The sequence below is a fragment of the Caballeronia sp. INDeC2 genome, assembly GCF_023631325.1.
In the GTDB taxonomy this organism is placed as follows: Bacteria; Pseudomonadota; Gammaproteobacteria; order Burkholderiales; family Burkholderiaceae; genus Caballeronia.
In genome coordinates this window covers 57,482-112,942 of record NZ_JALQDG010000027.1, presented here as the reverse complement: position 1 = coordinate 112,942, position 55,461 = coordinate 57,482, and the positions used below count along the sequence as shown (strand labels likewise).

General features: G+C 64.6%; 54 protein-coding genes and 2 pseudogenes (2 of these 56 only partly in view). 28 read left to right on the top strand and 28 right to left on the bottom strand.

Features of this window, described 5'->3' with window-relative positions:
* Window positions 1–1,568 carry the 3' portion of a xanthine dehydrogenase family protein molybdopterin-binding subunit gene (locus NCS28_RS16090; RefSeq protein ID WP_250514745.1) on the top strand. Its footprint begins 655 nt before the window's first position, so 1,568 of the gene's 2,223 nt are visible here — the last part of the coding sequence; its start codon lies beyond the left edge, outside the window; the stop codon is at window positions 1,566–1,568.
* A 112-nt stretch (window positions 1,569–1,680) separates the two neighbouring features.
* Window positions 1,681–2,268, top strand: coding sequence for a nucleotidyltransferase family protein (locus NCS28_RS16085; protein WP_250514744.1), 588 nt, complete (start codon window positions 1,681–1,683; stop codon window positions 2,266–2,268).
* 13 nt (window positions 2,269–2,281) lie between these two features.
* On the opposite strand, the gene NCS28_RS16080 is transcribed toward NCS28_RS16085, so the two are convergent.
* Window positions 2,282–2,992: a glycosyltransferase family 2 protein gene (locus NCS28_RS16080; protein ID WP_250514743.1), complete on the bottom strand. Its 711-nt coding sequence runs from the start codon at window positions 2,990–2,992 to the stop codon at window positions 2,282–2,284.
* A gap of 202 nt (window positions 2,993–3,194) precedes the next feature.
* Here NCS28_RS16080 and NCS28_RS16075 point away from each other — a divergent pair, with 202 nt between their 5' ends.
* From NCS28_RS16075 to NCS28_RS16055, 5 genes are all read left to right on the top strand, one after another.
* Complete coding sequence (locus NCS28_RS16075; protein WP_250514742.1) at window positions 3,195–4,694, top strand: UdgX family uracil-DNA binding protein; 1,500 nt, start codon at window positions 3,195–3,197, stop codon at window positions 4,692–4,694.
* Window positions 4,695–4,814: 120 nt separating this feature from the next.
* Window positions 4,815–5,309 carry a hypothetical protein gene (locus NCS28_RS16070; RefSeq protein WP_250514741.1) on the top strand — a complete coding sequence of 165 codons (495 nt, stop codon included), beginning with the start codon at window positions 4,815–4,817 and terminating at the stop codon, window positions 5,307–5,309.
* A 309-nt stretch (window positions 5,310–5,618) separates the two neighbouring features.
* Window positions 5,619–6,230 carry a glycosyltransferase family 9 protein gene (locus NCS28_RS16065; RefSeq protein ID WP_250514740.1) on the top strand — a complete coding sequence of 204 codons (612 nt, stop codon included), beginning with the start codon at window positions 5,619–5,621 and terminating at the stop codon, window positions 6,228–6,230.
* A 25-nt stretch (window positions 6,231–6,255) separates the two neighbouring features.
* Complete coding sequence (locus tag NCS28_RS16060; RefSeq protein WP_174258043.1) at window positions 6,256–6,417, top strand: hypothetical protein; 162 nt, start codon at window positions 6,256–6,258, stop codon at window positions 6,415–6,417.
* Between the two features lie 127 nt (window positions 6,418–6,544).
* Complete coding sequence (locus NCS28_RS16055) at window positions 6,545–8,086, top strand: methyl-accepting chemotaxis protein (protein WP_250515032.1); 1,542 nt, start codon at window positions 6,545–6,547, stop codon at window positions 8,084–8,086.
* A gap of 9 nt (window positions 8,087–8,095) precedes the next feature.
* Here NCS28_RS16055 and NCS28_RS16050 read toward each other — a convergent pair whose 3' ends face one another.
* Window positions 8,096–9,289 (bottom strand): M20 aminoacylase family protein, encoded by a 1,194-nt coding sequence (locus NCS28_RS16050; RefSeq protein WP_250514739.1) that lies wholly within the window; start codon window positions 9,287–9,289, stop codon window positions 8,096–8,098.
* Between the two features lie 134 nt (window positions 9,290–9,423).
* Window positions 9,424–10,911, bottom strand: coding sequence for a MocR-like pyridoxine biosynthesis transcription factor PdxR (gene pdxR, locus NCS28_RS16045; protein ID WP_250514738.1), 1,488 nt, complete (start codon window positions 10,909–10,911; stop codon window positions 9,424–9,426).
* Window positions 10,912–11,042: 131 nt separating this feature from the next.
* Here pdxR and gabT point away from each other — a divergent pair, with 131 nt between their 5' ends.
* The 3 genes from gabT to NCS28_RS16030 all read left to right on the top strand — a co-directional run bounded on the left by gabT (window position 11,043) and on the right by NCS28_RS16030 (window position 15,355).
* The gene (gene gabT / locus NCS28_RS16040; RefSeq protein ID WP_350029796.1) at window positions 11,043–12,338 is read left to right on the top strand and encodes a 4-aminobutyrate--2-oxoglutarate transaminase; all 1,296 of its coding nucleotides are present in this window, start codon (window positions 11,043–11,045) and stop codon (window positions 12,336–12,338) included.
* A 207-nt stretch (window positions 12,339–12,545) separates the two neighbouring features.
* Window positions 12,546–14,006: an NAD-dependent succinate-semialdehyde dehydrogenase gene (locus tag NCS28_RS16035; RefSeq protein WP_250514737.1), complete on the top strand. Its 1,461-nt coding sequence runs from the start codon at window positions 12,546–12,548 to the stop codon at window positions 14,004–14,006.
* Between the two features lie 185 nt (window positions 14,007–14,191).
* Window positions 14,192–15,355 carry a metallophosphoesterase gene (locus NCS28_RS16030; protein ID WP_250514736.1) on the top strand — a complete coding sequence of 388 codons (1,164 nt, stop codon included), beginning with the start codon at window positions 14,192–14,194 and terminating at the stop codon, window positions 15,353–15,355.
* A 489-nt stretch (window positions 15,356–15,844) separates the two neighbouring features.
* On the opposite strand, the gene NCS28_RS16025 is transcribed toward NCS28_RS16030, so the two are convergent.
* From NCS28_RS16025 to NCS28_RS16000, 6 genes are all read right to left on the bottom strand, one after another.
* On the bottom strand, window positions 15,845–17,131 hold the full coding sequence (locus NCS28_RS16025; RefSeq protein WP_250514735.1) for a hypothetical protein: 1,287 nt from the start codon (window positions 17,129–17,131) through the stop codon (window positions 15,845–15,847).
* Between the two features lie 431 nt (window positions 17,132–17,562).
* Window positions 17,563–18,612 carry a patatin-like phospholipase family protein gene (locus NCS28_RS16020; RefSeq protein WP_250514734.1) on the bottom strand — a complete coding sequence of 350 codons (1,050 nt, stop codon included), beginning with the start codon at window positions 18,610–18,612 and terminating at the stop codon, window positions 17,563–17,565.
* A gap of 63 nt (window positions 18,613–18,675) precedes the next feature.
* On the bottom strand, window positions 18,676–19,257 hold the full coding sequence (locus tag NCS28_RS16015) for a hydrolase (protein WP_250514733.1): 582 nt from the start codon (window positions 19,255–19,257) through the stop codon (window positions 18,676–18,678).
* A gap of 37 nt (window positions 19,258–19,294) precedes the next feature.
* Window positions 19,295–19,777 carry a peptide-methionine (R)-S-oxide reductase MsrB gene (msrB, locus tag NCS28_RS16010; protein WP_250514732.1) on the bottom strand — a complete coding sequence of 161 codons (483 nt, stop codon included), beginning with the start codon at window positions 19,775–19,777 and terminating at the stop codon, window positions 19,295–19,297.
* A gap of 42 nt (window positions 19,778–19,819) precedes the next feature.
* Window positions 19,820–20,581 (bottom strand): ABC transporter permease, encoded by a 762-nt coding sequence (locus NCS28_RS16005; protein WP_250514731.1) that lies wholly within the window; start codon window positions 20,579–20,581, stop codon window positions 19,820–19,822.
* Entirely contained in the window at window positions 20,578–21,504 is a 927-nt protein-coding gene (locus NCS28_RS16000) for an ABC transporter ATP-binding protein (RefSeq protein WP_250514730.1), read from the bottom strand. The genes NCS28_RS16005 and NCS28_RS16000 overlap by 4 nt, the downstream gene beginning before the upstream one ends.
* Before the next feature lie 121 nt (window positions 21,505–21,625).
* Between NCS28_RS16000 and NCS28_RS15995 the strand changes: the two genes are divergently transcribed.
* Together NCS28_RS15995 and NCS28_RS15990 are read left to right on the top strand one after the other, a co-directional pair.
* A complete protein-coding gene (locus NCS28_RS15995; RefSeq protein ID WP_250514729.1) occupies window positions 21,626–22,105 on the top strand; it encodes a 2,4'-dihydroxyacetophenone dioxygenase family protein in 480 nt (159 codons plus the stop codon).
* Window positions 22,106–22,218: 113 nt separating this feature from the next.
* Complete coding sequence (locus NCS28_RS15990; protein ID WP_250514728.1) at window positions 22,219–23,070, top strand: 3-hydroxybutyryl-CoA dehydrogenase; 852 nt, start codon at window positions 22,219–22,221, stop codon at window positions 23,068–23,070.
* On the opposite strand, the gene NCS28_RS15985 is transcribed toward NCS28_RS15990, so the two are convergent.
* Window positions 23,067–24,026, bottom strand: a complete 960-nt coding sequence (locus NCS28_RS15985; protein WP_250514727.1) for a glutathione S-transferase family protein — start codon at window positions 24,024–24,026, stop codon at window positions 23,067–23,069. The genes NCS28_RS15990 and NCS28_RS15985 overlap by 4 nt on opposite strands.
* Before the next feature lie 55 nt (window positions 24,027–24,081).
* Window positions 24,082–25,053, bottom strand: a complete 972-nt coding sequence (locus NCS28_RS15980; protein WP_250514726.1) for an alpha/beta fold hydrolase — start codon at window positions 25,051–25,053, stop codon at window positions 24,082–24,084.
* A gap of 108 nt (window positions 25,054–25,161) precedes the next feature.
* On the opposite strand from NCS28_RS15980, the gene NCS28_RS15975 reads away from it, so the two are divergent.
* The 3 genes from NCS28_RS15975 to NCS28_RS15965 all read left to right on the top strand — a co-directional run bounded on the left by NCS28_RS15975 (window position 25,162) and on the right by NCS28_RS15965 (window position 28,773).
* Window positions 25,162–26,076 (top strand): LysR family transcriptional regulator, encoded by a 915-nt coding sequence (locus NCS28_RS15975; RefSeq protein WP_250514725.1) that lies wholly within the window; start codon window positions 25,162–25,164, stop codon window positions 26,074–26,076.
* A gap of 137 nt (window positions 26,077–26,213) precedes the next feature.
* Window positions 26,214–27,632, top strand: a complete 1,419-nt coding sequence (locus tag NCS28_RS15970; RefSeq protein ID WP_250514724.1) for a DUF1800 domain-containing protein — start codon at window positions 26,214–26,216, stop codon at window positions 27,630–27,632.
* Window positions 27,633–27,636: 4 nt separating this feature from the next.
* Window positions 27,637–28,773, top strand: a complete 1,137-nt coding sequence (locus NCS28_RS15965; RefSeq protein ID WP_250514723.1) for a DUF1501 domain-containing protein — start codon at window positions 27,637–27,639, stop codon at window positions 28,771–28,773.
* Here the strand turns inward: NCS28_RS15965 and NCS28_RS15960 are convergent.
* The 3 genes from NCS28_RS15960 to NCS28_RS15950 are packed head-to-tail and all read right to left on the bottom strand — an operon-like array spanning window position 28,770 to window position 31,793.
* The gene (locus NCS28_RS15960) at window positions 28,770–29,423 is read right to left on the bottom strand and encodes an ankyrin repeat domain-containing protein (RefSeq protein ID WP_250514722.1); all 654 of its coding nucleotides are present in this window, start codon (window positions 29,421–29,423) and stop codon (window positions 28,770–28,772) included. The two genes, NCS28_RS15965 and NCS28_RS15960, sit on opposite strands and share 4 nt — an antisense overlap.
* Before the next feature lie 22 nt (window positions 29,424–29,445).
* Window positions 29,446–30,054: a c-type cytochrome gene (locus tag NCS28_RS15955; RefSeq protein WP_250514721.1), complete on the bottom strand. Its 609-nt coding sequence runs from the start codon at window positions 30,052–30,054 to the stop codon at window positions 29,446–29,448.
* Entirely contained in the window at window positions 30,054–31,793 is a 1,740-nt protein-coding gene (locus NCS28_RS15950) for a pyrroloquinoline quinone-dependent dehydrogenase (RefSeq protein WP_250514720.1), read from the bottom strand. The genes NCS28_RS15955 and NCS28_RS15950 overlap by 1 nt, the downstream gene beginning before the upstream one ends.
* Window positions 31,794–32,133: 340 nt before the next feature.
* On the opposite strand from NCS28_RS15950, the gene ydiK reads away from it, so the two are divergent.
* Complete coding sequence (gene ydiK, locus NCS28_RS15945; RefSeq protein WP_250514719.1) at window positions 32,134–33,309, top strand: AI-2E family transporter YdiK; 1,176 nt, start codon at window positions 32,134–32,136, stop codon at window positions 33,307–33,309.
* 187 nt (window positions 33,310–33,496) lie between these two features.
* A complete protein-coding gene (locus tag NCS28_RS15940; RefSeq protein ID WP_250514718.1) occupies window positions 33,497–34,039 on the top strand; it encodes a DUF6572 domain-containing protein in 543 nt (180 codons plus the stop codon).
* A gap of 86 nt (window positions 34,040–34,125) precedes the next feature.
* Here the strand turns inward: NCS28_RS15940 and NCS28_RS15935 are convergent.
* From NCS28_RS15935 to NCS28_RS15920, 5 genes and pseudogenes are all read right to left on the bottom strand, one after another.
* A pseudogene (locus NCS28_RS15935) lies at window positions 34,126–34,836 on the bottom strand (hypothetical protein); the annotation flags it as partial.
* A 98-nt stretch (window positions 34,837–34,934) separates the two neighbouring features.
* Window positions 34,935–35,747 carry an enoyl-CoA hydratase/isomerase family protein gene (locus NCS28_RS15930; RefSeq protein ID WP_350029795.1) on the bottom strand — a complete coding sequence of 271 codons (813 nt, stop codon included), beginning with the start codon at window positions 35,745–35,747 and terminating at the stop codon, window positions 34,935–34,937.
* Window positions 35,748–35,838: 91 nt separating this feature from the next.
* Window positions 35,839–35,967 (bottom strand): annotated as a pseudogene (locus NCS28_RS33355) (enoyl-CoA hydratase); the annotation flags it as partial.
* A gap of 16 nt (window positions 35,968–35,983) precedes the next feature.
* Window positions 35,984–37,690, bottom strand: a complete 1,707-nt coding sequence (locus NCS28_RS15925) for an AMP-binding protein (RefSeq protein ID WP_250514716.1) — start codon at window positions 37,688–37,690, stop codon at window positions 35,984–35,986.
* A gap of 29 nt (window positions 37,691–37,719) precedes the next feature.
* Window positions 37,720–38,853 carry an acyl-CoA dehydrogenase family protein gene (locus NCS28_RS15920; protein WP_250515030.1) on the bottom strand — a complete coding sequence of 378 codons (1,134 nt, stop codon included), beginning with the start codon at window positions 38,851–38,853 and terminating at the stop codon, window positions 37,720–37,722.
* A gap of 181 nt (window positions 38,854–39,034) precedes the next feature.
* Here NCS28_RS15920 and NCS28_RS15915 point away from each other — a divergent pair, with 181 nt between their 5' ends.
* Together NCS28_RS15915 and NCS28_RS15910 are read left to right on the top strand one after the other, a co-directional pair.
* Window positions 39,035–40,057 carry an AraC family transcriptional regulator gene (locus NCS28_RS15915; RefSeq protein ID WP_250514715.1) on the top strand — a complete coding sequence of 341 codons (1,023 nt, stop codon included), beginning with the start codon at window positions 39,035–39,037 and terminating at the stop codon, window positions 40,055–40,057.
* 63 nt (window positions 40,058–40,120) lie between these two features.
* Complete coding sequence (locus NCS28_RS15910; RefSeq protein WP_250514714.1) at window positions 40,121–40,282, top strand: hypothetical protein; 162 nt, start codon at window positions 40,121–40,123, stop codon at window positions 40,280–40,282.
* On the opposite strand, the gene NCS28_RS15905 is transcribed toward NCS28_RS15910, so the two are convergent.
* A complete protein-coding gene (locus NCS28_RS15905) occupies window positions 40,283–40,954 on the bottom strand; it encodes a hypothetical protein (RefSeq protein ID WP_250514713.1) in 672 nt (223 codons plus the stop codon).
* Window positions 40,955–41,180: 226 nt separating this feature from the next.
* The gene (locus tag NCS28_RS15900; protein ID WP_250514712.1) at window positions 41,181–42,476 is read right to left on the bottom strand and encodes an MFS family transporter; all 1,296 of its coding nucleotides are present in this window, start codon (window positions 42,474–42,476) and stop codon (window positions 41,181–41,183) included.
* A gap of 381 nt (window positions 42,477–42,857) precedes the next feature.
* Here NCS28_RS15900 and NCS28_RS15895 point away from each other — a divergent pair, with 381 nt between their 5' ends.
* Window positions 42,858–43,880, top strand: a complete 1,023-nt coding sequence (locus NCS28_RS15895; protein WP_250514711.1) for a DUF2891 domain-containing protein — start codon at window positions 42,858–42,860, stop codon at window positions 43,878–43,880.
* A 6-nt stretch (window positions 43,881–43,886) separates the two neighbouring features.
* On the opposite strand, the gene NCS28_RS15890 is transcribed toward NCS28_RS15895, so the two are convergent.
* Window positions 43,887–44,207, bottom strand: coding sequence for a YnfA family protein (locus tag NCS28_RS15890; protein ID WP_250514710.1), 321 nt, complete (start codon window positions 44,205–44,207; stop codon window positions 43,887–43,889).
* A gap of 163 nt (window positions 44,208–44,370) precedes the next feature.
* Here NCS28_RS15890 and NCS28_RS15885 point away from each other — a divergent pair, with 163 nt between their 5' ends.
* Window positions 44,371–45,663, top strand: coding sequence for an MATE family efflux transporter (locus NCS28_RS15885; protein WP_250515029.1), 1,293 nt, complete (start codon window positions 44,371–44,373; stop codon window positions 45,661–45,663).
* Between the two features lies 1 nt (window position 45,664).
* Here NCS28_RS15885 and NCS28_RS15880 read toward each other — a convergent pair whose 3' ends face one another.
* The gene (locus NCS28_RS15880; protein ID WP_250515028.1) at window positions 45,665–46,657 is read right to left on the bottom strand and encodes an alpha/beta fold hydrolase; all 993 of its coding nucleotides are present in this window, start codon (window positions 46,655–46,657) and stop codon (window positions 45,665–45,667) included.
* A 180-nt stretch (window positions 46,658–46,837) separates the two neighbouring features.
* Here NCS28_RS15880 and NCS28_RS15875 point away from each other — a divergent pair, with 180 nt between their 5' ends.
* From NCS28_RS15875 to NCS28_RS15865, 3 genes are read left to right on the top strand one after another with little or no spacing between them, the layout of a single operon-like run.
* On the top strand, window positions 46,838–47,596 hold the full coding sequence (locus NCS28_RS15875) for a DNA/RNA non-specific endonuclease (protein ID WP_250514709.1): 759 nt from the start codon (window positions 46,838–46,840) through the stop codon (window positions 47,594–47,596).
* Window positions 47,589–47,849 carry a hypothetical protein gene (locus NCS28_RS15870; protein ID WP_250514708.1) on the top strand — a complete coding sequence of 87 codons (261 nt, stop codon included), beginning with the start codon at window positions 47,589–47,591 and terminating at the stop codon, window positions 47,847–47,849. The genes NCS28_RS15875 and NCS28_RS15870 overlap by 8 nt, the downstream gene beginning before the upstream one ends.
* A 13-nt stretch (window positions 47,850–47,862) precedes the next feature.
* Entirely contained in the window at window positions 47,863–48,378 is a 516-nt protein-coding gene (locus tag NCS28_RS15865) for a methylated-DNA--[protein]-cysteine S-methyltransferase (RefSeq protein ID WP_250514707.1), read from the top strand.
* Between the two features lie 85 nt (window positions 48,379–48,463).
* Here NCS28_RS15865 and NCS28_RS15860 read toward each other — a convergent pair whose 3' ends face one another.
* Together NCS28_RS15860 and NCS28_RS15855 are read right to left on the bottom strand one after the other, a co-directional pair.
* Window positions 48,464–49,291, bottom strand: coding sequence for an OmpA family protein (locus NCS28_RS15860; protein WP_250514706.1), 828 nt, complete (start codon window positions 49,289–49,291; stop codon window positions 48,464–48,466).
* A gap of 127 nt (window positions 49,292–49,418) precedes the next feature.
* On the bottom strand, window positions 49,419–50,060 hold the full coding sequence (locus NCS28_RS15855; RefSeq protein ID WP_250514705.1) for a DUF2968 domain-containing protein: 642 nt from the start codon (window positions 50,058–50,060) through the stop codon (window positions 49,419–49,421).
* Between the two features lie 14 nt (window positions 50,061–50,074).
* Here NCS28_RS15855 and NCS28_RS15850 point away from each other — a divergent pair, with 14 nt between their 5' ends.
* The 4 genes from NCS28_RS15850 (at window position 50,075) to NCS28_RS15835 (ending at window position 53,071) form a co-directional block, all read left to right on the top strand.
* Window positions 50,075–50,371, top strand: coding sequence for a hypothetical protein (locus tag NCS28_RS15850; protein ID WP_250514704.1), 297 nt, complete (start codon window positions 50,075–50,077; stop codon window positions 50,369–50,371).
* Between the two features lie 494 nt (window positions 50,372–50,865).
* Window positions 50,866–52,377 (top strand): ATPase domain-containing protein, encoded by a 1,512-nt coding sequence (locus tag NCS28_RS15845; protein WP_250514703.1) that lies wholly within the window; start codon window positions 50,866–50,868, stop codon window positions 52,375–52,377.
* Window positions 52,374–52,730, top strand: a complete 357-nt coding sequence (locus tag NCS28_RS15840) for a response regulator (RefSeq protein ID WP_250514702.1) — start codon at window positions 52,374–52,376, stop codon at window positions 52,728–52,730. Before NCS28_RS15845 ends, NCS28_RS15840 begins: the two co-directional genes overlap by 4 nt.
* Window positions 52,731–52,816: 86 nt before the next feature.
* Entirely contained in the window at window positions 52,817–53,071 is a 255-nt protein-coding gene (locus tag NCS28_RS15835; RefSeq protein WP_250514701.1) for a CsbD family protein, read from the top strand.
* 77 nt (window positions 53,072–53,148) lie between these two features.
* On the opposite strand, the gene NCS28_RS15830 is transcribed toward NCS28_RS15835, so the two are convergent.
* The 3 genes from NCS28_RS15830 to frc form a co-directional block, all read right to left on the bottom strand.
* Window positions 53,149–53,835: a hypothetical protein gene (locus NCS28_RS15830; protein ID WP_250514700.1), complete on the bottom strand. Its 687-nt coding sequence runs from the start codon at window positions 53,833–53,835 to the stop codon at window positions 53,149–53,151.
* Between the two features lie 11 nt (window positions 53,836–53,846).
* A complete protein-coding gene (locus NCS28_RS15825; protein WP_250514699.1) occupies window positions 53,847–54,635 on the bottom strand; it encodes a fumarylacetoacetate hydrolase family protein in 789 nt (262 codons plus the stop codon).
* Between the two features lie 143 nt (window positions 54,636–54,778).
* Window positions 54,779–55,461, bottom strand: partial view of a formyl-CoA transferase gene (gene frc, locus NCS28_RS15820; protein ID WP_250514698.1) — the 3' portion only. It continues 580 nt past the right edge of the window; only the last 683 of its 1,263 coding nucleotides appear in the window; its start codon lies beyond the right edge, outside the window; it ends in the stop codon at window positions 54,779–54,781.

Below are 55,461 nucleotides of genomic sequence, written 5' to 3'. Positions count from 1 at the left end.
TCGGCATCTCCGAGGACGACGTGCGCGTGATCTGCCCGTTCGTCGGCGGCGGCTTCGGCTGCAAGGGCTCGGTGTGGTCGCACGTCGTGCTGGCGGCGATGGCGTCGAAGCAGACCGGCCGGCCCGTCAAGCTCGTTCTCGAGCGACCGCAGATGTTCGGCATGATCGGCAATCGCCCGTACACCGAGCAGCGCATCCAGGTCAGCGCGCGCGACGACGGCGTCATGACCGGCATGCGTCACGACGTCGTGTCGACCACCTCGACTTTCGAGGACTGGACCGAAAGCTCGGCCATCGTCACGCGCATGCTCTACGCGGTGCCGAACCAGTCGACGTCGCACAAGCTCGTGAAGCTCGACATCGGCACGCCGACCTTCATGCGCGCGCCCGGCGAGACGAGCGGCTCGTTCGCGCTCGAAACGGCAATGGACGAGATGGCGTATCAGCTGAAGATGGACCCGCTCGCGTTTCGCCTGAAGAACTACGCGAACATGGAGCCGCAGGAGAAGAAGCCCTGGTCGAGCAAGGCGCTGATGGAGTGCTACACGCGCGGCGCGGAAAAGTTCGGCTGGGCGCGACGCAGCGCAGCGCCGCGCTCGATGCGCGAGGGCAACACGCTCGTCGGCTGGGGCGTGGCGACGGCGACGTATCCGGCGAACCGCAGCGAGGCGTCGGCGGTCGCGCGCATCCTGCCCGACGGCACCGCGATGGTCGCTTCCGGCACGCAGGATCTCGGCACCGGCACCTACACGATCATGACGCAGGTTGCCGCCGATGCGCTCGGCTTTCCGCTCGATTACGTGCGCTTCGCGCTCGGCGACTCGTCGCTGCCGAAAGCGCCGGTGTCGGGCGGCTCGCAATCGGCGGCGAGCGTGTCGCCGGCGGTGCGCGCGGCATCCATGCAGGCGCGCGATCAGCTCATCGCGATGGCACTCGCGGATCGCGGATCGCCCGTCGCCGGACTCGCGCGCGAGGACGTAACGGTGTCCAACGGCTGGGTGGTGAGCGTGTCGAATCCGGACAAGCGCGATCCGGCGGCGGCGATCATCGCGCGCAACGGCGGCCGCGCGATCGAAGCCGTCGCGACGACGCGCCCCGGCGACGAGAAAAAGCAGTACTCGTTCCACTCGTTCGGCGCCGTGTTCGCGGAAGTGCATGTCGATGCGGACCTCGGCATCGTTCGCGTGCCGCGCATCGTCGGCGTGTACGACGTCGGCACGCTCTTCAACGAGAAGACGGCGCACAGTCAGTTGATGGGCGGCATCGTATGGGGCGTCGGCTCGGCGCTCTTCGAGAAAAGCGAGATGGATGCGCGCTACGGGCGCTACACCAACGCGAATCTCGCGGAGTATCACGTACCGGTGAACGCGGATATCGACATGCTGGATATTTCGTTCATCGGGCAGCCCGATCCGCACATCAATCCGCACGGCGCGCGGGGCATCGGCGAAATCGGGATAACGGGCGTGGCGGGCGCGCTCGGCAACGCGGTGTATCACGCGACGGGCGTGCGCGTGCGCGATCTGCCGATCACGCTCGACAAGGTATTGCCGCCGACGACGGCATGACGCGAAACGAAGCACGCGGCGGTTTTCGCGACCGTTGCGTGCTTTTTTTATGCTTGCGACGATCTTCGATGCGCCGCACAATCGCCATTCGATCCCCACACGAGCAGCCGCGATGACCTACTCGTCGAACGCGACCGGCATCCTGCTGGCGGCGGGTCTCGGCACCCGCTTCGATCCTTCCGGACGCCATAACAAACTGCTCGCCGCCCTTCCCGGCGGCACGCCCGTCGTGTTTCAATCGGCGCGCAGGCTGCTCGCGGTCGCCTCCGAAGTAATTGCGATAGTGCGGCCCGGCGCCGAAAAACTCGCCGATGTCCTGAACGAAGCGGGTTGCAATGTCATCTTCAGCATCGATGCCGAGCGCGGCATGGGCGCGACGCTCGGCGCGGCCGTGCGCGCAACGTCCGAAGCTGACGGCTGGCTCGTCGCGCTCGGCGACATGCCGTGGATCGAAGCCGCAACGTACGAGGCGGTCGCGCGGCAGCTCGACGCGGGCGCGGAACTCGTCGCGCCGTTTTATCAGGGCAAGCGCGGGCATCCGGCGGGATTCGGCATCGCGCATCGCGAGGCGCTCGCCGCGCTCGACGGCGATGCCGGCGCACGCGGCATCTTTTCGACGCACGCGCCGTTCGTCATCGAAGTCGACGATGCGAACGTGCTGCGTGATGTCGATTTGCCGGGCGATCTCGGGCAGATCTGACGCCCGGCCGCCTTCACGCCGCGATAGCCACCGAATCGGCTGAATCCGTGCCGTCGGCGCCGATGGGCAGATAACGCCTGCTGACTTCCAGCAGCGTCGCGCCGAATCCCTTCTTCGCCCGAAAATCCGTCCTCGCGCTCGTCACCACGCGCGGCGACGCGCTCCATTCGATCTTCGCGCCGCTCGCGACCAACGCCTCGACGAGCGCCACATCCTCGCTCGTTTCCAGCGGCGCGAACCCGCCCGCCTGCACGTACGCCTTCGCCGACACGCCCAGGTTCGCACCATGAATATGCCGATGCCCGTCCGCGTCGGTGTACGTGCGGCCGAAGTGCTCGCGCACCGCGCCGATATGCGGCGACCAGTCATGCACGCCGATCACGCCACACACGGCGTCCGCGCAGCAATCGAGCTGACGCACGAGCCAGTCTTCGGCGACGGTCGTATCGGCGTCGGTGAATGCGAGCCAGCGCGCCCCCAGCGCCAGCGCCCGCTCCGCGCCATGCGCGCGCGCCATGCCGACGTTGCGCGCATCGATGCACGACACCTCCGCCCCCAGCACCCGCGCGATGTCCGCGGTTTCATCGACGCAACTGTCGGCGACGACGATCACGCGCGTCGTCTCGCCGAGCAACTGGTGATGATCCGCCGCGCGACGCGCAGCCGCCACGCACGCGCCGATATGCGCGGCTTCGTTGTGAGCGGGAATGACGATGGCAAGCATTGGCGGCTCCGTGAGTAAGTGTGTCCGCAGGCAATCGAGCGCCGCGACGGATCGATTTCAGCAATGAGCGTTCCCATATCGTTCGGCAGGCGGCGCGCCCTGTGTGAAAGGGCACGATCCCCGCCAAATAGTTGCCGGAAAGCGCTCGGCGTCGCTAGAATCACTGTATGGATATACAGTACTTTTCCGATTCCGCCCGCCGATGAAATGCGTCACCATCGATCCGTCGTTTGCCGACTGGCGTTCCAAGGCGCGCGCGCTTCTCATGGAGGGCGCGGAGCCCGCGCACGTGCAGTGGCTCGAAACCGATGCCTCGGCCACGGTGTTCGGCTCTATCGTTCCATCCGCGTCCGGCTCGGTGGATCCGAACGCGAAGAAGCCCGTCAGGGTCGCGGGCAAATTCCTCGCCATGCTCGAAACGGCGGCGTGCTATCGCGTGCCGGATCGCTGGCCGTTTCTCTACAAGGCGCTGTGGCGCTGGACGCAGGGCGACCGCGCGATCGCATCGCCGGACGACGCGGACGGTCATCGACTGCGCCGGATGATCGAATCGGTCGAGGCGGAGGAGCGCGAGATGCGCAGCAAACTGCGCTTCCGGCATCGCGATTCGTCACTCGGGCCGCCCGAATTCATCAGCTGGTTCGAGCCGGTGCACGACCTGCTGGAGCACGCCGCGCTGCATTTCGCCAGCCGCATGGGCAGCGCCACGTGGATGATCGCCACGCCGCACGGCGCCGCCTTCTGGGACGGCGCGCTGTTGCGCGTGGACCGCACGAGCGAGCCGGAGGAAAAGCCGATGGATTTCGGCGACACCGCCATGAGCGGCGAAGCGGTGAGCGGCGACGCCATCGAGGCGCTCTGGCTCGCGTACTACGAAAGCACTTTCGCGCCCGCGCAGGCGAACGCCGCCGAAATGGCGTCGCATATGCCGGTGCGCTACTGGAAAAGCCCGCCGAACGCGCGCACCGATCCCGCGCTGATCTCCCGCGCCGATCCCTATTCGCGGCGCGATCGCCATCCGCGCAGCGTGCCGCCCGAAATGGAAGTGGCCATCAACACGGATCTGGAGCCGATCAAGGGCACGTTGCTGACGGAGCCGCCGTCGCTCGACGCGTGCAAGCGCTGCGCGCTCTGGCGCAACGCGACGCAGGCCGTGCCGGGCGTCGGCCCCGCCGGGGCGCGCGTGATGCTGGTCGGCGAGCAGCCCGGCGATCAGGAAGATCGCGAGGGCAAGCCGTTCGCCGGTGCGGCGGGCGCGCTGCTCGACGAACTGCTCGCCGAGGCCGCGCTTGCCCGCGAATCGCTCTATCTGACGAACGCGGTGAAGCACTTCAAGTGGGAAGCGCACGGCGAGGAACGCGCGCATCTCGCGCCCGCGCAGCGCGAACGCGAGGCCTGCCGATACTGGCTGGAGGAAGAACTGAAGCGCGTCGCACCGAAAGCCGTCGTCGCGCTCGGGGCAACGGCGCTGAAGGCGCTCACGGGGCATCGCACGGCGCTGTCCGAGTATCTCGGCAAGACCATCGAACATCAGGGGCGCATTATCGTGCCGACCTATCACCCGTCGTATCTGATGCGCCTGACCGACGAAAAAGTGCGCGCGGAAGTCTTCGGGACGATCGTCGAGGCGCTCGTCTTCGCGCAGCAGATCGCGGACGGCACCGCGACCATCCGCACGCCGGTCGGGGACCGGACGCGCTAAATGCAACAGGACGAAACAGGACGAAACAAGAAGAAAGCGTCGTCAACGTTCCTGTAAGCCGCGCGTTATACCGGTGTCGCGCCGCTCTGGCGCTTACCGATGGTCCCGACGACAACCTCCATGGCCGCTCTCCCGCTCGAAGAACTCCGCCATCAGCAATCCAACGTCGCGCTCGTGCCGAAATCGGCGGGGCAATTGCAGACCGAACGCGAGCGCATCATCGCGCGTCTGCAATTGCTGTTGAACGTGACCATCGCGGTGGCGCTTGCAGGCGTCGCGCTCATCGCGTGGCTGCCGTTCTCGCCGGTGCCGCACGAATTCCGCTTCGGCGTGCAGGAAGTGCTCGGCGTCGCCGTGTTCGCGTCGTGCCTGTTCATCCTGCACGAACGCGCCGAACTGGAACTCGGCCTGTACGACTACGAACCGGTCGAACAGACGACGCAAGGCGAATTGCGCGCGCTGCTGCATCGGGTGCCGGAAGGCACGTCGTATCAGCAGGCGCTCGCCGCGGACGAGCGCACGTTCGTGACCGGCGAAGTCGAGCGCATCCGCCGCCGCGCCGAAGCGTTCACGCCGAAGACGCTGCCCGCCGACGACGGCAACACGGAAACCTGAACGCCCGCTCGCCGCGCAAAGTCCGAAAGCAGTATGAAAGCCGCCGCCCTCGCACCGCGAGGCGGCGGCTTTTTACATCGACTCTGGAAATGCTCGCGCCTTGACGAGCGCCGCCGCGCCTCCTTCAATACGTGACAGATGCCGAAACCGACGGTCAAACTGTCACGGTTCGGGACGCAATCCGTGTTCGCTGCATGCGCCTTCAGGCAGAACGCGCCGACAACGCCCTGGGCATGGCGGGTGCTTGCCAGCGCTGGCCCCGCGGATTTGCGGACATCGAACGTGGCCACACCACTTGCAGGAGCCAGGATGCGAGCCAATCCCTTTTCCACGTTGACCGACGACCTCGCGACCGCGCTCGTCCCCGACGCGCCGAGCGTGGTTCCGTGCGCGGACGCCGCGCCGCCGCCCGCCGCCGATCGCGACGAAGCCGGCGCCTACGACGAGCTCGCCGCATTCCACGGCATCGAGCGCGAGCGCCTGGTGCTGATTCATCCGGGCAGCCATCACGCCGTGCCCGCATGGCCCGCGCAACGTTATGCCGATGTCGCCGACCAGCTCGCCGCCGATGGCTGGCAGATCGCCATCGTCGGCGACGCGCCCGATCCCGAGCGCACCGCCGGCGTGCTCGGCGCGATGCAGACGGCCGCGCTCTTTCTCGCGGGCGCCGTCGCGCCGGCCGCGCTGCCGCGCCTGATCGCCAACGCGCGCCTGCTCGTGTCCGACGACGCCGCCGCGTCATCGCCCGTCGCCGCGGCCCGCGGGCTCGGCACGCCGCATATCGTGCTCGACGAACATCCGCGCGACACCGGCAGCGACGCGATCGTCGCACGCGCCCGCGCCGCGCTCTCGACCATCGGCGACGCGCATCCGGGCGAGCCGTTCACGCTGCACATGCCGGCGACGCACGAGTCCTTGTAACGCTGCTCACCTTGCGGGGAACATCATGAAATTCGACATGCAGACCAGTCCCGTTCCGGATCCCATCGCGGACCCGAACCGCGATCCGGAAGCCGATCCGCTCACGCCGCCTTCGCCGGGTCATCGCCCGGACGAGCCGCAGCATCCCGACGCGCCGCCCGACAAGGATCCGATCCGCCGTCTCTGATCCGGCGCGTTCCCTACGGGAATTCCCGCCCTACATCCGCCGCCCTCGCCTGCCGTAAAGCGGGCATGCGGCGGCGTGCGCCGTCGCACCAGACAACGCAAAGAGGCGACGGCGCAACATGAACAGAATGACGTTGAACAAGAAGCTCGGCTCGCTGATCGCCGTACTGTGGATCGGCCTGATTTCGATCGGGATCATCGGGGCGTGGCAGAACCGAACGTCGATGATCGATGACCGCAAGGAGCAGTTGAAGACCCTCGTCAACGAGGCGCACGCCGTCACGGCGCACTACGCCGCGCTTGCCGCGAACAAGACGCTCACCGAAGAGGAAGCGAAAAAGCGCGCGCTCGAAGTGGTCGGCGCGATTCGCTACGGCACGGACGGCTATCTGTCCATCAACGATTCGCATCCGACGATGGTGATGCATCCGATCAAGCCGGCCATGAACGGGAAGGATCTGTCGACCTATACGGATCCGGCGGGCAATCGCCTGTTCGTCGATATCGTGAAGGCGGGCGATCAGCCGGGCGGCGGCTTCATCAGCTATCTGTGGCCGAAGCCCGGCAGCGACAAGCCGGTCGGCAAGCTCTCCTACGCGCAGCGTTTTGCGCAGTGGGACTGGTATCTCGTCACCGGCATGTACATGGACGACGTGCAGAGCGCGTTCTGGGCGAGCGCGCTGCGCTGGCTCGCGATCACGGCGGTGCTCGGCGGCATCGCAACGGCCGCGATGCTGATCGTCCTGCGCAGCATCCGGCGCAATCTGGGCGGCGAGCTGGAACTCGCGGTCGACGCGGCGCATCGCATCGCGCGCGGCGATTTGACGAGCGCCGTCGACGTCCATCCGAACGACACGACGAGCCTTCTGCATGCGTTGAGCATCATGCAGCGCGGCCTCGTCGAGACGGTCTCGCGCGTGCGCAACGGCACGGAGAACATCAACGTGGGCGCGTCGGAGATCGCGTCGGGCAATACCGACCTGTCGCAGCGCACCGAGGAGCAGGCCGCGGCGCTGGTGCAGACCGCGTCGAGCATGGACCAGATGACCGCCAACGTGAAGAACAACGCGGAAAGCGCGGCGCAGGCGGCGCGGCTCGCGGAACAGGCGGCGGATGTGGCGACGCGCGGCAGCGGGGTCGTCGACGACGTGATCGACACGATGACGCGCATCACGGCGAGCTCGCAGCAGATCGGCGACATCATCGGCGTGATCGACGGCATCGCGTTCCAGACGAACATCCTCGCGCTCAACGCGGCCGTCGAAGCGGCGCGCGCGGGCGAACAGGGACGCGGCTTCGCGGTCGTGGCGGCCGAAGTGCGCAGCCTGGCGCAGCGCTCGGCGACGGCGGCCAAGGAGATCAAGGCGCTCATCGAGACATCGACGCAGACGGTGCAGCAAGGCGCGTCGCTCGTGACGAACGCGGGCGCGACGATGACCGAGATCGTGCAATCGGTGCGCCGCGTGAACGAGATTCTCGACGAGATCAGCCACGCGTCGCGCGAGCAGAGCGCGGGCATCGAGCAAGTGAATCGCGCGGTCGTCGAGATGGATCAGGTGACGCAGCAGAACGCCGCGCTCGTCGAAGAGGCGGCCGCCGCCGCGCATTCGCTGAAGGATCAGGTGGATGTGCTGCGCGAGGCGATCGGGAGTTTCAGGCTGCCGGCGTAAGGCTTCCGATCACGCGAGGAATCGTTCGACGAGCCGCGCCCAGTATGCCGCGCCGATCGGCAGATTCTTGTCGTTGAAATCGTAGTGCGGGTTGTGGACCATGCAGCCGTCCTCGCCCGCACCGTTGCCTAGGCGAAGGAACGAGCCGGGCCGCTGCTGCAGCATGAACGCGAAATCTTCGCTGCCCATCAGCAGATCCGCCTGCGCGACGACGTTTTGCTCGCCGACCAGTTCGCGCGCCACCTGAATCGCGAACTCCGTTTCCGCATCCGAATTGACGACGACCGGATAGCCCTCCAGATACTTCACCGTCGCCGTCGCGCCGTAGCTCACGGCCTGCGATTCGACCAGTTCCTTGATGCGGCGCTTCAGCAGTTCGCGCACCTGGCGGTCGAACGAGCGCACCGAGAGTTCGAGCGTCGCGCGGCTGGGGATAACGTTGTTCACCGTTCCGGCGTGCATCGAACCGACGGTGACGACGGCGGGCTGCGCCGGATCGACATTGCGCGCGACGATCGTCTGCAGCGCCATCACGATGCTCGCCGTCACGACGACCGGATCGACCGAGAGATGCGGCCGCGCCGCGTGCCCGCCGACGCCTTCGATCACAATCGACACCTGATCGCCCGCCGCCATGAACGGTCCCTTGCGGAACAGGAACGTGCCGGGTTGCGCGCCGGGATGGTTGTGCACGCCGAAGACGGCATCGCAATCGAATCGTTCGAACAGGCCTTCCTCGATCATCTTCTGCGCGCCGCTCGGCACACCGTGCTCTTCCGCCGGCTGAAAATACAGATGCACCGTGCCGCTGAAGCGGCGCGTGCGCGCGAGATGGCGCGCGGCGCCGAGCAGCATCGTCGTATGGCCGTCGTGGCCGCACGCGTGCATCTTGCCGTGCGTCTCGCTTGCGTAGGGCTTGCCGGTCTGCTCGATGATCGGCAGCGCGTCCATGTCCGCGCGCAGTCCAATGCTCTTCGTGCCGTCGCCCGCCTTCAACATGCCGACGACGCCCGTGCCGCCGACGCCGCGCGTCACCTGCCAGCCCCACTCTTCCAGCCGGTCAGCGACGAGCGCCGCGGTGCGCGTCTCCTCGTAGGACAGCTCCGGATGACGGTGGATGTCGTGGCGAATCTCGCGCAGCGAGGGCGCGTCGTCGGAGAGATCGGCGATGACGGTGAAGTGTTGGTCGGAGGAAGTCGTCATGGGGAAGCCTTTGCTGAGATGATGCGGATACGTGGAAAACGGCGCACATGATCCTCCACATGCGCCGCGCTTGCCAGTTCCCCGTGCGATTTTTTTGGATCGACGAAAGCCGATCGTGAAGTTTCGCCCGTTTTCTAGCCCAGGAACCGATCGATCACCCCCGCCAATTTCCCGAACGCCGATCCGATCTCCTCATCCGGCACGCACGCATACCCGATCAGCAAACCCGATTCCGCATCCGGCCGACGCGCATAGTACCCCGACAACGGCCGCACGACGATATCCTCGGCGAGCGCCGCTGCGGCGAGCGCGCGATCATCGACATGCTGGGGAAGCTTCAAAACGAGATGCAGCCCCGCGTCGCCGCCCGCGATCGCGAGCGTATTGCCGTAACGCCCGGCGATCGTCGCGAGCATCGCGTCGCGGCGCTGGCCGTAGAGTGCGCGCATCCGCCGGATATGCGAAGTGAAATGGCCCTGCTCGATGAACTCCGCAAGCACCGCCTGCTGCAATAGCTGCCCTTCGCGATACAGCTCCGCGCTCGCCGTCGCGAAGCTGTCCGCGAGCGCTTCCGGCACGACCACATAGCCGATCCGAAGCCCCGGAAACAGCGTCTTGCCGAAGCTGCCTACATAGATCACCTGCCCCGCCGGATCCATGCCCTGCAGCGACGCGAGCGGCCGGCTGCCATAGCGGAACTCGCTGTCGTAATCGTCCTCGATGATCCAGCAGCAGTGCTGACGCGCGTATTCGAGCAGCATGCGGCGGCGCGCGAGGCTCATCACCATGCCGAGCGGATATTGATGCGACGGCGTGACGAGCATGAGCTTCGGCGGCGACGCGATGTCGGCGGGCGTCGGCGCGATGCCTTCCGAATCGACGGGAATCGCCTTCAGATCGAGCCCCGACACCTGCAACACGCTGCGCACGCCCCAGTAGCACGGATCCTCGGTCCAGATCGTGTCGCCCGAATCGGCGAGCAGGCGCGCGGCGAGATCGATCGACTGATGGATGCCCGTCGTCACGACGATCTGCTCCGGCGTGCAGCGCACCGAGCGCGACGTGCGCAGATAGTGCGCGAGCGCGTGGCGCAGGCCCGCGTGGCCGCCGCCCGGCGCGTACGTGAGCAGGTCCGGCAGCGGCTTGCGCCAGTATTTCGCGTGCAGCCGGTTCCACACGCGCGACGGAAAGCGGGACACGTCCGGCACGCCCGGCATGAACGCCCCGCCCTGGCGCTTCGACACGCCCGCGCCCGAGATCAGCCGCGCGCCGCGCGTGGACAGCGTCGAGTGCGCATCGGCGGAAGCGGCGGCCGCGGGCGGCGCATCGTCGAACAGGATTTCGTCGGGCGCGCTGTCCGCGACGAACGTGCCGCGCCCCGTCGCCGACGAAACGTAGCCTTCGAGCGCAAGCTGCTCGTAGACCTGCGTCACGGTATTGCGCCCGACGCCCAATTCCGCCGCTAGCAGCCTCGACGACGGCACTTTCGCGCCCGCCCCGAGCTCACGCGTCAGGATCGCCTGCTGCAAGAGCCGGTGCAATTGCCGGTAGATCGGCTGGCCATTGCTGCGGTCGAGGCGCTGCGCCAGCCAGTCGGAAAGCACGCTCGCGCGGTTGGACATCGAATTGGCTCCTATAGATTTATTGAAATGGCTCTGAACTTGAGGGCCAAATCTTACTATAGTCGTCTTTAAATTCAGTCGGCCGATGCGGCCACCATCGACATGCGCTCTCGCGCGAAGGAGATTTCCCTGTGAGCACCAACCTCAAGAACGCCGACCTGCACGCCCGCAAGAATGCCGCGACCCCGCGCGGCGTGGGCGTGATGTGCGATTTCTACGCGGCGCGCGCCGAGAACGCGGAACTGTGGGACGTCGAGGGCCGCCGCTTCATCGACTTCGCAGCGGGCATCGCGGTGTGCAACACGGGGCATCGACATCCGAAGATCGTCGAGGCGATCCGCGCGCAACTCGACTGTTTCACGCACACCGCGTATCAGATCGTGCCGTACGAGTCGTATGTGTCGCTCGCAGAGAAGATCAGCGCCCGCGCGCCCGGTTCGCACGCGAAGAAGACGGCGTTTTTCACGACCGGCGCGGAAGCCGTCGAGAACGCGGTGAAGATCGCGCGCGCGGCGACGGGCCGTCCCGGCGTTATCGCGTTCACGGGCGGTTTCCACGGCCGCACGCTGATGGGCATGGCGCTCACCGGCAAGGTCGCGCCGTACAAGATCGGCTTCGGGCCGTTCCCGTCGGACGTCTACCACGCGCCGTTCCCGAACGCGCTACACGGCGTGTCGGTTGCGGATTCGCTGCGCGCGATCGAACATCTGTTCAAGGCGGACATCGAGCCGACGCGCGTCGCCGCAATGATCTTCGAGCCGGTGCAGGGCGAAGGCGGCTTCAATGCGGCGCCGGCGGAGTTCGTGCGCGGCCTGCGCAAGATCTGCGACGAGCAGGGCATTCTGCTCATCGCAGATGAAGTGCAGACCGGCTTCGCGCGCACCGGCAAGCTTTTCGCGATGGAGCATCACGGCGTCGTGCCGGATCTGATGACGATTGCAAAGTCGCTGGCGGGCGGCATGCCGTTGTCGGGCGTCGTCGGGCGCGCGGAGATCATGGATGCGGCCGCGCCCGGCGGTCTCGGCGGCACGTATGCGGGCAATCCGCTGGCGGTGGCGGCGGCGCACGCGGTGCTCGATGTCATCGACGACGAAAAGCTCTGCGAGCGGGCGACTGTGCTTGGCGACAAACTCAAAGCGAAGCTCGAAGCGCTCAAGGCTGATGTGCCGCAGATCGCCGATGTGCGAGGGCCTGGGGCGATGATTGCCGTCGAGTTCTGCAAGCCCGGTTCGCATGATGCGGATGCGGCGTTTGCCAAGCGCGTGCAGGCGCGCGCGTTGGAGCGCGGGTTGTTGCTGCTGGTGTGCGGGGTTTATTCGAACGTCGTTCGGTTCTTGTTTCCGCTCACTATTCAGGAGCCTGTTTTCGATGAGGCTGTTGGGATTCTCGAAGACGTGCTTGTTGAGACGGTTGGTGTTGCGGTTTGATTTTTTTTGATGTTTTTATGCGCGAGGCGCAGAGTTTGATGCCTCGCGTGTTTGTTTTGTTTGATTTGCGTGGGTTTTCGTGGAAGCCTGTTTTCGTGTCGGTCTATTGGTTCTGCCCCTCCCCGGGGCAGTGCTAATAAATCAAAGACAAAACGGGATCCGGCGACAAACAAAACCGCCCAACCTCAAAAAAGGACTCGCAAGACCATGAGCTTGAAGAACCAACTAAAGGACCCGACGCTACTGCGTCACGCGGCCTACATCGACGGTGAATGGCAACAAGCCGACACCGGCGAGACATTCGAAGTCGTCAACCCCGCGACCGGCGAATCCCTGGGCCCAGTACCCAAAATGGGCGCAAACGAAACGCGCCGAGCCATCGATGCCGCCAACACCGCATGGCCCGCATGGCGCAAGAAAACCGCAAAAGAACGCGCAATCATCCTGCGCCGCTGGTTCGACCTGATGATGGCGAACGCCGACGATCTCGCGCTCATCCTCACGACCGAGCAAGGCAAGCCGCTCGCCGAAGCAAAGGGCGAAATCACGTACGCGGCATCGTTCATCGAATGGTTCGCGGAAGAAGGCAAGCGCGTCGCCGGCGACACGCTCGCGACCCCCGCCGCCGACAAGCGCATCGTCGTGACGAAGGAGCCGATCGGCGTATGCGCCGCGATCACGCCGTGGAACTTCCCGGCCGCGATGATCACGCGCAAGGTCGGCCCGGCGCTCGCAGCGGGTTGTCCGATCGTCGTGAAGCCCGCCGAAGCGACGCCCTTCTCCGCGTTCGCGATGGCCGTGCTCGCCGAGCGCGCGGGCCTGCCGAAGGGCGTGCTCAACATCCTCACCGGCGACCCGAAGGCCATCGGCGGCGAAATGACGGGCAACCCTGTCGTACGCAAGCTGTCGTTCACCGGCTCGACCGCCGTGGGCCGCTTGCTCATGGCGCAAAGCGCGCCGACGGTCAAGAAGGTGACGCTGGAACTCGGCGGCAACGCGCCGTTCATCGTGTTCGACGACGCCGATCTCGACGCCGCCGTGGAAGGCGCGATTGCATCGAAGTATCGCAACAGCGGACAGACTTGCGTGTGCACGAACCGCTTCTACGTGCACGAGCGCGTCTACGATGCGTTCGCGCAAAAACTGGCGGCCGCGGTCGGCAACCTCAAGGTCGGACTCGGCACCGAAAGCGGCGTGGCGCTCGGACCGCTCATCAACGAAGCGGCCGTGCAGAAGGTTGAATCGCATATCGAGGATGCGCTCGCAAAAGGCGCCGCGCTCACGACGGGCGGCAAGCGTCACGCGCTCGGTCACGGCTTTTTCGAGCCGACCGTGCTGACCGGCGTCACGCCCGACATGAAAGTCGCGAAAGAGGAAACGTTCGGGCCGCTCGCGCCGATTTTCAAATTTTCATCCGACGATGAAGTCGTGCGCCTCGCCAACGACACCGAGTTCGGTCTCGCGGCGTACTTCTATAGCCGCGACATCGGCCGCATCTGGCGCGTGGCCGAAGCGCTCGAATACGGCATGGTGGGCATCAACACCGGCCTGATCTCGAACGAAGTGGCGCCGTTCGGCGGCGTCAAGCAGTCGGGACTCGGGCGCGAAGGCTCGCATTACGGCATCGACGATTACGTCGTCATCAAGTATCTCTGCATGGCGGTTTGATCGCGCGTCGTGCTTGTGAAGTGAGAGAAGCCTCGACACTCGTGTCGGGGCTTTTTGTTTCCGGTCCGCCGAAAACGAATGGTCGAGGGCATGCGCGGCGTCGAACCGTTAGAATCGGTTCCATATCCAGCACGGGCGCACGCTGCCCGTCTTCCCGCCGCTTCTTCGATCCCTCCAGGAGCGCTATGCGACGCTCGGCATTCTTTCTCCGCTTCATCGGCATCGGCGTTCTGTTTCATATCTATGTCGGCGTGCGGCTCATCCCGGACGCGCCCGTCGGCCTGACGCTCAAGGTGCTGGCGGCGGTCGTGCTCGCGGTATCGGTCATCGTCATTCCACTTGGCATGGCGGCCCGGCAGATCGAACCGCAGTCGCTCGCGGATCGCCTGGCGTGGCTCGGGCTGACCGCGCTGGGCTTTTTCTCGTCGCTGCTTTTATTGACCTTCGCTCGCGACGTGATTCTGTTCTTCGTACATCTCGTCGACTGGATGCGCGGCGCGCCCGTCGGATCGCCGGCGTTCGTCGCCGATAGCGCGCTCGCCGTGCCGCTGCTGGCCGTGCTGTTCTCGGCGATCGGCTTCTACAACGCGCGGCGGCGCGCGCCCATCGTGAGCGTGGATGTGCCCATCGATAATCTGCCCGCCGCGCTAGACGGCTTCACGATCGCGCAGATCAGCGACATCCACGTCGGACCGACGATCAAACGTCACTATGTGGAACGCATCGTGGCGGCCGTGAACGGGCTCGAACCGGATCTGATCGCCGTGACGGGCGATGTCGTCGACGGCACCGTGCCTAATCTCGCCGATCACACGCGCCCGCTCGCGGGCCTGAGCGCGCGGCACGGCACGTTTCTCGTGACCGGGAATCACGAGTATTACTCGGGCGCGGACAAGTGGATCGCCGAATTCCGGCGACTGGGTTTGACGGTGCTGCTCAATCAGCATGTCGTGCTGAATCACGACGGCGCACAGGCCGTTGTCGCGGGCGTCACGGATTACGGCGCGGGCAGTTTCGATCCGGCGCATCGCAGCGATCCCGCGAAGGCGATCAGCGGCGCCCCCGACGATGCCACCGTGCGCGTGCTGCTCGCGCATCAGCCGCGCAGCGCCACGGCAGCGGCCGAAGCGGGCTTCACGCTGCAGCTTTCGGGACATACGCATGGCGGGCAGTTTTTGCCCTGGAATTTTTTTGTGCGATTGCAGCAGCCGTTTGTGGCGGGGTTGGTGAAGTTTAATGGGCTTTGGGTCTATACGAGCCGGGGGACGGGGTATTGGGGACCGCCGAAGCGGTTGGGGGCGCCGTCGGAGATTACGTTGGTGCGCCTAGTGGCGGCGACGGGTGGGTGACGGGAGAGGGGTAAAAAAGGTTCTGCGCGGACTTACGGGGAAAAGGCGGCTGTCGATTTGTAGTGGCGCGTCAACCACGGAGCGCATTCTGGCGCAGCTTTAACACATGGCAGACGGTCTGCGAGTTGGCCTGGAGGGCGAGAGTTCGGTCTTTGCCGACGTTGGAGCGCCGGCCATCGCGAGGCAGTTTGCGGCGTTTTCCACCGTTCGCGCTTTCGTAGCCTCGAATGTCATAGCAACGCTAATGAATGAGTATTTGCGGCCCTGAGCGGCAAGCCGCAATGCGCGCACGCAGGCGTTCGACTAGGTTCGCTCTCGGAGTTTGATGTAATCCAGCATTAATGCGTAGGTTCTCGACAGCCGACTATCACAGCCTTCCCGGCCGTGCATAGAACGCGAAGACATGACGCTACTAAAGGCGCTATGCACAACACACGCATTGCAGACTATCTGCCAAACCTATATTTCGCCCTAGTCGCCACTGCTACGTCACACTTGAACGCGAAACCCGGGATAGAACGTAGCAAGTGGATTATCAGCGGCATCTGGATCCTGCAGAGCTCGTCTTACGTGGCTGGCCACCTGAGCGACATACGACTGTAACTGGGGCACTAGGCTGTAGATGTCCGTAGTGTCGATCGCGATCGTGCGCATCTGATTTACATCAAACGGGATCCGGTCACTAGCGCGAATAATCTGTACCACCGGCAAGCGAGCAGCATGGCGCACCGCAAGCTCATAGAACACGTTGGGGTTGTGAAACGACAGATCAACGACTACGAGACGGGATCGCAGAAGGTAGTCAAAAATCTGACGCGTGATAGTACCTGGTTTGTCAATTTGATCGGCGCGGACAACAGTGAGTCCGAAGCCTTCAAGAGCAGGCTCTACGATGGAACCCAACATAAGATCCGAATGTTTTCGCTCGTCAGAACCAGCGGATCCGATGGGACTAATGTAAAAGCAAGCGGTGTCGTATCGCGCATGATCAGACGTTACCAACATTCCCGAGGGCTCCGCTCGCTTTGTGAAGCCCCCCTCTTCACCGGTATTCACTCGCATCGGTGGGGTCACACTCGCCTGTGGGAGCGAATCAAGATAATGGTCGATCGTGATGATCCGCTCTGCGCCTGCCAAGGATTGCAACAAGCCCACATCGCGAAGATTTACGGTAAATGTTTCGACCGCTTCATCGGCCAGATCATCACTGACTCCTTGAGTCTTCACGACGTCGATCAGCGCCGCCTTAGGAGGAAGCTTACTCCCAACAAAACCTTCGTAGAGCTTCTTGAAAACGGGAATGTTTTCTAGCGCCAGAAATATCCGTGCCTTCGCTCGCTCGCGTTGAGGTTGATCTATATCTACAACTTTAGTGCCCTCGGGCGTTAGTTCAAGTATTTCTGCTTGATAGCCGCCCTTGGTCAGGCCATATTTGCCCGAGTTGGTAATCAACTGTCGCGAGGGACCGCTATCCGGTGACTTGCCAATATGGTCGAACAACGTGATCTTCCTAACCGGACGGCCTGCCCCGAACTCATACATCTGCTTTGCAAACAGTACAGCTTCTTCGAATGGGCAAGCGGGGAAAGGACGTGAAGCACGAGCGGATTTCTTTTCCACGGCTGCCGCGACACGAGCGTTATGTTCTGCGATTGGATCTGACTTTTGAGATGTCGAAGCCTTCCGAGCCGTCTTCTTTGCTGTCGATCGAGATTTGTCATCAATCGTGTCTTTTTCTACCTCGCTTCCAGCTTGATCAATATCTCTCGTTGTCATATCGCTCGATCCACCCAAGGAAGAAGTATGCCTGCAAATTGCCGGTTAGCATACGGCATAACTGTTAGCATGTTATAAGCTTTCAACGCGTCGATATTATCTCTCTTCGCTACTTCGGTATCCGCTTCCGGCTAGTTCCGGCCCGCGAACATTCAATATTGCTTAGCGGCAAAGATCTCCCGTCGGCGAACTAAAACCTATACATAATCGCTCCCCTCAAGAATCTGCAAAGCACCCGAAAAGACGCGCGGCCCAACCGCACCGCGCGTCCACCGCTCAGGGAAGAGCGTCGCGCCCGAACACGGGGATGAACGGACACTCTCGAACCGGCAGGCGGGGTCCCGCCAGCGAGTGCCTACAAAATAAGGAAACACCAACGTAAGAACCACAAGAGTTCTCTTAATCGATGCAATATCACGGAGTGCGAATGTTCATTTCGCCTTCCCCGCCATCACCGCCGGCGTCGTCGCATACACACTCTTGTGCGGCGCCGTGCCCTCCCTCGGCCAGTCGGAGCGTTCATCGAAAAACCATTCCGCGCGCTCGCGTCCCTTGCGGATCAGCGCATGAATCAGCGCCGGATTGCGATCGAGCTTCGATGCATAGTCGAGCGGCCCGGGATAATCCCTTGCGTCGAGATGCATCTGCACGACGCGAACCTTGATCGGCTTATAACGCTTCTCCAGCGATGCGTCGGCCTTCAGCAATTCGTTCACGCGCGTCGTGAAGTACAACTCCTGCCCCAGCGCAAGATTGCCGGAAAGTTCGTTGCGCCGGTCGATGATCTCGTTCATCGATTCGGGCATCTCGCGACGATATTGCGGATTGATCTGCACGACCCAGATCTCGTCGGGCCGCATGTCGAGCGCGATATCGGTGAACTCGCGCACGGGCGGATTGCTGCTGAAGAGGCCATCCCAGCACATGCGTCCGTCTGCGGCGACCGCGCGATACAGCGGCGGCACCGCGGCCGATGCGACCAGTTGATCCTGATCGAGCCTGTCGCCGGGAAAGATCACGCGATCGCCCGTGCGCACATCGGTCGCGCCGACGAGAAGCGTGGGCCGCGCCCGTTGCTCATGCTCCGTCGGCAGCAACGCGAACGGCAGATGCTTGTCGAGCAGTTCGCGCAGGCGCTCCTCCGCAACCGGCGGATAAAGATACGGGCTGATTTCCGCGTTGATGGGCAGCCGCGCGTACCACGTCCCGAGCGCATTGGCGACGACATCCGGCCCGCCGCGCGCCTCCAGATCCTTCCAAAATGCGGCGAGGCGGCGCCTCGCGTCGGGAGGGCCGCCAAGGAGCAACCCTGCCCACACGAGCGCACTGCACATCGCGCCGCCCGACGTTCCCGACAGCGCGACGAGTTCGAAGCGGTTCAAAGACTCGCCGCTCAGCAACCGGTCGAGAACGCCCGCGGCGAACGCCGCATGGCTGCCGCCGCCCTGACACGCGATCGCTACTTTCGGAATGGCCGCCATCACCGCACCTCGCTCGCGTCCGTCGATATAGGACGTACGCTACAGAATAGGCGACGCGCGCCGCTATGCCAGCGCCGCCAGGACCTGATGCGTCGAACGAAGGCGGCCGATGCGCGGGAAGATGTAGCGGCAGGTCGATTCGTGCGTGTCGGCGTGCAAGTCGCTCATCGCGTCCTCAACGAATATCTGCTGGTAGCCGCGCTCGTGCGCGCCGCGCGCCGTCGAATCCACGCCGATGGCCGTCGCGATGCCGCCCAGCACGATCGTGTCGATGCCGCGCCGGCGCAGATGCGAGTCGAGATCCGTGTTATAGAACGCGCCCCACTGCCGCTTGGTGACGACTATATCGGACGCCTGCACGCCCAGTTCCGCGCTCAATTCGCTCCAGCCCGCGGGCTCCGGCGCTTGCTGCGCCTGTCCCGCGTCGGTGATCGGGCGCAGGCCGCCCGGCCCGTTCGGAAACGCCACCTTGACCAGCACGACCGGCGCGCCGAGCGCGCGGAAGCGATCGGCGAGCGCGCGCGCGTTGGCGAGCACGGTCGCGGCGTCGTGAGGCTGCACGGGCAAGGCTGCGATGCCCGCCTGCAGATCGATCAGCACGAGTGCGGTCTTCGCGGGATCGAGCTTGAGTTCGGGTGCGTTCATTTGAAAAGTCGCGAGTAAGGTGGACGAGCGCGCGACGTCAGGCTTCGTCGTGCCGGAATTCGAGCGCCGCGCCGTTCATGCAGTAGCGCAGGCCCGTGGGCTTCGGTCCATCGTCGAAGACATGGCCGAGATGCCCGCCGCAGCGCCGGCAATGCACCTCGTTGCGCATGTGGCCGGTCGCCTCCGGGTGCATCGCGACGGCGCCGTCGAGAGGCTTCCAGAAGCTCGGCCAGCCGGTGCCGCTGTCGAACTTCGTCGCCGACGAGAACAGTGCGAACCCGCATCCTGCGCACGCGTACGTGCCCTCACGCCGTTCCCTGAGCAGCGGGCTCGCGAACGGCGGCTCGGTGCCGCCGCGCCTGAGCACGCGGAATTGCTCGGATGAAAGACGGCGGCGCCACTCCGCGCTGCTGTGATCGATCTCGTACGATCGGGCCGGCGCCGAAGCGCCCGCGCCGCCCGTGAAGGCGGTGGCCATCACACCGAGAAAATTGCGCTTCGTGCGTCTCATGATTTTCATCCGATGACCGTCCTCATGCCTTCATCCGCCCAGCCGGCGCCGCTACGTTTTGAGTCTGTATCCCGTCCTGAAGATCCACGCGACGATCGCGATGAACACGGCAAGAAACACGAGCGTCATGCCAAGACTTACCCCGACCTGGACATCGGCGATTCCGTAAAAGCTCCAGCGAAAGCCGCTGATCAGATAGACGACCGGATTGAACAGCGCAACGGCCTTCCAGAACGGCGGCAGGATGTTGATCGAATAAAAGCTGCCGCCGAGAAACGTGAGCGGCGTGACGATCAGAAGCGGAATGATCTGCAATTTTTCGAAGCCGTCCGCCCAGATGCCGATGATGAACCCGAGCAGGCTGAACGTCACGGACGTGAGCAGCAGGAATACGACCATCCAGACAGGATGATCGATTCTGAGCGGCACGAATAATCGTGCGGTAAGAAGAATGATCAGGCCGAGGATGACGGACTTCGTCGCGGCCGCGCCCACGTAGCTCAAAACGAGCTCGAAGTACGACACCGGCGCGGACAGCAGTTCGTAGATCGTGCCCGTGAACTTCGGAAAATAGATGCCGAAGGACGCGTTGGCGATGCTTTGCGTGAGCAGCGACAGCATCACGAGCCCCGGCACGATGAACGCGCCGTAACTGATGCCGTCGACTTCCGGAATGCGCGAGCCGATGGCGGCCCCGAAAACGACGAAATAAAGCGATGTCGAAATGACGGGCGACACGATGCTCTGCATCAGCGTACGCCCGGCGCGCGCCATTTCGAAACGATAGATCGCGCGAACGGCGTATAGATTCATTTGGTTTCCCTGACGAGACTCACGAAGATGTCTTCGAGCGAGCTTTGCGTCGTTTGCAGATCCTTGAAACGCACGCCGGCTTCGTCGACGTGGCGCAACAGCGCGATGATGCGCCCCGGCTCGTCGTGCGCATCGTACGTGTAGGTGAGCTCGCCGCCGTCCGCCGAGCGCGTGAGACCGTAAGGCTCGAGCGGCGTGGGAATGTGCGCTAGCGGCTGTTCGAGCTGCAGCGTGAGCTTCTTCTGCCCGAGCTTGCGCATGAGTTCGCGCTTTTCCTCGACGAGCACGATCTCGCCGCGATTGATCACGCCGATGCGGTCCGCCATCTCCTCCGCTTCCTCGATGTAATGCGTCGTGAGGATGATGGTCACGCCGTTGGCCCGCAGCTCGCGCACGAGCTCCCACATGTCGCGGCGCAGCTCTACGTCGACGCCGGCAGTGGGCTCGTCGAGAAAGAGGATCTCGGGTTCGTGCGCGAGCGCCTTCGCGATCAGTACGCGACGCTTCATGCCGCCCGAGAGCGTCATGATCTTGTTGTCCTTCTTCGCCCATAGCGAGAGGGACTTCAGCACCTTTTCGACATGCGCCGGATTCTTCGGCCGGCCGAAGAGGCCACGGCTGAACGACACGGTCGCCCAGACGGTCTCGAACGCATCGGTGGTGAGTTCCTGCGGCACGAGACCGATCATCGCGCGGGCGGCGCGGTAATCGCTGACGATATCGTGACCGGCGACGGTGACCTTTCCCTCGCTCGGATTGACGATGCCGCAGACGGTGCTGATGAGCGTCGTCTTGCCCGCCCCGTTCGGGCCGAGCAGCGCAAAAATTTCGCCGCGCCGGATCTCCAGATTCACGTTCCGGAGCGCGCGGAAGCCCGACCCGTAGGTCTTGGACAGGTTGGAAACAGTGATGATGATGGGCATGGCGTGGACGATAGCAGATACGGCGCGATCCGGCTTGGACGAAAGGGGTCGTCCGTTCGGCCGATGTTCGCCGCGCCCGGGGCTGCCTACAATGCACTGCTGAATACCGGGAGCCGACATCATGCTGTTCGAACAGATCCAGACCACCTGCCTCAACGACGCCGACCTGCCCTGGGTGCCGTTCACGCCGTACAGCGAGCGCGTGCTCGTCAAGTATTTCAAGCTCGATCCGGTTCGCGGCGAGGTCATCGCGCTCATGAAAGCGCCGGCGAAAGGCCAGATGCCGCGGCATCGGCATACGGGGACGGTGATCGTCTATACGGTCGAGGGACGCTGGAAGTATCGCGAGCACGACTGGATCGCAGGGCCGGGGAGCATCGTGTACGAGACGGCGGGGTCGAGCCACACGCCGGAAGCGCTCGCCGGAGATTCGGGCAGCGCGGACATCGTCACGCTCAACATCATCCAGGGGGAGCTGCTCTTCGTGAACGACAGCGGCCAAGTGCTCGCCGCTGAAAACTGGAAGAGCGGCTGGGACCGCTACGCTGCCTTCTGTCATGCAAACGGCATCGCCCCGAAGGATTTGACGGCTTTCGGGTAACGCCGCAGCCTTGGCCACTGGTTAGAATCGATGGCTGGACGCGTCTTACGCGCTTTCGACCCTTTCCGGTTTGCCGGCTTTACGGCCGGCGCAGATCAAGGAGAAGCAAAAGCATGAAGATTCAGACCGTCGGTATCGTCGGCGCGGGAACCATGGGCAACGGCATCGCGCAGGTCGCGGCCGTCGCGGGCTTCGAGGTCGTGCTGATCGACGTCACCGACGCCGCACTCGCCAAGGGCGTCGCCACGCTCACGGGCAGCCTCGAACGGCTCGTATCGAAGGACAAGCTGGAAGCGTCCGCGCGCGACGCGGCGTTGAAGCGCATCGAGACGTCGACCGATTACGCGCGTCTATCCCAAGCCGACATCGTGATCGAAGCCGCGACGGAGAACGCCGAGCTCAAGAATCGCATCCTGAAGCAGATCGAAGGGGCCGCCCGCGCCGATGCGATCATTGCGTCGAACACGTCGTCGATCTCGATCACCGCGCTCGCCGCGACGCTCGCCACGCCCGAGCGCTTCATCGGCATGCACTTCTTCAATCCGGTGCCGCTCTTGCAACTCGTCGAAGTGATTCGCGGCGTGCAGACGAGCGACGAAACCGCTGCCGCCGTGCGCGAGCTCACCGAGAAGCTCGACAAATCGCCGATCGGCGTGCGCAACTCGCCAGGCTTCGTCGTCAACCGCGTTCTCGTGCCGATGATCAACGAAGCGTTTTTCGTGCTCTACGAAGGCGTCGCGAGCGCGGAGGAAATCGACGCGGGCATGAAGCTCGGCGCGAATCATCCGATCGGCCCGCTCGCGCTCGCCGATCTGATCGGCCTCGACGTGTGCCTCTCGGTGATGGACGTGTTCCTCGAAGACTTCGGCGATTCGAAGTACCGCGCGTGCCCGCTGTTGCGCGAGCTCGTTTCGGCCGGGCGTCTCGGGCGCAAGACGAAGCGCGGCGTGTATCGGTACGATTAGGCAGCGTCGAAATCGAGCACCGGTCCGGCGGGCACGATGCCCGTCGGATTGATCGTCCGATGACTCTCGTAGTAATGCCGCTTGATGTGCTCGAAGTTCACCGTCGCCGCGACGCCCGGCATCCGGTAGATCTCGCGCGCGTACTTCGACAGATGCGGATAATCCGCGATGCGCCGCAGATTGCACTTGAAGTGGCCGACATACACCGCGTCGAAGCGCACGAGCGTCGTGAAGAGGCGAATGTCCGCTTCGGTGAAGCGCTCGCCCGTGAGATAGCGCCGCGTGCTCAGGCGTTCCTCGAGAAAATCGAGCGTCTCGAAGAGCGGCGTCACCGCTTCCTCGTAGGCGGCTTGCGTCGTCGCGAAGCCCGCCTTGTAGACGCCGTTGTTGACCGTGTCGTAGATGCGCGCGTTGAGCGCGTCGATGTCCTCCCGCAACTCGCGCGGATAGTAATCGCCCGGTTTTGCGCCGATGCCGTCGAACGCGGAATTCAGCATCCGGATGATCTCCGACGACTCGTTGTTGACGATCGTTCCGCGCGCCTTGTCCCACAGGATCGGCACGGTCACGCGGCCGCTGTAATGCGGATCGGCCGCCGTGTAGACCTGATGCAGATAACGCGCGCCGTTGACCGTGTCGGGCTCGACGCCCGGGCCGTCGGCGAAGGTCCAGCCGTTTTCGAGCATCAGCCAGTTCACGACCGATACGTCGATCATCGCTTCCAGTCCCTTCAGCGCGCGCACGATCAGCGTGCGATGCGCCCACGGGCACGCGAGGCTCACATACAGGTGATAGCGCCCGGCTTCAGCGTCGAAGCCGCCCTCTCCGCTCGGCCCCGGCGCGCCGTCGGCCGTCACCCAGTTGCGAAACGCGGCGTCCTTGCGCACGAAGCGCCCGCCCGTGGACGCCGTTTCGTACCATTTGTCCTGCCATTTTCCGTCGACGAGAAGTCCCATTTTCATTCTCCTTGCGTGCCGCTGCGCAAGACGCGCGCCGCGGCCTCGATGCATCTCAGTTGGACGAAGGCGCGTCGATGAAGCGCACGAGTTGCGCCATCGTCGCGTCCGGCGCTTCTTCCATCAGCCAGTGGCCCGCGCCCGGCACGACCACGCCCTGCACGTTCGTCGCGACAAGCTTCGCCTGATCGATCAGGAACGTGCCCGACGCGCGTTCGCCGGTGAGCACGAGCATCGGCATTGCGAGCGGCGTTTTCGCGAAGGCGGCGAAATCGTTCGCGTCCTGCGGGAACGCATGGAAATACTCGAAGCCGGCGCGCATGCGGCCGTTGCGCGCGTACTGCGCCGAATAGTAACGGCGATCCGCCTCGCTCACCGAATGCGCGGGATCGGCGGCGAAGTCGTTCCAGAAGTGCTCGAAGAAGATGCGCTCGCGGCCGCGCACGAGTTTCTCCGGCGTGTCGCCGTAGAAGTTGAAGTGCCATTTGTCGCGCAGGAGCCAGACTTTCTGCCAGTCGCCGACGCCGGGCAGGAACGCGTCCATCAGCACGATGCTTTCCACTTCGTCGGGATATTGCGCCGCGTACGCGTACGCGACCATCAGCCCGATGTCGTGTCCGACGAGCTTTATCTTGCGATAACCGAGCTTTTGGACCATTGCGTGAACGTCTTGCGCGAGCGTTTTCTTGTCGTAGCCGGAAGCGGGCATCGCCGAGCCGCCCGCGCCCGGCAGATCGGGCGCGATGACAACGCGTTCGCCCGCGAGACGCGTCATCAGCGGCTGCCACATGCGGCTCGTTTCCGTATAGCCGTGCAGCAGCACGACGGGCGTCGCGTCGCCCTGGCCGGCTTGCAGATAGTGAATGTCGACGCCGTTCGCATCGATCGTGCGGGACTGGATCGCGCTCGCGGCGGCGGCCGTCCGAGGCGCGCGCGGCGTGTTTGCGGCATAGGCGACCGGTTGCAGCGCGGCGGCGGCGAGAAGCACGCCGGCGGCGCGGCGTATCGTGTGCAGGAAGGCGTTCATCGTTCAGCTCCGTCGAAAGTTGGGTTTGTCCCGATGACGCTCATGTTGCTCCGCCACGCCGTTTTTGCCGTACGATCCGGACGATGCACTCGTTCGATGGAGTCGAACATGTTGTCAGAGGAAGAACTCTCGCTGCTCGACGCGATCCGCGAAACCGGCAGCCTTTCGCGCGCGGCGGCGCGCCTCGGCAAGGCGCCGTCGACGGTCTCGCACGCGGCGCGTCAACTGGAAACGCGCTTCGACGCGCTGCTTTTCGACCGGCGCCGCTATCGTCTGCAACTGACGCCGGCCGGCCATCTTCTCGCCGATGAGGCATCGCGCCTGATGCTCGACGTGTCGCGCCTCGCGCAGCGCGTGAAGCAGATCGCGAGCGGCTGGGAAGACCGGCTGTGGATCGTCTGCGACGAGATCCTCGAATTCGAGACGCTGTTGCCGGTCGTGCAGGCGTTCGACGCGCTCGATTCCGGCGTCGCGCTGCGCATCACGCACGAAGTGCTGAGCGGGACCTGGGAAGCGTTGCGCGACGGCCGCGCGGATCTGATCGTCGGCGCGACCAACGAGCCGCCGGCGATTCCCGGTCTGCGCTGGTTCGAGCTCGGCGTGATGCAGTGGGTGTTCGCGGTGTCGCCGCGCCATCCGCTCGCGTCGATGAGCGGGCCGCTTAAGCGCGACCAGATCGCGGCGCATCGGGCGGTCGTGGTCGCGGATTCGTCGCGCTCGGCGGGCCGCGCGTACGGCGTGCTCGGCGGCCAGGCCGCGTTCGCCGTGCCGACCATGCGCGCGAAAATCCTCGCGCAGCGGCAAGGGCTCGGCACGGGCTGGGTGCCGCGGCATCGCGTGGAAACGTTGCTTGCGCGCGGCGAGCTCGTTGAAAAGGAAACCGCCGATCCGCGCGAGCCGAACGTGCTGTACGTCGCATGGCGCGGCGATCAGGAAGGCCGCGCGCTGCAATGGTGGACGGAGCAGTTGCGGCAGCCGCGTCTCGCTCAACGTCTGGTCGTTGGCATCGACGCGTTCGCGTAAGAGCCGGTTGCAAAATTCGCCGCCGGACAAGCGACGGACATCGCGCCGCCACTCCGTTCAATGTTTCGCCGCAACATCAAGCGACAGATCTACTCCGCGCAGGCGTTCAACCCGCATCGAGCACTTCGGAGCACGTCATGGCCATCGCACCGCAACTCTCGCCTGCCGCCATCGCGGTGAACCGCTTCGGGCTCGGCGCGCGTCCGGGCGAGCCGCTGCCCGCCGATCCGCGCGGCTGGCTCATCGAGCAGGCCGATTTGCGCACGAGCGCCTATCAGCCGATGCCGCCCGCGCTGGCCAGCCAACCGTCGAGCGCCGCGCTCGCCGCCCAGTTCGCCGATCGCCAGCGCGCGCTGCGCGATGCGACCGACGCCGACAAACCCGCCGTGCGCAAGCAATACGGCGAGCAGATCCGCGACATCTACCGCAATGCCGTCGATGCCCGCGTGACGAGCGCGCTCACGACGGGCACGCCGTTCATCGAACGTCTCGTGCATTTCTGGGCGAACCACTTCGCCGTGTCGATCGAAAAGCCGCCGGTCGCGATGCTCGCCGGATCGTTCGAGAACGAAGCGATCCGCCCGCACGTTCTCGGGCGCTTCGAGGACATGCTGATCGCGGCCGAGCGGCATCCGGCGATGCAGATCTTTCTCGATCAGGCGCGCTCGGTCGGCCCCGAGAGCCCCGCCGCCTCGCGCGCCGCGATGCGCAATCCCGGCAACAAACGCGGCCTCAACGAAAACCTCGCGCGCGAGATCATGGAGCTGCATACGCTCGGCGTGCGCAGCGGCTACACGCAAACCGACGTGACCGAGTTCGCCCGCGCACTCACCGGCTGGAGCCTCGGCGCGATGACGGCGAACGCCTCGAATAATCCCGCCGATCCGACGCCGCCCGGCGCGTTCGTGTTTCGTCCGCGTCTGCATGAGCCGGGCGTGCGCACCGTGATGGGCAAGCAGTACGCGCAGACGGGCGAGGCGCAGCCGCTCGCCATGCTGCACGATCTCGTGAATTCGCCCGCGACCGCGCGTCACATCGCGGAAAAGCTCGCCCGCCACTTCGTCGCGGATACGCCGCCGCCCGCGCTCGTCGACAGACTCGCGGGCGTCTTCGGCGATACGGGCGGGGATCTGCCTTCGGTTTATCGCGCGCTGATCGAAGCGCCCGAAGCGTGGCCGAGCGCGCCCGCCAAGTTCAAGACGCCGTGGGACTGGACGGTGTCGTCGCTGCGCGGTCTCGGCCGCATCGACCTGCAAGGCATGCGCGCCGCGCCGCTTTTCACGCAGCTCGGTCAGCAGGTCTGGCGTCCCGGCTCGCCCGCCGGTTACGACGATATCGCCGCAAGCTGGGCCGCGCCCGATGCGCTGGTGCGCCGCGTCGAGCTCGCGCAGCGTTTCGCGGCGCGCGCGGGCGACCGGCTCGACGCTCGAACGCTCGGTCCGCAACTGCTGCCCGGCGCGCTGTCGGATGCGACCGCGAATGCCGTCTCACGCGCCGAAAGCGCGCCGACCGCGCTCGCCCTCCTGCTCGTGTCGCCCGATTTTCTGAGGAGATGAACCCATGCTGACGCGTCGCCAATTCCTGTGGTGCGCAAGCGCGATGCTCGTTGCGCCGCAAATCGTGTTCGCATCCGCCGAGACCGACCGGCGCTTCGTCTTCGTGATCCAGCGCGGCGCGGCGGACGGGCTGAACATCGTCGTGCCTCATGGCGATCCCGCCTACGCGACGCTGCGCGGGCCGCTCGCGATCGACGCATCGGCCACGACGAAACTCGACGGCACGTTCGCCCTGCATCCGTCGATGACGCAGGTCGCCCAGATGTATCGCGACAAGCAGGCGCTCTTCGTGCACGCGGTGGCGTCGCCGTATCGCGAGCGCTCGCACTTCGACGGCCAGAACGTGCTCGAAACGGGCGGCAATGCGCCGTATCGGCTAAAGGACGGCTGGATGAACCGCCTTCTGTCGATGCTGCCCGCGCCGCGCGCCGACGCCGTCGCGTTCGCGCCGACCGTGCCGCTCGCGCTGCGCGGACGCGCCGAAGTGACCTCGTATGCGCCGTCGTCGTTGCCGCAGGCGCCCGACGATCTCATCACGCGCGTCTCGCAACTCTATGCAGGCGATGCTCAGCTTCATCCGCTCTGGGACGCCGCGATGCAGGCGCGCGGCCTCGCCGCCGACGCGGGCGCGCGTCAGGATCCGGCGAGCCTCGGCAAGCTCGCGGCGAGCTTTCTCGGCAAGCCCGACGGCCCGCGCATCGCGATGATCGAGACCGGCGGCTGGGACACGCACAGCGCGCAGAATCCGCGTCTCGCCGCGCAACTGAAGGCGCTCGACACGATGCTCGCCGCCCTGCGCGACGGGCTCGGCGAACACTGGGCGAACACGACGGTGCTCGTCGCGACCGAATTCGGCCGCACCGCGGCGGCGAACGGCACGGGCGGCACGGATCACGGCACCGCGTCGGCGGCGATGATCGTCGGCGGTTCGGTGACGGGCGGGCGCGTGCTCGCGGACTGGCCGGGACTCGCGAATGCGTCGCTGTATCAGGCGCGCGATCTGAAGCCGACGATCGGACTGGACGCCGTTATCGCGAGCGCGGCGGGCGAAACCTTCGGCATCGATCCGCAGCGCGTCGGCGCGACGCTGTTTCCGGATGGCAGTGCGCGACCGTTGGCACAACGAATACTGAAAACTTAGCCTCTCGACAGCAATTCAACGACGCGCGTCGAATGCGTCTGCTCGGCGATGTCCTTCGCGGTCATGCCGCGATCGTCGCGCAGATCGCGTTTCGCGCCGCGCGCGAGCAGCATCGACGCGGTCTCTGCCTGATCGTAGCCCGCCGCCCACATCAGCGCCGTGAGGTGATTGCGATACGCCGCGTTCACATCGACGCCCGCATCGAGCAGACGCTGCACAATGGCCGTGTGCCCGCGCCCGGCCGCATACTCGATCGCGGTCTTGCCGACGCGGTCGCTCGCGGCGACATCCGCATGATGCGCGAGAAGCAGCGCGGCGATTTCCTCGTTGCCGTCGAAGGCCGCGGCCATCAACGGCGTGATGCCCTGCACGTCCGCCTGGCTCACGTTCGCGCCGCGCTCGATCAGCATGCGCGCCATCGGCGTCAGGCCTTTCTTGCATGCGCTGATAAGCGGCGTGTCACCGATGCGGTTGCGTGAATCGATCGACGCGCCTTCGTCGATGAGACGCGCGACGGCTGCCTGATCGCCGTCACGGGTCGCGGAAAGCAGGCGTTCGTTGAGCGTGTAGGGGTCTTGCTGGGCATCGGCGAGCGCGCCCGCGCAAGTCATCGCCAAAGCGAGTGTCAGCAAGCGAAGGATTCTTGTCATCGTTATGAGCCTTCGTGAAGCGTCATTGCAGATTCGCGATGTAGTTCGCCAGGTTCTCGATGTCCGCGTCCGTGAGGTTCTTCGACACGCTCGTCATGTTGCCCGCGTCGTTGGTGCGCTTCTTGTCGCGGAAGTCCTGCAACTGCTTCACGATGTACGGATACTGCTGCCCCGCGATGCGCGGAATTTCGTTCTGCCCGGAAAAGCCGCCGAGGTGACACATCGTGCAGAGAATCTCTTCGGACTTCTTCCTGCCCGCCTCGACTTTGACCGGATCCGCCTTGAAGTCCGTGGCGATCGGCTTTTGCGCGGCGAAGTAATCGGCGAGATCGTGCATGTCGTCGGGGGTGAGATTCGCGGCCATCGGCGACATGCGCGGATCGCTGCGGCGTCCCGCCTTGAAGTCGCGCAGTTGCAGATAGAGATAGCGCGATGTCTGCCCCGCGAGCGACGGATAATCGCCCGTCGTCGAGTTGCCGCCGAGACCGTGACACGACGTGCAGACGGCAGCCTTCGTGGCGGCCGCCTGCGCATCTGCGCGAGACAGCGAAGGCAGCGACAGCAGCAGACACGCGACGATCCATAGCACGTAGACGAGCCAGACCCGCACACGTTTCGCGCGCGTTCGCATCAGGGCAGCGCAAACACGAGCAGGCTGTTGCCGCGCTTGAAGTCGAGCTGCGTATTGCCGCCCGCCGCGACCGCGATGTATTGCTTGCCGTTCACCATGTAGGACACCGCCGGCGCGTTGACGCCCGCGCCGCACTGGAACTCCCAGAGCTTGCGGCCGGTGGCGGCGTCGAAGGCACGGAAGAGCCCGTTGCCTTCGCCGTTGAATACGATGCCGCCCGCGGTCGCGAGCACGCCGCCGATCAACGGCTGATCGGTCTTGTAACCCCATGCGATCTTGCCGGTATCGACATTCACCGCGACGAGCCTGCCCCATTGCTGCTCGGACGGAATCGTCTTGAACGCGCCGCCGAGCCACAGCTTGCCGCCGGGATACGCCGCTTCCTCGACCTGATACGTCATCGGCTGATGCAGGTTCGCCGCGTAGGCCATGCGCGTCTTCGGGCTGAACGCCATCGGCGACCATTCGACGCCGCCGTTCGCGCCGGGCAGCATGCGTGCGCCGGTCGGCGTCGGCAGGGTCCATACGCCTTCCTGCGGAATCATCGCGTCGGAAACGCGGATGAGCCGTCCGTCGCGGCGATCGTGCACGTAGACGAAGCCGGTCTTGCCGCCGTGGATGATGCCCGGGATCATCTGCCCGTTCTTGTCCTTCACGTCGATGAGAATCGGCGGGCTCACCGCATCGAGATCCCATACGTCATGCGCGATGTACTGGAAATGCCACTTGTACTTGCCGCTATCGAGATCGATCGCGACGAGCGAATCCGTATAGAGATTGTCGCCGGGGCGAATCGCGCCATAGAGGTCCGGCGACGGATTGCCGACCACGAAGTACACCGTGCGCGTCTGGCGATCGATCGCGGGCGCCATCCACACCCCGCCGCCGAGCGTCTTGTTGAAGTCTCCGCCCTTCTCCGCGAGCGTCTTCTTCTCGGCCGCGATGTCGCGCTTCATGTTGCGGCCAACCGCGTCGTTCTCCGCCCATACGCCTTCGCTGCCCGTGTCGGGAATCGTGTAGAACGTCCACAGCAACTGGCCGGAATTCGCATCGAACGCCTTCACGAAACCGCGTATGCCGTACTCGCCGCCGTTCGTTCCGATCAACACCTTGTCGTCGACGACGACGGGCGCCATCGTCTCCGAATAGCCTTCTTCCGGATCGGCGATCTGCGTCGACCACAGCACGTTGCCCGACTTCGCGTCGAGCGCGACGAGCTTCGAATCGAGCGTGCCCATGAAGAGCCGGTTGCCCGAGATCGCCACGCCGCGATTGTTCGGGCCGCAGCAGAAGGTCGTGACCGGACCCATCTTGTGCTTGTAATGCCAGAACTCCTTGCCCGTCACCGCGTCGATCGCATAGACGTGGTTGTACGACGTGGTGAGGAACATCACGCCGTTCGAGACGATCGGCGCGGTTTCCATCGACTCCATCACCGCCGTCTGGAAGATGAACGCGGGCTTGAGCTTCGCCACGTTCGACGTGTTGATCTGCGTGGCGGGCGCATAGCGCGTTTCGGCATACGATCCGTTCGAATGCAGCCAGGAGGCGCTATCGCCCGCGGCGCCGTCGAGTTGCTGCTGCGAGATGGGTCGCAGAGAAACCGGAACCGGCGATGCTTGCGTCGTGTTGGCGTTCTGGATTTCGTCGGCGGCCGAGGCTTCGTGCGATGTCACGATTCCGAAAGCGCCGCAGGCAACGATGAGCGCAACGACCGAGGTACGGGAAAAACCGGCCATGTCAGTCTCCCAAATCGTTCTTGTGTCGTCCTCGTGGTGCGCGGCGGAGCATTGCGTGCCCTCTTCGGCGCCCGCAAAAAAGAATAGGCAATTAAAGAACGCATTGCCAGATTTCCTGCAAAGACTGCGTTCGATGCGTCACGCAGCGAACGAAGGGTATCTCAGGGTCAGGCGCGCGCGGATTTTTAGTAGTATGGATTGAGTGCCGTTATGATTGCGCCCGTTACGCCGAAGCGGCTTGCCGGATCGCCGGCTTTCGCTTATCGCTTGTTCATCTCTCGTTGCGCGCCGTGTCCGTATCCGGGCGCCGCATCGATCATCACTTTCATCCGGACGCACCATGCCAATCCCGTACAACGGGCAGCCGAACCCGAATCCACGCCAGCCGGTGGATATCGCGCGCATCCTGCTCATCATCACGATCCTGACCGCGCTCACGGTCGGCAGCCTCTACGTCCTGCGCCCGTTCCTGCCGGGGCTCATCTGGGCGACGACGATCGTCGTCGCGACCTGGCCGCTCATGCGCGCCGTGCAGCGCCGCTGCGGGAACCGCCGCTGGATCGCGACGACCGTGATGCTGCTGATTCTCCTGATCGTCATCGTGCTGCCGCTCTACCAAGCCATTTCGACGCTCGCGCTGCATGGCGGCGAGATCATGGCGGCAATCAAGAGCCTGCCGTCCTACGCGCTGCCGCCGCCGCCCGGCTGGGTCCACGACATTCCGCTCGCGGGCGCGCGCATCGCGCACGAATGGCAGTCGCTCTCCGATGCCGGCCCCGGCGGCCTGCTCGCGAAGCTCGAGCCCTACGTGACCATCGCCGCGCGCTGGATGCTGTCGCATGCGGCCGTCGTCGGCGTGTTCGTGATGCACATGGTCATCACCATCATCATCGCCGGGATCCTGTACATGAACGGCGAGGCGGCCGGACGCTTCGTCACGCGCTTCGCGACGCGCATCGCCGCGCAGCGTGGCGCGGAAGCCGTCAAGCTCGCCGGCCTCGCGATCCGCGCGGTGGCGCTCGGCATCGTCGTGACGGCGGTCACGCAGTCCGCGCTCGGCGGCATCGGGCTCGCGGTCGCGGGCGTGCCGGCCGCGGGCATCATCACGGCCGTCATGCTGATGCTGTGCCTCGCGCAGATCGGCCCGCTGCTGCCGCTGCTCGGCGGCGTCGCGTTCCTTTTCTGGCACGGCTCGCATGTTGCCGCGTCGCTGCTGCTCGTGTGGTCGATCATGATCGCGATGCTCGACAACTTCCTGCGGCCGCTGCTCATCAAGCGCGGCGTGAATCTGTCGATGCTGCTTATTCTTTCCGGCGTGCTCGGCGGCATGTTTGCATTCGGAATAGTCGGATTATTTATCGGCCCTGTAATACTTGCGGTGACATCGACGATTCTGAACGCGTGGATCAACGAACAGCCGCCGCTCCCGCAAGTCGAGGCGATGAGTAACGAAGAAATCGCGAAAGCCCCGTCCACACCGGATCTCGCGATGCATAGAGGAGACAGGCCTAATTGATGAATATATTCACGCTTTGTTAATTTTGTTCTCAACAAGCGGATTTGGCTTAAATTGAGAATTCGGATTCTTACGAAAATGAGATTTCATCCGAGTTAATAGGGTGTTTCGCGATTATTCAACGATGGCTTTCCGTTACAATGCATTCCATTGCTATTTGCCCGTTTGAGGGCGCAGGGGATTGACCATGTCTTTGCGTGACGTGGACGCCGTCGACTACATCGGAGTGAATATTCTTTTCAGGCGCGTATATGTCGGACTCTTCGATGATCTCGACTGGCGCGATGAAAAGGAGCATCAGGATTTGCTCACGAAGAAGATCGACCGCTATATCCGTTACATTCGTTCGGGAAAATTGCTGTTGAATTATCCGAAAGTCCGCGGCTACGAGATCGTCATCGAATATGTGTCGATGCATCCCATGACGCCGTCCGGGGTCGAGTTCTGGAAATCGCGCGAGCGCCTGTTGGCCGACGCCGGTTACAAGACGCACATTCGCGGCGTGGACGTCCGTCATTCGCTCGGCATCACGGTCGACAAGCCGGAGCACGTCAACGCGGAGCCGGTCGAGCCGCCCGCGCTCGAAGTGCTCGACCCGGACCCGCTCACGCAACAGCTCGCGGATGTCGCCGATATCTCGTATCTGCCGCCTCTCGCGCCGAAAACACGGCGACCGCAAGCGCTGCCCCTGCTCAGGCGTCTCGTGATGCGCCAGGCGGCCACGCACTGAAGCGAATCACCCTGCGCAATCGAACGAAAAAGCGGCGTGGCGCTGTAACGAGCCCGCCGCTTTTCTTTTTGCGCGTCAAACACGCGTCACTTCACGCCGCTCAATGCCGATGAAGCCACGGACGGCACCGAGATGCCGTTGGTCTTCGCGTACTGAACCGCTTGCGTGAGCGTCTGCACCAGCGATTGCAACTGTCCCGGCGCGGATTGCGCGATATAGCTCGCGGCCTGCGCGGTCGCCGGATTCGAACCCGCCTGCAGCAACGATGACATGTTCATCGAATTCGTCACCGAGCCGAGATTCGATTGCAGACCGGCGTACTGCTTCACGCCCTGCCCGAGCGAGGCGAGGCCGTCGCTGAAACTTTGCTTGCTCGCGGCCGTCGCTGGCGGCGTGGCGCCGTTCGATAACGCCTGCATCAACGATTGCGACACGCTCTGCTGCGTGCCGCCGAGTTGCGACAGCACGCTCGTGCTCGGTACGCCGCTGCCGCCGGATGCGCCCGACAGCAGACCCGCCGCCGATTGCGCCTGGCTCGCGACGCTCGACATGCCCATCGCCGATGCGAGATTCGATTGCCCCGAGAGCACTTGCTGGTTCGCGCCGAGATAGCCCTGCACGAGCGAGTTCAGCGCGGAAGGCTGCGCCGCGCCGTTCGCGCCCGCCGCCACATCGGCCTTGCCGCTGCCGAAGCCGAACTGCTGGAGATTGAGTTGTGCATACGATGCAGCCGGTGCGATCAACGCGAATGCGATGCCGGCCGACAAAACTGCGATCCGTGACGTACGGTTCGGCATGGTCGGTTCCCCTCTTGAATTGTCCGATGATCGATAAGCCCGGTTCGACCATCGGCCATTTCGCCGGTTCGCCGCGGAAACATTTGCTTGCGATTTCGTCAGGAGATCACGCGCCCCAAGTCCGCGAGCGGATGCATCTCCTTGCGCCACGGCGACGAGAGAAAGTGCTGCACGCGCTCCGCCCGCACCTGCGCGAGCGTGGTCGGCGCGAAACGCGGCCGCTCGTCCTTGTCGATGATGAGCGCGCGCACGCCTTCGATGAAATCGCCGTCGTCGATTGCGCGGTACACGACGCCCAACTCCATGCGAAAGCAATCCGCAAGCGTCATCTGACGGCCGCGCAAGAGCGCGTGACACGTCACTTCGAGCATCGTCGGCGAATGGCTTTCGAGCGTGGCGAGCGTCGCGCGCGCCCAGTCCGAATCGTCCGTCGAGAGCGACGCGGCAATGCGCTCCACGCCGCCCGTTGCGCACACGCCGAAATGGCGCTTGATGTGCGCGCGGATATCGCCGAGCGGCGCGTGACGTTCGATGTTCGCGGCCGGCACGAACACGCGCTTCAATTGCGTCATTGCGTCCTGCGCATCGTCCCAGCGCATCGTTTCGAGGCGTTCGATGAAACCGCGCAGCCATGCCGACGGCACGCATTCGTCCGCGAGTCCGGCGCGCGTCGCATCGGCGCCTGAAAGACGCGCGCCCGTCAGGCCGACGTAAAGCGCGAGATCGCGCGGCAGCACGCGCAGAAAATGCGTCGCGCCGACATCGGGCAACAGGCCGATGCGCGTCTCGGGCATCGCCATGCGCGTACGCTCGGTCGCGATGCGCAGTGCCGCGCCCTGCGCGAGCCCCATGCCGCCGCCCATCACGATGCCGTCCATCAGCGCGATCACGGGCTTCGCAAAACGATGCACCGTGAAATCGAGCCGATATTCGTCGATGAAGAATTTCAGCCACGGCGCTGAAGAACTTCGGGCCTGTGCCCGTCACGACGATCGCGCGCACGTTCGCATCGCGGTCGAGGCTTTCGACGGTTTCCTGCAACGTCGCGAGGCCATCGGCAGTGAAGGCGTTGGCCGGCGGACGGGCGAGACGAATCGTGACGGTCCCGCCGTCGCGCGTGGCTTCGATCATCGCGGGGATTCCTTTTTTAGTCGGCTTTGCTGGCCTGACGCAGCTCCGGAAAATCCTCTTCCCAGAACTCGAACTCGCCGCGCGCGCCGTCCTGCGTGCGCGCGATTTCCTGTCTGCGCAAATCGACGCGCCGGATCTTGCCGGAAATCGTCTTCGGCAATTCCGCGAATTCCAGACGGCGAATGCGCTTGTAGGGCGCGAGCCGCTCGCGTGAAAACGCGAACACGCTCTTGGCGAGCTCCGGCCCGATGGAATAGCCGTGGCGCAGCGTGACGAACGCCTTCGGCACCGACAGCCGCAGCGGATCCGGGCTCGGCACGACGGCCGCTTCCGCGATCGCCTCGTGCTCGATCAGCACGCTCTCCAGCTCGAACGGGCTCAACCGGTAATCCGACGACTTGAACACGTCGTCCGCGCGGCCGACATAGACGAAGTAGCCGTCCGCGCCGCGCGCCGCGACATCCGACGTGCGATAGAAACCGCCGTGCATCGCGTTCTCGGTGGCCTTGGGATTGTCGGCGTAACCGGTCATCAGGCCGAGCGGCGGCGGATCCAGCACGAGCGCGATCTCGCCTTCCTCCGCCGCGTTGCCGTCCGGATCGAGAAGCGTCACGCGATAACCCGGCAGCGGGCGGCCCATCGAGCCCGGCACGAGCCGCTGACCCGGCGTGTTCGCGATCTGCGCGGTGGTTTCGGTCTGGCCGTAGCCGTCGCGGATCGGCACGCCCCAGGCCGCCTGCACTCGCTCGACGACCTCGGGATTGAGCGGCTCGCCCGCGCCGACGATCTCGCGCAGCTTCACGTCGTACGATGCGAGCGGCTCCTGCACGAGCATGCGCCACACGGTCGGCGGCGCGCAGAGCGTCGTGACTTCGTGCCGGACGAGCACGTCGAGCGCGCGGGCCGCATCGAAACGGCTGAAGTTGTAGATAAACACGCACGCCTGCGCATTCCAGGGCGCAAAGAAGCAGCTCCACGCATGCTTGGCCCAGCCGGGCGAGCTGATGTTCCAGTGCACGTCGCCGGGCTGGAGGCCGATCCAGTACATCGTCGACAGATGGCCGACCGGATAGCTCTGATGCGTATGCGCGACGAGCTTCGGCTTCGACGTCGTGCCCGACGTGAAATACAGCAAATACGGATCGCTAGCGTTCGTTACGGCATCCGAAACGAATTCTGGCGAGGCGTCGTAAGCCGCTTCGTACGCGAGCCACCCCTCCTTCGCGCCGCCCACGGCGATGCGCAATCCGGGCACATCGATGTCATGGAACTTCGGCGTCTCGGCCGTATCGACGATCACGTGCTGCACGCCGCCGAGCGCGATGCGATCGCGCAGATCGGCGGGCGCGAGCTGCGTGGTCGCGGGCAGCACGATCGCGCCGAGCTTCATCGCGGCGAGCATCGTTTCCCAAAGCTCGACGCGGTTCGGCAGCATCAAAAGGATGCGCTCGCCGCGCTTCACGTTCAGCCCACGCAGATGATTCGCGACGCGCGCGGAACGCTCGCTCATCTGCGCGAACGAAAGACGCGTCTCGCCGCCGCTTTCGTCGACGATATGCAGCGCGGGCGCATCGTTGCCGCGCGCCATCGGGTCGAAATAGTCGAGCGCCCAGTTGAAACGATCGAGCGACGGCCATTTGAAGTCGCGATACGCGGTGTCGTAATCGGTGCGATGAGCAAACAGAAAGTCTCGTGCTTCGATGAAAGCGTGGGCGTCGTTCATTGCGTCTCCTGTCGTTTTTTAAGCGCGAGTCAAACGTTGCGTGCGATCACCATCCGCTGCACTTCGCTCGTGCCTTCGTAGATCTGCGTGATGCGCGCATCGCGATAATGACGCTCGACCGGATAGTCCTGGAGATAGCCGTATCCGCCGTGAATCTGGATCGCATCGGAACACACACGCTCGGCCATCTCCGACGCATACAACTTCGCCTGCGAAGCCTCCGACAGACAGGCAATGCCTTCCGTGCGCATGCGCGCCGCGTGATGGATCAGGAGGCGCGCGGCGTTGATCTGCGTCTGCATGTCGGCGAGCATGTTCGCGACCGATTGATGTTCGTGGATCGGCTTGCCGAACTGCACGCGTTCTCTCGCATAAGCGCGCGCCGCGTCGAAGGCCGCGCGCGCGATGCCGAGCGCCTGCGCCGCGATGCCGATGCGTCCGCCTTCCAGATTCGACAACGCGATCTTGAGGCCCTCGCCGCGCTTGCCGAGTAGATTGTCGGCGGGAATCGCGCAATCGTCGAAGGTGATCGGACAGGTATCGGACGCGCGGATGCCGAGCTTGTGCTCCGGCGCGCCGACGTTGAAACCGGGCGTGTTCGTCGGCACGATGAAGGCCGAAATGCCTCGCTTGCCCTGATCGGGATCGGTGACGGCGAAGACGATCGCCACGCCCGCGCGCTTGCCGTTCGTGACGAACTGCTTGCTGCCGGAGAGAACCCACTTGCCGTCTTTCTCGACGGCGCGCACGCGCAGGTTGTTCGCTTCCGAGCCGGCCTGCGGCTCCGTCAGGCAAAACGCCCCGATGATCTCGCCGCTCGCGAGCTTCGGCAGCCATTCGGCCTTTTGCGCGTCGGTGCCGTAGGCGAGGATCGGGCCGCAGCCGACGGAGTTGTGCACGCTCATCAACGTCGCGCAGGACGCGCAGCCGGCGGCGATCTCTTCCATCGCGAGCGCGTAGGCGGTGTAGTCGCTGAAGGTGCCGCCCAATTCGGCGGGCACGACCATGCCGAGCAGGCCGAGCTCGCCCAGTTGCCGCACGACGGCATCGGGAATGGCGCCGTCCTTGTCCCATTGGCCCGCGTTCGGCACGAGGACTTCGGTTGCGAACTGGCGAGCCGCGTCGCGGATCATGCGCTGCTCTTCGGTGAGGAATGCGTCGATCATGTTTCGTCTTCGGTGAATGGGGCTGGGGCGGCGGGCCGTATCGATCGGATACACTTTCTGGCCGCCGCCGGGTCGGTCGATGAAGGGCGGATGGGCCGTCAGCGCACGAGTCTAGGCAATCGCCGGACGTTAGCCGATGCCCAAAACGATCACGCTAACTGAGCGCTTTGGCCACCTAGTGACAACCCCAAGTCCCAAAAAGAAGATCGAGCGCGATTCGATTTCCGTGAGTCTCGTCGAAGCGGCGTTGCGATGCGCCGAAGCGCGCGGCGTCACGCGCGAGCATTTGCTGGCCGCGGCGGGCATCGCGCCGGCGACGCTCGATTCGCCGCGCGCCCGCGTGTCGCCGGTGCAGTACGGCAAGCTGTGGAACGCCACCGCCGACGCGCTCGACGACGAGTTCTTCGGCCAGGACGCGCATCCGATGCGGCGCGGCAGCTTCGTGCTGCTGTGCCACGCGGCGCTTTCGTCGCGCGACGGCGCGCAGGCCCTCGGGCGCATCGCGAATTTCATGCGTCTCGTGCTCGACGAGCTGACTTTCGAGCTCGATATCGACAATATGCACGTGCGTATCTGGCTCGACGACAAAGGCGCGCCCAAGACGATGTTCGCCTACGCGACCGGTTTCATCCTCGTGTATGGGCTGCTGTGCTGGCTGGTCGGGCGGCGCATTCCGGTGCTGGCGGCGCATATGCGCTGCGCCGAGCCCGCCGACAGCGACGAATATCGCCTGATGTTCTGCAACGATCTGCGTTTCAACGAGACGCGCTCGTTCGTCGATCTGTCGGCGGAATGCGCGGCGTTGCCCATCGTGCAGACGCCCGCGACGCTCAAGCGCTTCCTCCGCGACGCGCCGACGAATTTCATCGTGAAATATCGCAATCCGGATTCGCTCGCGGCACGCATCAGGACGCGCCTGAAGCAAACCGCGCCGACGGACTGGCCCGAAGCCGAGAGCATCGCGGCGGCGCTCCATATGGCCGAGGCGACGCTGCGGCGACGCCTGAAGCAGGAAGGCCTGACCTATCAGGCGATCAAGGACGCGTTGAGACGCGACCTCGCGATCGCGCGCCTCGCGCACACGCAGCAGACGATTCCCCAGATCGCCGATGCGCTCGGTTTCGCCGAGCCGAGCGCGTTCCGGCGCGCGTTCAGGAAGTGGACAGGCGTGCGCCCCGCGGATTACCGCCGCGAGGGCTGACTGCGAGAGCGCATCGGGGCTGCTATATTGAATCGACCATGACTTCGCATCACGGAGCGCACCATGAAGAAAGCCAGCCGGGATGAACGTTCGAAACAGGATCAGCCGAATCCGCAGAACGAAGAGGATCTGCTCGACGAAGCGCTGGAAGAAACCTTTCCCGCAAGCGATCCGATCGCCGTGCACCCCGAGCCGGACACGCCGAGGGACGGCAAGAAGAAGTAGTTATTCACCCGCCTCGGGCTCGTCCGGGCTCGACAGCAGCACGACGAGCTTCTCGACATGCTGATGTAAGAGCTTCACGTGCTTGTCGATCTGTTCGAGACGTCCGGTCAGATCGGCTTTTGCCGCTTCGCTCATGCGGTCCGACGCGATGAGCTCGTCGACCTTCGGCTGCATCCCTTCGACCTGAAGCAGGCCGAGCTGGCGCTCCAGGCGGCGCAAATCCTGCGAAAGCAGCTCGCGATTCTTGCGAAACAGCAGATCGCGGCGGTTCATCTCGGCCTGTTGCTGGGCGAGATCGGCGACGCGGCGCGTCGCCTCGGTCTGGGAAAGCAGCGGTTCCGGGCCGCGCAGCACGGAGCGCTTCGGCGCGGGGTGCGCGGTGCCGCGAAACACGGCCATCGGGGTTTCTTCGTCGATTGCGCGCAGGACGTCCGGCGGGACTTCCTCCAGGGTGCGGCGCTCGTCCATCCAGTGCGGCGGCAGGCCGGTCACGAGCTCGATGCCGCGCACGAACTCCTCGTTGAAATCGCGCTGACCGGCGACGATCAGCTTCATGAACGTCGGCGAGAAGCTCATCATGCGCGCGAGGCGCGCAGCGCCTCCCGGCGAGCCGACCAGCACGTTCATGTTGGCTCGCCACACAAGGAACAGCGTTTCGTCGAAATCTTCCATGAACAGGCTCCAGGCAGACCGACGCGCCCGACTGTGCGCATCGGCGTTGCGCGCGTCAGATCCGCGCGCATGCATATCCGGTTCCCGAATATCGTTGCGCACCTCGGCCGGTGCGCCGTCCACATACCGCATAAAACACCATACTACCGTCATCGGCAAGCCTGGCGGACAATAGCGCGCCGCTCGATGGCAGGCACGCGACACGACGGCTGCATCGGCACCCGCCTTACGGTTCGTTGCGCAGATAGCCTTCCTTGCTCGGATCGAGCATGCGCCAGGAGACGACGAGCGAAATCGCGCACATCACCGTGACGTACCAGAAGAACGTCGATTCGCTGCCCGTCGACTTGAGCCAAAGCGCGACATACTCCGCCGAGCCGCCGAACACCGCGTTGGCCACCGCGTACGACAGGCCGACGCCCAACGCGCGCACTTCCGGCGGGAACATCTCCGCCTTGATGAGACCGCTGATCGACGTATAGAAGCTGACGATCGCGAGCGCGATCACGACCAGCACGAACGCCATGACCGGGCTCGCCACCGTGGAGAGCGCGTGCAGCAGCGGCACCGTGCCGATGGTCGCGAGCGCGCCGAACCACAGCATCGACGCGCGGCGGCCGATGCGGTCCGACAGCGCGCCGAACAACGGCTGCAGCAGCATATAGACGAAGAGCGCGGCGGTCATCACGTTACTGGCGGTTTTCGCGTGCATGCCCGCCGTGTTCACCAGATACTTCTGCATGTAGGTCGTGAACGTGTAGAAAATCAGCGATCCGCCCGCCGTGAAGCCGACGACGGTCATGAATGCGGCCTTGTGCTGCATCAGCCCGGCGAGCGTGCCCGCCTCCTTGCGATGGCGCGTCTCGGCGGTCGAGGTTTCGTCGAGCGAGCGTCGCAGGTAGAGCGAAACCAGCGCCGCGCACGCGCCGATGAAGAACGGAACGCGCCAGCCCCACGCCTTCAGCTCTTCCGTCGACAGGAACTGTTGCAGCACGACCAGCACGAGGAGCGCGGCGAGCTGTCCGCCGATCAGCGTCACGTACTGGAACGACGCGAAGAAACCGCGCCGGCCGCGCAGCGCCACTTCACTCATGTAGGTTGCGCTCGTGCCGTACTCGCCGCCCACCGACAAACCCTGGAACAGCCGCGCGATCAGCAGCAGAAACGGCGCCCACGCGCCGATCGATGCGTAAGTCGGCAGAAAGGTGATGACGAGCGAGCCGCCGCACATCATCAGCACGGAGATCATCATCGCGTTGCGGCGGCCGTGCTTGTCGGCGATGCGGCCGAAGAGCCAGCCGCCGATCGGGCGCATCAGGAAGCCTGCCGCGAACACGCCCGCGGTGTTCAGCAACTGAACCGTCGGGTTGCCGCCGGGAAAGAACGCCGCCGAGAAATACAGCGCGAGGAACGAGTAGATGTAAAAGTCGAACCACTCGACGAGGTTGCCCGACGAGGCGCCGACGATGGCGAAAACGCGGCGCCGGGTGTCCTCTGCGGTATAAGCGGGAAGGTCGGTCATGTTGCTTCTGATCTCCTGGTCACTGTCTGGATGGCGTTTGCCGAGGCTCGTGCCCCCGGTTCGGACGCTCTTGGCGGCGTTCGGGCGCAAGTTTATACGACGGTTCGGGCAAAGCGCGCGAGCGTGGCGCGCGAAACACGGCCGGAAGTCGTACGAAAATTTGCGCAGTTGCACGCTCGCGCCGTGTGCGACCATGCCGCCCGGCGCGCGCTCAGGCTTGCCGCAAAAGCATTCGTCGCTGTTGCGACGGGTTTATGCCGCGCTTCGATGCACTCGGCCGATGCCTCCGCCGTTCGTTCTAGGTAATTACCCTGAACATACATTTTGCCAACTCAATATCGATAAAGTCTCGGGACCACGATTCCCATCGACGAGGAACGCATGAATCCGCATCAACCGATTACCCTCGACGCCGCGCTTGCGTCGAAGTTCGCGCAGGTCGCGCTCGGCCACCTGACGCGCGAATATCCGAACAAGCTCGATCACGTGATGGCTGGCGCCGCCGATGTCCAAAGCCCGCGCGCGCTGCATCCGATCTTCTACGGCAGCTTCGACTGGCACTCGTGCGTGCACGGCTACTGGCTGATCGCGCGGCTCTATGATCGCCTTCCCGGCCTGCCGGAGGCGCCGCGCATCCGTGCGGTGATCGATGAACATTTCACCGATGCCAACGTCGCCGCCGAAGTCGCGTATCTGCAGCGTCCGGCCGCGCGCGGTTTCGAGCGGCCCTACGGCTGGGCGTGGCTGCTCGCGCTCGCGGCGCAACTCCGCTCGATGCAAACCGACGACGGCGCGCGCTGGGCCCGCGCACTCCAGCCGCTCGCCGATGCATTCGTCGCGCGCTTCGACGAATTTCTGCCGAAGTCGACGTATCCGCTTCGCGTCGGCACGCACTTCAACATGGCGTTCGCGCTGACGCTTGCGATCAGCTACGCGCGCGCCACGCGCGACGCGGGCTTCGAACGCCTGCTGAGCGAGACGGCCTTGCGCTGGTTCGAGAAGGACGAAGGCTGCCAGGCGTGGGAGCCTGCGGGCGACGAATTCCTGTCGCCGTCGCTGATGGAAGCCGTGCTGATGCGCCATGTGCTGCCGGGCGAGCGTTTTGTCGGCTGGTTCGACCGGTTTCTGCCGCGCATCGCCGCGCGCGAGCCGGCAACGCTCTTCGCGCCCGCCACCGTCACCGATCGCAGCGACGGCAAACTCGCGCACCTCGACGGCCTGAACCTTTCCCGCGCGTGGTGCCAGCGCACGATCGCGCGGGCATTGCCTGCGGGCGACGCGCGCATCGCGGTGCTCGAGGCGGCCGCGAACGAACATCTGGCATCGGGCATTGCGCACGTGGCGGGCGATTACATGGGCGAGCACTGGCTCGCGACATTCGCGTTGCTGGCGCTGGAAGCCTGATCCGCGTCAGACGCGCGGCTGAAACGCGATCACGCCCATGCCCACGAGCGCGATCGCCGCGCCCGCGACATCCCATGCCGTCGGCTTGATGCGCTCGACGGCCCACAGCCACGCGATCGCCACGCCGATATACACGCCGCCGTACGCCGCATAGATGCGCCCCGCCGCGGTGTCGTGCAGGGTAAGCAGCCAGGCGAAGAGTGCGAGCGACAGCGCGCCGGGCAGTACGAGCCACGGCGAGGCGCCTTCGCGGAGCCATCGATACGGGAAATAGCAGCCGGCGATCTCGGCGATGGCCGTGACCACATAGAGCGCGAATGTTTTCATGACGCGCATTATCGGCGCTGACGCGAAGTTGCGTGGTCCGCGTCGGCTCCGGACAATGACGCCCTTGCCAAGAACCGCCAGCCCGAACACTTTGCCGACGACCCCACAAAACGATTCGACCGACACCACCGCGCTGCCCGTGCACTGGCACAAGCGCGTGCTGATGCTCGCGTTTCCGATCGTCCTCGCCAACCTCACGCAACCGATTCTCGGCGCGGTCGATACGGCCGTCGCCGGGCATCTCGACGGGCCGCAGTATCTCGGCGGCGTGGCGCTCGGCGGGCTCGTGCTCAGCTTCGTTTTCTGGGGCTTCGGCTTTCTGCGCATGGGCACGACAGGACTCGTCGCGCAGGCGTTCGGCGCGCACGACGCCGAGGCGTTGCGCGCGAGCGTGCTGCGCGCCCTGCTGCTCGCGCTCGTGATCGGCATGGCGGTGCTCGCGCTGCAGGTGCCGATCATCCGCTATGCGCTCGTCGCGCTGGGCGGCAGCGCCGCCGTGCAGGACACCGCGAGCGCGTATTGTCGCGCGCGCATCTGGGCCGCGCCGTTCGCGCTCGGCAATTACGTCGTGCTCGGGTTTTTGCTCGGCTGCCAGCGCGTGCGGCTCGCGCTCGTCACCCAGATCGTCATCAATCTGGTGAACATCGTCGCGGTGCTGCTGTTCGTGTATCGCTTCGACTGGGGCATCGCGGGCATCGGCGCGGCGACTGCCTTCGCGGATTTTTGCGGCTTCGCACTCGGCCTCGCAATCCTCTGGCATTCGCGTCCGCGCGGGCTTGCACCGCTCGTGACGCGTTCACTTTTCGATGCGCGTGCGCTCAGGCGGCTCGTCGCAATCAACCGCGACATCTTCATCCGCACGATCTGTCTGCTGGGCTCGTATGGATGGTTCGCGCATCTCGGCGCGCGCGAGGGCGATGCGATCCTCGCCGCCAACGCCGTCCTGCTGAACTTTCAGACCTTCATGTCCTTCGGGCTCGACGGCTTCGCGCACGCGGCCGAGGCGCTCGTCGGCGCGGCTGCCGGCGCGCGCGACCGTTACGCGTTCCGGCAGGCCGTGAAGATCACGATGCTCTGGTCGGCGATCGGCGCGGCGGGTTTTTCCATCGTCTATTGGATGAGCGGCGAATGGATCATCGGCAGGCTGACCGATCAGGCCGTCGTGCACGCGGCGGCGGTGCGCTATCTGCCGTGGGCGTCGATACTGCCGCTCGCATCGGTGGCGGGCTTCCAGCTCGACGGCGTGTTCATCGGCGCGACCCGCACGCACGAACTCATGAAAGCGATGGCCGTCTCGCTCGCGGTGTTCCTGCTCGCCGCGTGGGCGCTCGCGGGATCGCTCGGCAATCACGGACTGTGGCTCGCGCTCACGCTTTTCATGGTGGCGCGCGGGATCACGCTGGCGGTTCAGGTGCCTGCGATCGAGCGCGCGTTTTGCGCGCCCGATCGGACATGAGTTACTTCGATGCGAGGCCGTCGAGCAGCGCCTTGTGGAATGCGGCCGGATCCTGCATCTGCGGCGCATGGCCCAGCTCGGGAAACTCGACGAGCTTCGCGCCCTCGATACGCTCCTTCGCCAGCTTCGCGAGATCGGGATAGCGGCCGAGCGTCGGGCGAATCTCCGGCGGGGCGAGGTCCTTGCCGATCGCGGTGTTGTCCTTGTCGCCGATGAGCAGGAGCGTCGGCGTCTTCAACTGGTCGAATTCGTAGACGACGGGCTGCGTGTAGATCATGTCGTACAGCAAAGCCGAGTTCCACGCGACGATATCCTTCCCCGGCCCGCGAAACATGCCCGCGAGCATCTGGACCCACGGTTCGTATTCGGTGCGCCACTGCCCCGAGTAATACGTGTTCGTCTCGTAACGGCGAATGCCATCGGCGGTCGTTTTCAGCTCGCGCGCGTACCAGTCGTCGATGGATATCGACGGCACGCCTTTCGCCTTCCAGTCTTCGAGTCCGATCGGATTGACGAGCACGAGCTGCTCCGTCTCACGCGGATACATGAGCGCATAGCGCACCGCGAGCATGCCGCCCGTCGAATGCGCGACGAGCGTCGCCTTCGATACGCCGAGCGCCGCAAGCAGCGCATGCGTGTTGCGCGCGAGTTGCTGGAAGCTGTACTGATATCGCGCGGGCTTGGTCGACTTGCAAAAGCCGATCTGATCCGGCGCGATCACGCGATAGCCCGCATCGGTCAAGGTTTCGATGGTCTGCTTCCACGTCGCCGAACAGAAGTTCTTGCCGTGCAGAAGCACAACGGTGCGGCCGTTCGGATGCGACGGATGCACGTCCATATAAGCCATGCGCACGACCTGACGCTGCGACGTGAGCGCAAATTGCGCAACCGGATACGGATACTCGAAGCCCTGCAACTCGGGGCCGTAGGCGGGACCGTCATTGCTGGCGGCTTGCGCGGCGTCCTCGGCATGCGCGTGAAAAGCGAAGGACATCGCGAGAGAGAACACCAGCGAACGAAAGAAGGACGGATTCATTTTTCGATTTCGGGATGACGTCGGCCGACGCATTCTAGCGCGCTTGAAAGTCGCACGCGCCCGCGCGCTCGCCCGCCCCACGCCAGCTCCGCAGCGCTTATACTTGCGGCCCCGATCGTCGTCTGGACCTTCTCAAGCATGCCATTCCGTATCAAGGCATTCGCCGCCGCGCTCCTCGCATTCGTGTGTGTTGACGTATCCGCGAGCGACTGTCCGCAGTTCAGTCCGAACGGCCGCGCGCCCATCGTCGTCAATTCGAAGATGCGCGCGGCGACGCAAGAAGTCTGCTACACCGACTTCGCGTTGCTTCACTCCGGTGTCACGAAAGGACCGCTGTGGTCGGCGGAACATCTGACCGCGAACAGTGTCGATGAGGCGAAGAACAACACGCGCACCAATCGCTTCTTCGTCGAAAAGCGCCTGCCGCCCGGCGAGAGCGCGCAGCTTTCCGATTACAAGAAGAGCGGCTACGACCGCGGCCACATGAGCCCCGCGGGCGATCGCGCCAGCACGAAAGGCATGGCCGAATCGTTCTCGCTCGCGAACATCGTGCCGCAGGATCCGTCGAACAATCGACGCATCTGGGCGCGCATCGAGGAAGCGGTGCGCAGGCTGACGGAGGAATCGGGCGAAGCGTTCGTCGTCACCGGCCCGCTCTTTTCGGGGCGTCAGTTGCAGACCATCGGCGATTCGCGCGTGTTCGTGCCGACGCAACTGTATAAGGTGGTTTATCTGCCGCAGCGTCAGATCGCGTTCGCGGTGGTGGTCGAAAATACGCCGACGGACACGTACACGATGAAAACCGTGCGCGAACTGGAAGCGATGAGCGGTCTCGCGTTTCCCGGCATACCGGACGCACTGAAGGACAAACGAATTGGAGGATTGCGAGGTGTTTAAGCCATTTGCGAACGATACGGATGTGTTGAACATCGCGGGCGACGCGATCAACATCGAAAACGGCGTGAAGCGACTGACGATCAGCGGCGATCTGACCATCGCGCGCGACAAGGCGGGACTCGCCAATGCACTCGCGCTGCAGAAGGCGATCGGTGCGATCATCGAAGCACTGCAAAGCGACGCGTCGCTGCCCGCGAAGCTGCCCGACGAACCGAGCGCGCCGTCGGGCACTGCCGACAATCCATTCATCTAAAGCGGCGATCGAAGTGATCGAATGCCATGTCGGCCCGAGTCCGCTCGGGCACATCCTGTATCGCGCCGACGACGACTGTTTGACGGGGCTGTTTTTCATCGGGCAAAAGCATTTTCCCGCAGGCCTGCCGGAAATGACGTTGTCCGAGACGCCGCCCATATCGCGCGTGATCGGCGAGGCGCGCGAGCAGGTCGGCGAATACTTCGCTGGCGTGCGCACGGCATTTTCGATTCCGCTGAGGCTCGACGGCACCCCGTTTCAGCGCCAAGTCTGGGACATACTGCGGCAGATCCCTTTCGGCGAAGCATGGACCTACGGCGATCTCGCGCGGCGGCTCGGCTTGCCTGCGGGCGCATCGCGGGCGGTGGGCGGCGCGAACGGCCGCAATCCGATTGCGATCATCGTGCCGTGTCATCGCGTGATCGGGGGCGACGGGGAATTGACCGGCTACGCCGGCGGCGTCGAGCGCAAGCGTCACTTGCTGACGCTGGAAGGCGGCCCGGGACGCGAGCAACTCGCACTCTTTTGAACCGGCTCTTTTTTGGCATGAAAGCGAAAAGCCCGCGAACCGAAATGGTTCGCGGGCTTTTTTGCGGGCGCCGTACTTCGCCGAATTACGGCGTGAGCGTGACTTCCACGCGACGATTCTCCGCACGACCGACGCTCGTAGTGTTCGACGCGATCGGCTTCGACTTGCCGAATCCCTTCAACGCGTAATTGTCGGCATGCAGGCCGCGTTCTTTCAGATACGTGAGCACGGCCTGAGCGCGACGCTGCGACAGAGCGACGTTATAGGCATCCGGCCCGGTCGAATCCGTATAGCCTTGGACCGTCACGGATGCGAAGTTCGCGCCTTGCGATTCGGCGACGAGCTGATTCAGAACGCCCTTCGCCTTCGGCGTCAACGCAGCGCTGTCGAAGGCGAAGTTGGTCTTTTCGTCCAGCGAGATCTTGCGCGCCGCGGGGGCCGCTGCCTTGGCGGGGGTCGTCGGCTTGACGGAGTCCGCCTGCGGCTCGGATGCCGGCGTAGCGGGAGCCGCCTGTGCCGGTGCTGGTGCCGGTGCCGGCGCCGCGCAATTGAAGATCACGCTGCGGGGATCGTTGGATGCCTGTGTGCCGACGAGCGTTTGGAGCACATTCACCTTCTGATTGCCGCACATCTTCTGAGCGGCGGTCATGCAGGCGCCGCCGTTCTCGAAAACGCCGTAGCATTCGGCGCGGTAGGCCTTTTGGCCGTCCGTCGTCTGGATCTGGCTAATATTGAACGCCGGTCCCGTAGTGGAGGAGCAACCCGCCAGTGCAGCAGCGGCGATAAGACTAACGGCAATGGTTTTAGTGAGCAATTTGGTGTACATGCGAGTCAATTTGAAAGCGCGAAGCCGCTGAAAGCGCGCCTTGTTTCCAGGCCTGGGTTCATCCCCAAAGGCGGCAGGCAGATTCATGATTCGATTTCGGATGCGTTCGACAATCGATGAGCATCCAAAAGCTGCGGGATTGTAGCCCGACGATTCGCGCGACTTAAGCGGACAACTCCCAAATCGAGAGGTCGGTCACGCGTGTTCAAAGCGCCTATTTGAGCGGCGCGGGGAGATCGCCGTCGGACTGCTTTTGCAATTCCTGCACGCGGATCTGCAGCGCGCGAAGCTGCGCCTGCGCGGCGGCCTGTTCGGTGCGCAATTCGCGGATCGCGTTCTGCTGCTCCGCCTGATAGCTCGTCACTTGGCCTTGCTGCGCGCGAGCGATATCGAGGTCCGCTTGCAGCCGATTGGCGCGTTCCTGCTGGGCGGAAATCTGCTTGTCGGCATACGCTTTTTCCGCTTCGAGCTTGATTCGCTTGATTTCCGCATCGGCAAGCGTGGTCGATGTTTTCGCGAAATCCGAATAGACCGTTTCAGCGCGCCCGTCATTCTGTGTTTTGAACACGCGCCAGATATTATTTTGCTGAAACAGCACAACGTAATAAGTCATCTGCTCGGGATAATACGAAAGACTCGCGCCGTAACTGCCATTCGACGTCTTGCGCAATTCGACGATCTTCCCGGCGGCAATCAGATTCCGTAGTTCGCCGACATCGCCATTCGTCGTGGTCGCCGTGTCCGGTACGTTCGACGAAGGGCCAGCGCGCATATCCCCGGCGGCGCAGGCTCGTGGGAGCGGCACGAGCAGACTCGCGGCAAACAGCACGATTTGCGCAATCACCACACGCTTCATTGCGATTTTCCGTAATGGCAAAGCACATCGCTCATAAAGGATTATGGCGCTGTAAAGCCGACGATTCCAGACGATCGAAAATCGCTAATTCCACCGCAATGAAAACGCGCGGGCTTCAAGTCGTCGGCTGTCGTTTCGAGCGCTCTTGCAGCAATCGCGATTCGCTCGCGCTGCGCACGGTTTCGATCGGTTTGAGGATGCGCGAATCGCCCTGTTCTGCGGGCATGCGCGAGAAAATGTCGCGGTCTTCACGGAAATCGAACGGCGCGGCCGACAGAATGCGCGCGTCGGGCAAAGGCTCGACGGCATGAACCGGCCCGGCGGACGTGGCGAAAAACACGACAAAGCTGGCAATGAGCGCAAGAGCGCCCGGAATCGAGTGCGAACGGTGCATGGCAAGGAGAAGGCAAGTGAGGGCGCGCGAGCGCCGGAAAAGGAGCGGCCGGAAGAAACACACGGCGTCTGTGTGCAGCATGGTTCGGTATTTCAACAGCCGTCGCGCTGTCTGCCCATGAGAGAGTTCTCAAAGAATTCTTGTCGACAGGCAACTTCGCCCATCGGCTGGCGCGATCGGGCGTGGAAAATGCGAGCCAAAGGCGTCCGCTCGCACGCGCAAAGCACGGCCAGCGCGCGCCTCGATAGTCGCAAGGGCAGCGCAGATAAGGGCTCGAAAACGCAAGGAACTGCGCGCGGAAAGGCACGGCGGCGGAGTTCATCGGTACAGCGGGCGGCCACAGCTTGCCAAGAGTCAGCCATAATGCGCCTTCGCAAAAATGCCGGATCGCCTAGTAAAAACGAAAATGCCATGACTCAAGACGACAAGCACTCGACCGATCAACCCCGGCAGCCCGCCGCCAGCGACGGCAACGTGACCACCGGCGTCGCGGGCCTGGACGAGATTCTGGGAGGCGGCCTCGTCGAGGGCGGCCTGTATCTGATCGAAGGAATGGCGGGCGCGGGCAAAACGATTCTGTCGTCGCAGATCGGCTTTCACCGCGTCGCGCAGGGCGACATGGTGCTGTACATCACGCTGATCGCCGAATCGCATACCAAGCTGCTGTCTCATCTGCGCGGTCTCTCGTTCTACAACGCCGACGCCATCTCCGACCGGATGCTCTTCGTTTCCGGCTATCACGAGCTGATGCGCGACGGCCTGTCCGGCTTTCTCTCGCTGATCGCCGCGACCATCAAGACGAGCCGGCCGCGCTTCATGGTCATCGACGGATTTCGCAGCGCGCGCGAATTCAGCTCGACGGAGCTCGAACTCTCGCAGTTCATCCACGAGCTTTCGGCGTTCGTGAGCGCCGCGCGCTGCACGACGCTGATCCTCGCGCCGCTGTCGGGCAACGAACCGCATCCGGAACACACGCTGGTCGACGGGCTCATCGAGCTGAACCGATTCAACACCGGCATGCGGCGCGCCCGCGAGATCGAGGTCCACAAGCTGCGCGCCCGCGATCATCTTCTCGGCAAGCACTTTTTCAAAATCACCGAGGACGGCCTCGTGACCTTTCCGCGCATCGAGGCGTCGCCTGCGAACGATCGAGGCGTGCCGGACTTCACGAGCAGACTCGGCTTCGCGTTTCCCGATTTCGACCAGATGCTCGGCGGCGGCGTCGTGCGCGGCTCGACGACCACGCTGGTCGGACCGTCGGGCGTCGGCAAGACGTTGGTCTCGCTCAAATTCCTGCAGGCGGGCGTGGAGCGCGGCGAGCGCGGCGTGTATTTCGGCCTGTACGAATCGCCCGAGCGGCTGCTTGCAAAAGCGCAGTCGGTCGGCATCGATCTCGCGCCGGCCGTGCAGGACGGACGCCTCATGATTCACTGGCATCCGGCTGTCGAACTGGCGATCGACGAACTCGCGTTCGAGTTGCTGAACGCGGTCAGGAACTCGAACGCGTCGCGGCTCGTCGTCGACGGTATCGACGGATTCTTCCAGTCCGCGAACCGCACGGCGCGCTTCGGGCTCTTTCTCAACGCGCTCATGCACCGCCTGCGCGACGCGGGCGTGACCACCATCCTCACCGAGGAACTGCCGCTTTACGGCGATGCCGGGCTGCCCACGACGCTGCGCGCGTCCGCGATGACGGAGAACATCGTGCTCATGCGTTACGTGGAGGCGAATTCGTCGCTGTATCGCATGGTGTCGATCGTCAAGCAGCGCGAAGGCTCGCACGATTCGGCGATTCGCCGTCTCACCATCGACTCGCGCGGCCTGCATATCAGCGAAGGCTTCATTGGTCCGACGGGTCTGTTGTCCGGACACCCGTCGATCGCGCCCGCGCTCTCCGTGTCGGACCCCGGCGCGCGCGCATGAAAAAGATCCTCGTAGTCGACGATGAATTCGACATTCTGACCACGTGGCGGCTCGTGCTCGAAATGGAGGGCTACGAGGTCTCGACCGCGTCCAACGGACGCACCGCGCTCGATTCGGCGCGCTCGAATCCGCCCGCGCTCGTCATCACCGACTGGATGATGCCGCACATGGACGGCGTGGAGCTGATCCGCCAACTGGCCGCGAGCGATGGGCTCGCAGGCGTGCCGGTGATTCTCATGAGCGCGGCCGCCCACGCGCCGGCGCTCGAACATCCGCACGCACAGTTTCGCCGCAAGCCGCTTTCGATCGACGATCTCATCGATGCCGTCGAGCGCCTGATCGGCCCGGCCTGAGCGACGGTAGGCACGCCGCGTGCTGTAAAGGTTCGTTCCGGCGAATCCGGACTCACGAGAAACCGCTCAACCCGAAGGGAGGCACCATGGTGCAGGATCAAGTGGAAGGCGTGGCACAAAAAGTCGTCGGCAAGGTGCAGGACACGGTCGGCGCACTGACGGGCGATGAAGCGACGCAAGCCGAGGGCAAAGTGCGGCAGGCGTACGGCAATTTGCAGCAGAGCTACGGCCAGACCGTCGACAACGTGCGCCTCGCGGTCGCGAACCAGCCGCTGCAAGGCGTGCTGATCGCCGCGGCGGTCGGTTTCGTGCTGGGCGCGTTGTGGAACCGTGATCGTTGATGCGCTGATGCGCGGCTTGCCGCGCGCATGAAGCATCGAGATGAAGCCGGCGCGGGAGACTGCGCCGGCTTTGTCGTTCATGGCGCCTCGCGCACGACGCCGACGAGCGCCGATGACCGTGCGCAGCCGATGGCGATCGTGACAGCCGCCACGACGAGCGCGCCATGCGCGCCGCCGATCGCCGCCGCGACGGCGAGTCCGCCCGCCGCCACTGCGCTCAAGAGGCTCGCGGCGGACGAGCCCGCGCCGCCGCCCAACGCGAGCGACAAGTGCGCACCGATGAGCGCAACCATCGCAACGACCGACACCACCGCGAGCGCGCCCGGTTGCGCGCCGAGCACGTAGGCGAGCGCCGCGCACGCGCCCGCGCAGGCGAGATGCAGCGGCTGGAAGGTCATGCGTTCGCGGCTCGCGCGCTTGAAGATCAGATGACCCAGCGCCGCGATCGCGCCGCCCGCCAGCACCGCTTGCGCGCCATTCGCACCCGGCAGCACCCATGCCACGAACGCGATCGTCGCGAGCAGCGCGCGCATCGATGCACTCGACGCGCTTAGGCCGGATCGATATCCGGCGAATCCCGCGACGGCGGCAAGCAAAAGCGCGGCGGCCGTCGGCGCGATGGCGGCTGCCGCGCCGCTCGCACCGGCCGCCAGGATCAGCACCGCGCCCGCTTCTCCCAACGCACGCGAACGCGCCCCGCGCATCGACGAGCCTGCCGACAGCGCCGCGAGCACGCAGAGCGCGCCGGCCAGAGCATCGGACATGCGTCGCTCCTTCAGGCGGCCAGCACGTTCGACAGCGTGCCGATGCCCGCGATCGACACATCCACGCGCGCGCCGTCCTTGATCGAGCCGACGCCGATCGACGTGCCGCACGCGATCACGTCGCCCGGCACGAGCGTCATGTCTTGCGACAGCATGCTCACTTGCTGGGCAGGCGAGAAGATCATGTCGTCGAGCGGATAGTTCTGCCGCTCGACGCCTTCGAGCGTCGTGACGACGTTCGCGGCGCGCCAGTCGAAGCCGTTACCCGGCGTGACAATCGCGGGCCCGAGGCACGTGAACGTATCGAAGCCCTTCGAGCGGCACCATTGCGCGAAGTTGGGATCTTCCTGAAGCAGTTCGATCGCGGTGACGTCGTTCACGCACGTATAGCCGAAGATCGCGGCCTCCGCTTCTTCGACCGACGCCCCGTTCACCGTCTTGCCGATCACGATGCCCAGTTCGCCTTCATACGCGATCTTGCCTTGATAGCTCTTCGGCCGGCGAATCGACTCGTTCGGCCCGATCACCGACATCGGCGGCTTGATCAGAAAGAGCGGATGCTGCGGCGGCGCTTTATCGAGCTTCTGCGACAGCGCGTAGTAGTTGTTCCACAGCGCGATGACCTTGCTCGGCTGGCAAGGCGCGAGCAGCGTGAGATCGTCGGCGGCAAAGGAGATGTCGGTCGGGCGCGGGCGGTCGAAGATCGCGCCGTCGTGCTGCACGACGCGGCCCGAGTGCTGATCGAGCGTGCCGAAACCGATGCTGCCGCCTGCATCGCGAAAACGAATCCAGTGTGTCAAATCTGTCTCCTAGTGAAGGAGCGCGGGCGTACGTGGCCCGCGCTCTCGTCCCCTCCTCCTTACATCGGATCGGACCCGCGCCGCGAGCCCGCTTGTGCTTCGCGACGAGCGCCGTCGGACATCGCCCGTCAGCGATACGACGATCAGATCGCGCCGAGATTTCTCAGCGTGGCGACCTGGTCTGGCGTATAGCCGAGTTCGGCCATGACCTCGTCCGTATGCTCGCCGAGCAGCGGCGAACGCACGACCTCCGTCGGGCTGTCGGACAATTTGATCGGATTGCCGACCGTGAGATATTTGCCGCGCACCGGATGATCCACTTCGACGACAGTCCCGGTCTTGCGCAGCGACGGCTCTTCGGCGATCTCCTTCATCGAGAGGATCGGGCCGCACGGGATGTCGTGCTTGTTGAGGATTTCCATTGCCTGGAATTTGGTCTTCGACATCGTCCAGCGCTCGATTTCGTCGAAGATGTCCTTCAGATGCGGCAGGCGCGCGTTCGGCGTCTTGTAGTCGGGGTGGTCGATCCATTCTTCCTTGCCGATCACCTTGCAGATTTCGCCCCATACCGGCGCCTGCGTGATGAAGTAGATGTACGCGTTCGGATCGGTTTCCCAGCCCTTGCACTTCAGAATCCAGCCCGGCTGGCCGCCGCCCGACGCGTTGCCCGCGCGTGGCACCGCTTCGCCGAACGAGCCGTTCGGGTACTGCGGATACTCCTTCATCACGCCGGTGCGCTCAAGCCGTTGCTGGTCGCGCAGCTTCACGCGGCAGAGGTTGAGCACGCCGTCCTGCATTGCGGCGAGCACTTTCTGGCCGCGTCCGC

What these genes read in the sequence shown, in the direction of transcription:
- NCS28_RS16085 (WP_250514744.1), top strand. Translation starts at nt 1,681, where the DNA reads ATGACCTACTCGTCGAACGCGACCGGCATCCTGCTGGCGGCGGGTCTC.
- NCS28_RS16080 (WP_250514743.1), bottom strand. Translation starts at nt 2,992, where the DNA reads ATGCTTGCCATCGTCATTCCCGCTCACAACGAAGCCGCGCATATCGGC.
- NCS28_RS16075 (WP_250514742.1), top strand. Translation starts at nt 3,195, where the DNA reads ATGAAATGCGTCACCATCGATCCGTCGTTTGCCGACTGGCGTTCCAAG.
- NCS28_RS16070 (WP_250514741.1), top strand. Translation starts at nt 4,815, where the DNA reads ATGGCCGCTCTCCCGCTCGAAGAACTCCGCCATCAGCAATCCAACGTC.
- NCS28_RS16065 (WP_250514740.1), top strand. Translation starts at nt 5,619, where the DNA reads ATGCGAGCCAATCCCTTTTCCACGTTGACCGACGACCTCGCGACCGCG.
- NCS28_RS16060 (WP_174258043.1), top strand. Translation starts at nt 6,256, where the DNA reads ATGAAATTCGACATGCAGACCAGTCCCGTTCCGGATCCCATCGCGGAC.
- NCS28_RS16055 (WP_250515032.1), top strand. Translation starts at nt 6,545, where the DNA reads ATGACGTTGAACAAGAAGCTCGGCTCGCTGATCGCCGTACTGTGGATC.
- NCS28_RS16050 (WP_250514739.1), bottom strand. Translation starts at nt 9,289, where the DNA reads ATGACGACTTCCTCCGACCAACACTTCACCGTCATCGCCGATCTCTCC.
- pdxR (WP_250514738.1), bottom strand. Translation starts at nt 10,911, where the DNA reads ATGTCCAACCGCGCGAGCGTGCTTTCCGACTGGCTGGCGCAGCGCCTC.
- NCS28_RS16035 (WP_250514737.1), top strand. Translation starts at nt 12,546, where the DNA reads ATGAGCTTGAAGAACCAACTAAAGGACCCGACGCTACTGCGTCACGCG.
- NCS28_RS16030 (WP_250514736.1), top strand. Translation starts at nt 14,192, where the DNA reads ATGCGACGCTCGGCATTCTTTCTCCGCTTCATCGGCATCGGCGTTCTG.
- NCS28_RS16025 (WP_250514735.1), bottom strand. Translation starts at nt 17,131, where the DNA reads ATGACAACGAGAGATATTGATCAAGCTGGAAGCGAGGTAGAAAAAGAC.
- NCS28_RS16020 (WP_250514734.1), bottom strand. Translation starts at nt 18,612, where the DNA reads ATGGCGGCCATTCCGAAAGTAGCGATCGCGTGTCAGGGCGGCGGCAGC.
- NCS28_RS16015 (WP_250514733.1), bottom strand. Translation starts at nt 19,257, where the DNA reads ATGAACGCACCCGAACTCAAGCTCGATCCCGCGAAGACCGCACTCGTG.
- msrB (WP_250514732.1), bottom strand. Translation starts at nt 19,777, where the DNA reads ATGAAAATCATGAGACGCACGAAGCGCAATTTTCTCGGTGTGATGGCC.
- NCS28_RS16005 (WP_250514731.1), bottom strand. Translation starts at nt 20,581, where the DNA reads ATGAATCTATACGCCGTTCGCGCGATCTATCGTTTCGAAATGGCGCGC.
- NCS28_RS16000 (WP_250514730.1), bottom strand. Translation starts at nt 21,504, where the DNA reads ATGCCCATCATCATCACTGTTTCCAACCTGTCCAAGACCTACGGGTCG.
- NCS28_RS15995 (WP_250514729.1), top strand. Translation starts at nt 21,626, where the DNA reads ATGCTGTTCGAACAGATCCAGACCACCTGCCTCAACGACGCCGACCTG.
- NCS28_RS15990 (WP_250514728.1), top strand. Translation starts at nt 22,219, where the DNA reads ATGAAGATTCAGACCGTCGGTATCGTCGGCGCGGGAACCATGGGCAAC.
- NCS28_RS15985 (WP_250514727.1), bottom strand. Translation starts at nt 24,026, where the DNA reads ATGGGACTTCTCGTCGACGGAAAATGGCAGGACAAATGGTACGAAACG.
- NCS28_RS15980 (WP_250514726.1), bottom strand. Translation starts at nt 25,053, where the DNA reads ATGAACGCCTTCCTGCACACGATACGCCGCGCCGCCGGCGTGCTTCTC.
- NCS28_RS15975 (WP_250514725.1), top strand. Translation starts at nt 25,162, where the DNA reads ATGTTGTCAGAGGAAGAACTCTCGCTGCTCGACGCGATCCGCGAAACC.
- NCS28_RS15970 (WP_250514724.1), top strand. Translation starts at nt 26,214, where the DNA reads ATGGCCATCGCACCGCAACTCTCGCCTGCCGCCATCGCGGTGAACCGC.
- NCS28_RS15965 (WP_250514723.1), top strand. Translation starts at nt 27,637, where the DNA reads ATGCTGACGCGTCGCCAATTCCTGTGGTGCGCAAGCGCGATGCTCGTT.
- NCS28_RS15960 (WP_250514722.1), bottom strand. Translation starts at nt 29,423, where the DNA reads ATGACAAGAATCCTTCGCTTGCTGACACTCGCTTTGGCGATGACTTGC.
- NCS28_RS15955 (WP_250514721.1), bottom strand. Translation starts at nt 30,054, where the DNA reads ATGCGAACGCGCGCGAAACGTGTGCGGGTCTGGCTCGTCTACGTGCTA.
- NCS28_RS15950 (WP_250514720.1), bottom strand. Translation starts at nt 31,793, where the DNA reads ATGGCCGGTTTTTCCCGTACCTCGGTCGTTGCGCTCATCGTTGCCTGC.
- ydiK (WP_250514719.1), top strand. Translation starts at nt 32,134, where the DNA reads ATGCCAATCCCGTACAACGGGCAGCCGAACCCGAATCCACGCCAGCCG.
- NCS28_RS15940 (WP_250514718.1), top strand. Translation starts at nt 33,497, where the DNA reads ATGTCTTTGCGTGACGTGGACGCCGTCGACTACATCGGAGTGAATATT.
- NCS28_RS15925 (WP_250514716.1), bottom strand. Translation starts at nt 37,690, where the DNA reads ATGAACGACGCCCACGCTTTCATCGAAGCACGAGACTTTCTGTTTGCT.
- NCS28_RS15910 (WP_250514714.1), top strand. Translation starts at nt 40,121, where the DNA reads ATGAAGAAAGCCAGCCGGGATGAACGTTCGAAACAGGATCAGCCGAAT.
- NCS28_RS15905 (WP_250514713.1), bottom strand. Translation starts at nt 40,954, where the DNA reads ATGGAAGATTTCGACGAAACGCTGTTCCTTGTGTGGCGAGCCAACATG.
- NCS28_RS15900 (WP_250514712.1), bottom strand. Translation starts at nt 42,476, where the DNA reads ATGACCGACCTTCCCGCTTATACCGCAGAGGACACCCGGCGCCGCGTT.
- NCS28_RS15895 (WP_250514711.1), top strand. Translation starts at nt 42,858, where the DNA reads ATGAATCCGCATCAACCGATTACCCTCGACGCCGCGCTTGCGTCGAAG.
- NCS28_RS15890 (WP_250514710.1), bottom strand. Translation starts at nt 44,207, where the DNA reads ATGAAAACATTCGCGCTCTATGTGGTCACGGCCATCGCCGAGATCGCC.
- NCS28_RS15885 (WP_250515029.1), top strand. Translation starts at nt 44,371, where the DNA reads ATGCTCGCGTTTCCGATCGTCCTCGCCAACCTCACGCAACCGATTCTC.
- NCS28_RS15880 (WP_250515028.1), bottom strand. Translation starts at nt 46,657, where the DNA reads ATGTCCTTCGCTTTTCACGCGCATGCCGAGGACGCCGCGCAAGCCGCC.
- NCS28_RS15875 (WP_250514709.1), top strand. Translation starts at nt 46,838, where the DNA reads ATGCCATTCCGTATCAAGGCATTCGCCGCCGCGCTCCTCGCATTCGTG.
- NCS28_RS15860 (WP_250514706.1), bottom strand. Translation starts at nt 49,291, where the DNA reads ATGAATCTGCCTGCCGCCTTTGGGGATGAACCCAGGCCTGGAAACAAG.
- NCS28_RS15855 (WP_250514705.1), bottom strand. Translation starts at nt 50,060, where the DNA reads ATGAAGCGTGTGGTGATTGCGCAAATCGTGCTGTTTGCCGCGAGTCTG.
- NCS28_RS15850 (WP_250514704.1), top strand. Translation starts at nt 50,075, where the DNA reads ATGGCAAAGCACATCGCTCATAAAGGATTATGGCGCTGTAAAGCCGAC.
- NCS28_RS15845 (WP_250514703.1), top strand. Translation starts at nt 50,866, where the DNA reads ATGACTCAAGACGACAAGCACTCGACCGATCAACCCCGGCAGCCCGCC.
- NCS28_RS15840 (WP_250514702.1), top strand. Translation starts at nt 52,374, where the DNA reads ATGAAAAAGATCCTCGTAGTCGACGATGAATTCGACATTCTGACCACG.
- NCS28_RS15835 (WP_250514701.1), top strand. Translation starts at nt 52,817, where the DNA reads ATGGTGCAGGATCAAGTGGAAGGCGTGGCACAAAAAGTCGTCGGCAAG.
- NCS28_RS15830 (WP_250514700.1), bottom strand. Translation starts at nt 53,835, where the DNA reads ATGTCCGATGCTCTGGCCGGCGCGCTCTGCGTGCTCGCGGCGCTGTCG.